This is a genomic window from Pontibacter mangrovi (assembly GCF_006385705.1).
GTDB lineage: Bacteria > Bacteroidota > Bacteroidia > Cytophagales > Hymenobacteraceae > Pontibacter > Pontibacter mangrovi.
In genome coordinates this window covers 230685-284305 of record NZ_VFRQ01000003.1, presented here as the reverse complement: position 1 = coordinate 284305, position 53621 = coordinate 230685, and the positions used below count along the sequence as shown (strand labels likewise).

The following is a 53621-nucleotide window of genomic DNA, read 5'->3' as shown; positions in this document are numbered from 1 at the left end:
GCAGGGGTGGGTTTACACTTGTAAGCCTTGGGCGAGACCTGTCGTGCTACACCAGCAACCATGAAACCTATACTTTAGCAAAAGTAATTACAGGCTCCCCTCCTTAGACAAGGAGGGCTAGGGGTGGTTGGACCTGCTTAACCTACACCAACGCCAGTAAACACCCCAGGATAGCCCCGCCGATTACGATAAAAGCGCTGTTTAGCTTTTTAAAAACAAATACGGCGGCAAAGCTGAGGATGGCAATAAGGATGGTGCGCCAGTCGGTGAGGGTGTCGCGGCTCATCTCAATGGCCACGGCAAGTATAACGGCTACGGCGGCCACATTCACAGCATCCAGAAAGGCAGACATGGCTTTGGACTTGCGGAGTTTGGGGATGAGCGGGTTGAGGATCGCAACAAAAACAAAGGAAGGCAGGAAGATGCCAACTGTTGCCGCCACGGCACCCCAGAAGCCGTTGAGTTGCCAGCCGATGAAGGTGGCGGTGGAGAGCACCGGCCCCGGCGTAAACTGCCCCACCGCCACGGCATCGATCAACTCCTGCCGTGTCAGCAGGCCTTTGCTTACCAGCTCGGCATCCAAAAAAGCAAACAGCACATAGCCGCTGCCATACAGCAACGCTCCGACTTTCAGGAAAATGAGCCAGACCTTCAGGTTGCTGCTTTGGACCGAAAGTATAATTGCCTGCAAAAGTATAAATGGAGTGAAACCGTTTGCTGTCGCAGCTCGGCTCCTGATAAAGTATAGCAGCAGCCCGGCAAGGCCACAGCCGAAAAGCGCCAGTATCTCGTTCACGCCAAGTAGGGCGGCTGCCGCTGTTAAGATACCCAAAACCCAGAGTTCTATACTTTTCAGGGCTTTCTGGCCAAGGCTGATGAGGGCGGAAAGTATAATGGCGATAACCGCAGGCTTGATGCCGTAGATGTAAGGTTCCACCTCGGGCAGCTGCCCGTACTTGCTGTAGAGCCAGGCAAACAGCATGGTAATAAGCACTGCCGGAAGTATAAAGGCCGCGCCTGCCATCACCAAGCCTTTCCAGCCTGCCCGCTCGTGGCCGCAGTGCATGGTCATTTCGGTGGAGTTGGGGCCGGGAATAAGATTGGTGGCGCCTACCAGGTCCAGGAAGTGCTGGTGTGTCATCCACTGCCGCTTTTTCACCACTTCGTTCTCCATCATGGCAATGTGCGCGGCCGGCCCTCCGAAGGCGATGGTACCCAGCTTCAGGAAGAGCTTGCCTACTTCCTGAAGCTCTCCTTGCTTAGGCTCCATTCGTCAGTTTTTTATCCACCGACCAATAGCCGCCGCCTTTTATCAGCAAAAAAAGGCTGCCCAGCAGCATGGCCCAGTCTGTGCGGCTGGCATGCAGCATTTCCCAAAGGCCATCTTTGTAAAGTATATCCAGTTTGGTAGTATATAGGGCAACCAGCATGATGATGATAAGCGGAACGCTGGCCAGCCGGGTAAGAAAGCCAAATAAGATGAGCACGGCGCAATTTGCCTCAAAAGCACCTACAAAGTCGGCCAGAAACTCTGGGGAAGGCAAACCAATCTTCTCGAACCGCCCCGCCCCGCGGGTATCCGGGAACAGGTATTTCTGTATCCCCTCCGACAGAAACACGGCTCCTACCATCAAGCGGATCAGAATGGTGGTTTTCGCTCTATCTGTTTGCAGTATCCTCTGAAGCATATATAGCTAACATTTAAACCAGGTACGACTGAAGTATACGAAGAACTACAAGTAATATTTGCAGGGCAGCATTTGGCGCATGTCTTAACTCACTGTATTTAGCCCTTAAGAAGCTGAAAGGGCTATACGCTTGTGCATAATAGTGATGCCGTTTTTGCCTACCAGTTTGGTGTACACACGCCAGCCCAACTCCCGGTAGAAGCTTACCCTATCCGTAGCCACCAGGTACAGGTCCGGGAAACCGGCTTTCCGGGCGTGCTGCTCCAGGGCCTGTACCAGCAGCTTGCCCACGCCTTGCCCCCTATACTCCGGCAGCACATACAGCGCAGCCAGCCAGGGCCTCAGGTCAGGCAGCGCATCTACGCCGTCGCTTTCTATTACCAGCACAGAGCCTACCGGCCGTTCCCCGTCAAGGGCTACCAATGCCGCGGGCAAATCCTGCTGAAGCAAGTGCTCGCGCAAGGGCGCTTTTACCACCTCATTGGTATTGCCGGGCTTCTGCCACCACTGCCGGTAAATCCAGTCGGCTACGGCCTCAAAATGCTGTGGTACTTCGTACAGGTACTTTATTTCGATCATCTACGTAACATCAGGCGTTTTTTCGGGTTGGAGGAAAGAGCAATGTAACTATAAAAATCCACCGGGCAAATAGCCTGGAGCTAAGGGTTTGCTTCTTGTTCAGGTGATACGCGTAGGCTACTTGGCCGGGTACAGCAGTTGCAGCGCCTGCGGCATGCGCTTGCCCCACGCCGATTCAAAGTGCTTCGCCTTCTCGTCCTTTACCCACCTATAGTCTTTGCCTTCGCGGTAGCCTTTCTGCCGCAGGGCCTGCAGCATCTCGTCTATGCCCGGCTGCAGCTGCTGCTCCAGTTCCACGCCGCCGTTGTCAATGTAGAAGTATAGCGGCTTCTTCCTGCCTTTGTAGGTCAGCACGTCGTCCACATAGTCGATGTCCTGTATCTTAAAGGCCGGCGACATGCAGATGGCTTTGGAGAAAACATCCGGGTGCTGCCAGGCCAGCATAAAGGAGATGGTGCCGCCCGCCGAGGAGCCGCCGGTTGAGGTATACTTTGCAGCGGGTTTGGTGCGGTACGTGCTGTCGATAAAGGGTTTTACCGTGTTCACCACAAAATCCATGTAGGCGGTGCCTTTCTCGCCGGGCACATACTCCTGCATGCGGTCTTCGGTGTTGTTGATGCCCACAATAATGATGGGCTGCATGGCGCCGGCCCGGATGAGGCTGTCAGCGGTTTCGTCCACGCGCCAATCCACGCCAAAAGAGCTGGTGTTGGGGTCGAAGAGGTTTTGGCCATCGTGCAGGTAGAGCACCGGGTAGTGTTTTTTCTTGTCCTGGGCATAGCTTGGCGGCAGCCACACCACCAGGTCGCGGGCCGGTATGACAGTGCCTTTGCCCAGCTGCTCATGGTATACCAACTGGCCCGTTACGCCTCCTGCCGCAGTTTTCTTAGTGCCGCCGCTGCGCCAGTTCGTTACCAGGTTTTTTACCTGCAGGGTGCTTTCCACGTTCACGGTAAAATTGCTGAGCGGCTTTCCGGTGCTGTCGGCGGCCTCCCGCTCCCAACTGCCCAGGGTATACTTGTACTCCAGCAGCATCGGCTCGTGCAGCACGATTTCTTTTTGCCAGCTATCATCCTCCAGGCGCTCCATCTTCACCTTGCCAGGGTTCCAGCTTCCCAACTCCGGGGCATTGCCGGTAATATATACCTGTGCCGAGTCGGGCAGGCCGGGCGCGTGTAGCAGAAAGCTAACCGTTTTTTTGGCCGGGGCCTGGGCCGAGGCAGCCAAAGTACAAAGCATCAGAAACAAGGCGGAGAGTACGTTTTTCATAGTTGCAGGCAAAAAGTATGTCTAAAGCAAGATACTAAGATTTACGCAGATATGTAACGCAAAACAGCCACAGCATCGGGTGCTGTGGCTGTTTGATAGTACGATCAGCTCAGGGCTTTACCTTTTCTTGCTTTCGCGGTCCAGCTCGTTGTCTGTGCGGGCCTGCGGCGTTCTTCCGGTTTTGCGCGTGTCTGTCGCGTCTTGCTCCAGGCTGTTGCTGATGTCTTTCTTGCCCGACTTGCTCTTGTCTGTCAGGCCCTGCTGTTTTTTATCTTGATCTTTCATGGTTTTTCTTGATCTTTCATGGTTTTCATAGGTTAAATGGATGGCCTACTCTTCGGAGGAGCCCTGGTCTTTTTTGCCAGCTTCGTTAGTGCCGGCTTTTACGCTTTGCCAGCCTTTGCCTTGCGTTGGCTTGTTCTGGTTGCTTGTTTTAGAGGCGGTGCGGTTCTCAGCCGTTGGGTTGTTAGCATTGTTGTTGCTGTTCCTAAGCGAGTTCTCAATGGCCAAACGGTTTCCTTTCTTTCCAGCCTCAAACGATTTTGCAGGGTTACTTGCGAAGCCATGGAATTCCCAGCTTCTGTTTTTTTGATCTTTCATCCGTCTTCATAGGTTTTTGGTGAAACATGCGGCCTCGGCGTGCCAGGCCGTTTAGCAGTGTACGGCTACGACCCGTGCTTGTTGGGCTGCTGTGCCCTTAGTACTTCTTGTCGCTGCTTTCCTCCACGTCTTTTCCGGAGCGGATATTGGTGACCCCGCCCGTGGCGGTGGGGGAGGTGGCGCTGTTCTGCGAGCTTGTGCTACCTTCTTTTATCGATTTTCCGGGTTTCATGGTGCGCGATGTCTCGTTCACGTCCTGCTTCATGCGGTTTTTCTGCTGGTCGCTAGCTTTGTTCTGTTTCATAGCTCGTGTGTTTATGGTAAAGTATAAACCGGCCATACTTGCGGCGCGGCGTTTATACTTTGTACGGACGTATAGCGGGCTTGTTGGGTAGGCTATGCTTTCTCACAGATCAGTACCACAGGCTTCTGGTGCATATCTGTCGTGAAGAATAAGTAAGTATGGCCGCCTTCTCTAATCCCGGTTTTCTTGCGGATCTCGGCCACCGACTCCGGGAAGTTGCGCACGGTGATGTTGGCTTTTTTCTGCGGCAGATGCTTCAGCAGTTCTTTTTTGTTGTAGCGGCTGACGCCAAGGCATCGGAAGCCCCGGCCCGGGAAGAGGGGGAGCAGTTTGGAGGAAGTATACAGGTGGCTGTTGGGGTGCAGTTTACCCAGGTGCAGGTGCTGGCCCAGGTAGCGGTAAGCGCCGGCTTTCAGTATGGCGGCGTTCGGCTCATATACAAATTCCTGCGGGTCGGCGAAAACGGGCGCGGCGGCTTCTTCCTGGGCGCGGGTAAAGGTAAGCAGCTGCGGCTCAGATTTCGGAAGCAGGTTAACGGCGGTGCGGGGCACGTCGGCGGGGGCGGGGGCAGCGGGCTGCAGCAAGTATAACACCTCCTTTACCTCGTTCTGCAGCGCCACTACCCACACATGGGCTACCTGCGCCAGCTCCTGCAGGGCCTGCTCAATATCCAGCATCGGGGAGGTTTTCAGAAGTATGGCGTCTGCCTTTTGGAAGAGCAGCGGCAGCAGGTGCAGCACGTCCGGCTCACAGTCCTGCAGCAGGTGCAGCTTTTGGTCGCGGGTGCCGCGGCGGGCCGGGTCTAAGTATAAAACATCGGCTTTGCCCTCAAAAGTATGTAAAAAGTCCTCAGCAGTAGATTTTAAACTTTGGATGTTCGTGGCGCCCAAAAGCCCGAAGTTATACTTGGCCACCTCCTGCAGCTCCGGGTTCTGTTCCACGTGGGTCACCTGCGCAAAGCTGCGGGCAAAGTAGTAGGTATCCACGCCAAAACCGCCTGTCAGGTCAACCAGCAGCTTGCCGCTAACCAGGCTGGCTTTGTAAGCGGCCGTTTCTTCCGAGGAGCTCTGCTCCACCGACAGCGCCACCGGGAACACCGCCTGCGGGTGCTGCACCCAGGTCGGCAGCTTTTGGGCCGCCTTCTGCCGCGCCTTTATCTGCTGCACCAGCTCCTGCACCGGCAGCTCGGGGTAGCGGCTGGCCTGCAACATCAGCTGGGCCACGTCGTCGTGCTGGTGGCTAAGTATAAACTCCTGTTCCTGCGGGGTAAACTGGCGCATAGTAGGGCGGTAATGGCTTTGTGCAAAGATATGGAAATAGGAAGGAGTGGCTTGGTAAAATATTTTGTTTAACTTTTTTAAAAATACTTTAAACAAAATGCACCTATGGCAGTTAGATGTTGAAAGGAAACAAATTATACTAAAACCAAAAGCTGAAAATTATGAAGAAGTGGATGAAACTGATGATGCTGGCCGTGGTGCCGACGTTGTTTCTGGCAAGCTGCGACGACGACGACGATGACATGGACCTGGTGGTGGACCAGGCAAGTGTGATGGTGGTGCATGCCTCCCCTGACGCTCCGGGCGTAGACCTTTATGTAGACAATACCAAAGTGAACAGTGCCGCGCTGAACTACCCTGACAACACCGGCTACCTGGATGTAGAGGCCGGTGAGCGCAACTTTAAGGTAACTGCCGCAGGTGCCGGTGTGGGCAGCCCTGTTATCAACGCAGACGTGGACCTGGAGAAGGATATGAGCTATACCGTGTTTGCGGCTGACATGCTGAGCGATATCACACCCGTGGTACTGGAAGACGACTTGATCATGCCTGCCAGCGGCCAGGCCCATGTGCGCTTTGTGCACCTGTCGCCGGATGCGCCGGATGTGGATGTAGTAGTGCAGGGTGGACCGGAGCTGTTCACCGACATCGAGTTTAAGGAAGCAACTGCCTTTACCCCGGTAGCGGCCGGAAGCTATACCGTGGAAGTGCAGCCGGTTGGCACTGACGTAGCCGCTGTAACCGCTACCCTTGACCTGCAGCCTGGCAAAATTTACACCGTGTTTGCCAAAGGCTTCCTCAACCCGCCCACCGACAACATGAACACGCTGGGTGCCGAAGTGATTGTGAACAACTAATTAGGGATAACCATTTAGCTTCCTGATGATTACATCGCCTGCCAAAGTATGGCAGGCGATGTTGCTTTATGGCACCTTAGTAAAGCAACATTGTTGACGGTCTGCAACAATTTGCGTAAATTTGTGTTTTATTTGAAAAAACGAGAAAAATGGTAGAGACATATCTGAAGTACAAAGTAAGAGATATATCGCTGGCCGAGTGGGGCCGCAAGGAGATTAGATTGGCTGAGGCCGAGATGCCTGGTTTGATGGCTATCCGTGAGGAATATGGCCCGAGCAAGCCGCTGGCTGGTGCACGCATCGCCGGCTGTCTGCACATGACAATCCAGACGGCTGTGCTGATCGAGACGCTGGTGGAACTGGGTGCAGAGGTAACCTGGTCTTCCTGCAACATCTTCTCGACGCAGGACCACGCCGCCGCTGCCATCGCCGCTGCCGGTATTTCGGTTTACGCCTGGAAAGGCATGACCGCTGAGGAATTTGACTGGTGCATTGAGCAGACGCTGTTCTTCGGCGAAGACCGCAAGCCGCTGAACATGATCCTGGACGACGGGGGTGACCTGACCAACATGGTGTTCGACAAGTATCCTGAGCTTGCATCAGGTATCAAAGGTCTGTCAGAGGAGACTACCACGGGTGTGCACCGCCTGTACGAGCGCATGAAGAATGGTACGCTTGTAATGCCTGCCATCAACGTAAACGACTCGGTTACCAAGTCTAAGTTCGATAACAAGTATGGCTGTAAGGAGTCTTTGGTAGATGCGATTCGCCGTGCTACCGATGTGATGATGGCCGGAAAAGTGGCTGTAGTGGCTGGTTACGGTGATGTGGGTAAAGGTTCTGCCGCTTCGCTCAGAGGTGCAGGCGCCCGTGTTATTGTAACGGAGATCGACCCGATTTGCGCGCTGCAGGCCGCTATGGATGGTTTCGCCGTGAAGCGCATGGTGGATGCCGTGAAAGAGGCTGACATCGTGGTAACCGCAACCGGTAACCGCGACATCATCGGTGAGCGCGAGTTCCGCCTGATGAAGGACAAGACCATTGTGTGTAACATCGGCCACTTCGACAACGAAATCGACATGGCCTGGCTGAACAAGACTTACGGCAACACCAAAGACGTGATCAAGCCGCAGGTTGACCTCTACAATATCGACGGCAACGATATCATCGTGCTGGCGGAAGGCCGCCTGGTGAACCTGGGCTGCGCTACCGGTCACCCATCGTTTGTGATGTCGAACTCCTTCTCTAACCAAACGCTGGCGCAGCTGGAGCTGTGGACGAATGCCGATGCGTACGAGAACAAAGTTTATACTTTGCCGAAGCACCTGGATGAGAAAGTGGCCCGCCTGCACCTGGGTAAAATCGGGGTGGAGCTGGATGAGCTTACGCCTGGCCAGGCAAGCTACATTGGCGTGGAGGTTGAAGGACCTTACAAGCCAGAGTACTACAGATACTAAGTATGAACTGTTGATAAAAGAGAGGCCGGCGCTGCAAAGCGTCGGCCTTTTTCTTTTCAGTAGTAGCTGATGAATGTTTGCGGGTGAGGCAGTTTTTATACTTCATATAATGTTGAAGCGCGACATCAAAGCCTTTTTATACGACTTGCCGATCGGGATCTCGCCTTTGGAGAACACCACGGAGTTTTCCTCCAGGGCCTCAATCTTATCCAGATTAGCGATGTAGGAGCGGTGCACCCGCACAAAACTCTGCGACGGCAGCTTATGCTCCATGTCTTTCAGGGTCGAGCTTACCAGGTACTTCTGGTCGGCGGTTACGATGAAGGAATAGTTGTCGTAGGCCTCCACCCAAAGTATGTTGCTGTAGTGCACCTTTATAATGCGGTGCTTTACCTTCACGAAGATATAATCCGCGGCAACGTCTTTCTCCTTCGGATCGGAGCCGTTTGTGGGTTTGCTGTCCTTGCTGTCGTGCTTATACAGGGCGATCTCTATAGCCGAGCGCAGGCTCTTCTCGTCATAGGGCTTTACCAGAAACCCGTCTGGCTCTGTTTTCTTGGCGCGGTCTATGGTGGCGGTGTCGGCGTAGGCGGTCAGGTAGATAAACGGAATGCCAAACTCTTCACGTATGCGCAAGCCTATGTCAACCCCGTCAGCGTCGCCTTTCAGGTTGATGTCCAGCAGCACCAGGTCAGGCTGCGTCTCCCGAATCATGTCAAGCGTGTCCTCCCCTGAGTCTATGGCGCACGTCTCATAACCTAAATCTTCCAGGCTAGCCGCAAGGTCTTCCGCGATAATGACTTCATCTTCAGATATAAGGATTCTCGGTTTTGTCATAGCATTAGGTTCATACGTGATAAAAAAAATTATGTTGGTAAAACAAAATATAATATTGATTTTGTGCCATGATTGTTATAGAAGCTGATATTGCCTTCCAGCTTACGGCTAAGCGACTGCACGAGCTTTAAGCCAAACGACTGCCCTTTCTGTTGCTTCGTAAAGAAATCGTCCGGCAAGCCGCGCCCGTTGTCGCTCACGGTCAGCGTGTACTGCACCTCGTCGTGCTTTACCAGCTCAATGCGCAGCAGCCCTGGGGCCTCCTTCGGGAAAGCATACTTTAAGGTATTGGATACAAGCTCGTTTACAATCAGGCCCAGCGTAATGGCTTCGTCAATGTCTACTTTGGTATAAGGAATGTCCAGCTCCAGCGCCACTCTATCCATGCTTACGCCATAAGAGGCGTAAAGGCTTTCGCATATTTCCAGAAAATACTCCTCCAGGTTAATCTGTTCCAGGTCGTTGTGGCGGTAGAGGCGCTCGTGCAGCAGCGACATGGAGCGCACGCGGCTGCGCAGGGCCTGCATCACCTCCTGCGCCTCAGGGTCCTGCACGTGGCGGGCCTGCAGGTTCAGCATACTGATCACGATCTGGAGGTTGTTTTTAACCCGGTGATGGATCTCCTGCAAGAGAATTTCCTTTTCGCGGTTCTGGCGCTCCAGCAGGCGCGTGCGGTGGTCCACCTTCAGCTCCAGCAGGGAGTTCATCTTTATCAGGCTGCGCTCCCGCAACCGCACCACGCTCAGCACTGCGCCGGCCATCACCAGCAGCAGCACGCCTACAAACCACTCGCGGCGCCAGATCGGGGGCACAATAGCAAACGTGTAGGTCAGGGGCTTAGGTGTCCAGAAGCCATCGTTGTTGCAGGCCAGCAGCTCAAACGTATAAGTGCCCGGCGAGAGGTTGGCGTAGGTGGTAAACGAGCGCTTCGTCTCCTGCGACCAGGCCGAGTCGTAGCCCAGCAGCCTGTATTTATACTTTACCTGCTCAGGTCCAGACAGGCAAATGCCATGAAAGTTGAAAGAGAGATGGTTTTGGGTGTGGGGCAGCCGCAGGTTCAGCGGCAAACCCGTGGTGCTGTCCACTTTCTGGCCAAGCGCCTTCCAGTCCGTAAAGTTGGAGTGCAGCATTACGTCCATCAGCACCAGGCTCGGGTACTCTTTGTTTTGGCGGTCCAGTTTGGGCAGGTACTGCGAGAGGCCTTTGGTCGTGCCGAAGAGCATGCTGCCGTCCTGGTGCTGCAGCAGGGCATTGTCGCATACTTCCAAACCTCTGAAACCGCTCAGGCTGGTATAGGTGCGGTAAACAAACTTGCCCTGCTGGCGCAGCAGCGGCAGCTTTACCTTCAGCACGTCGCGGTTGGTGGCAATCCATAGGTTATCGGCGCTATCGGCTAAAATGCTTTTCACTGCTTCGTTAGGGAGCCCTTCGGCAGAGGTAAACACTTTTACCCTATCGGGCTGTAGCATCACCAGGCCCGTGTTAAAGGCGGCAAAGTATAAAGTGCCTGTTTTGTCTTCTGTTATAGAACGGACTTCGCGCAGGGCCACATCCTGGAGCCGTGGCGGAACTACCAGCTGCCCCTGCTGCACCAGAAACACGCCCTGGTCGGTGCCGGCCCACAGCCTGCCTTTGCTGTCGCGGAAAATGGTGTTGGCCCTGATGTTGGCGCTAGGCCCCGGAAGCACATGTAGAGAGTCCTGCTGCAGCTGCACTACCCCGCCCGCCGTGGCAAAGTATAAATTTCCTTCAGCGTCAGCCACTCCCTTATACACATCATGAGAAGGAAGGCCTTGCTGGGATGCGTAGCGTTTGGCGCCATTGTCGCTGAGCCGCCAGATGCCGTTGCTGCTGCTTACCCACATGTCTTTGCCCACCGGCAAAAAGCTGTAGAGCGTAGCGCCGCGCGGCCAGGGTACCGAAGGTCGCCACTGCGGCCCCTGGGGCAATAGCTGCGCCAGCTCCCCCTCGTCCGTGCCAAACCACACGGTGCCATCGCTATCGCGGCCTACTGCCGTCACCCGTGGCTCCGAGATCCCGCCAAACTCAAAGAAATGCAGAAACCAGGGCGCCCTGTACTCGTGCAAGCCATAGCCGTTGGTGCCGATCCATACATTGCCTTCTGAGTCGGTGGCAAGGGCTGTGATGCGGCTGGTGCGGAGGCCATTGCGGCGGGTGAGGTGGGTAAACGTGCCTTCGGCATACTTGAGCAGGCCGTCGCGCTGCAGGCCCACCCACAGGTTGCCGTAGCTGTCGTGGGTAAAGCTGGTGACGTAGCTGTTGTCAAGCTGCCCCGGAAGGTGCTGTTCTGAAAGGCCTGTGCGGCGGGCACGCGCCATACCCTGTGCGGTGCCTATCCATACTTCCCCGTCTTGATCTACACTAAGGGCTGTGATGCTGTTGTGGGGCAAAGCGCTGTTTTGGGCGGTAAAGTGGAGTACTTTTGTGCCGGAAACACAGTATAAGCCGCTGTCCTGGGTGCCTGCCCACAGGTCTCCGGATGGCGCGAAGGCAATGGCTGTGTAGCTGAGAGCGGGCAGGGGCGCATACTTTGCGGCGCGGTCGCCTTTTAAGTTATATACGCCGTTTTCCGCTGCCAGCCATAGTTGCTTCGCCCGCCCTTCGGCAATAGCTCTGATGGCCTGCGCCCGCAGCCCCTGCTGCTCGCCGATCTGCGTAAAGGAGGCCCCGTTGAACTGTACCAGCCCTGCGTCTGAGGTGCCGATCCAGAGGCGGTGGCGGCTGTCTTCAAAGAGCGTGGAGATGTTATGGCTCGGAAGGCCGGTGTCTTTCGTATAGGTCTCAAAGTCGATGCCGTTGAAGCGGCTGAGCCCGGCGCGGGTGGCCAGCCAAAGGTAGCCCTGGCTGTCCTGCTCAATCGCCATTACCTGCGACTGTGGCAGGCCCTGCTCCAGCGTCCAACTCCGGATATTATGCTGCTGCCCAAAGGCCGCCGTAGTGGCCCAGAGCAAAAGTAGAGTATAAACGGCGCGTGCAACGTACATTATCAGGCTGTATCTGGCTTCTTTGTCTTTGCAATATCCAAAGCAAAAAAGGTTAAAGTATAAGTGCATACGCAGCGGCAGGCAAAAGGTAGTAGCCAAAGGGTTGCAATTTTATGGCGATGTGAAATATTTTCCCTGTGAAGCTGCTTTTTAAGCGGGTGAAAGTCTACAACCAACGGCGTAGGCCCGTTTTTTTTAGCTACGGTGTAAACGGGCCTGTAAAAGTATGGCAGGTGAGGCAGGTTTTATATCCAGGAGCAAGGCTGGGGAGCGTGTATTTTATACTTACGCGGGGCAATTTATTACCCTGCTGCCTGAGTTTGCCGTAAAAGTCCTAAACATGTGGCAATGCCATAAGTAGGCTAATTGGCTTTAAATGAGACGGCCTTGGGACAGGTGCCTAAAGTGCAACCCTGAAGCCATAAGCAAGGTATGTAATTAAAATTCCTATATTTGCGCTTAACGCGCGATGGAGGGCTTCACCAAAGTACAAATCCTATAAGTAGATGAGCGATCAAACAGGTAAACAACTAAGTAAGGAGGAAAAAGACGCACGGTTTGAGGCCGAGTTGCTGCCCGTGCTCGACCCTCTGTACAATTTTGCCTACAGGCTCACCTTAGACGAAGACGACGCCAACGATCTGGTGCAGGAGACTTATCTGAAGGCTTATCGCTTTTTCGACTATTTCGAGCAAGGAACTAATGCAAAAGCATGGCTGTTCCGAATCCTGAAGAACTCATTCATTAACGAGTTCCGGAAAAAGAGCAAGCAGCCCGCCAAAGTAGATTACAGCGAAGTGGAGGGCTACTACAACTCCGACGACGTAGAAGGCGAGAGCGGCGTGGCCTCCACGACCGACATGCGTACCGAAAGCGTGCAGGACCTGATCGGCGACGAGGTGGCCAGTGCCCTGAACGCACTCCCTGTAGACTTCAGGACCGTGATCATACTTTGCGACCTGGAGGGTTTTACGTACGAGGAAATGGCCAAGATCCTGGACATCCCGATCGGCACCGTCCGCTCTAGGCTGCACAGGGCCCGGAACTCTTTGAAAGAGAAGTTGGAAAAGTATGCGAAAAGCATGGGCTATAACAGTTAGACAAGTTACTTAAAGAGTTTGAGCAAAGATGGAATCAAAATTTACAGAAGCGTATCCTAAAGCACCTGATGAGGCGAGGGAGGCAAATTGCGAGAAAGTGTCCGGCATGCTGGACCTGATGATTGACGGGGAAGCCTCCACTGAGGAGCAGACATTCTTTAACCACCACATCGAGGAGTGCGTCAGCTGCTTTGAGAACCATCAGAAGCAAAAGCTCTTGAAAGGGCTGGTATCTGGCCACCTGAAGCGCGTGATTGTACCACAAAGCCTGGTACAGTCAATTAAAGCGAGGATTCAAGAAACGTTATAACCCCTAATGCAAGGCAAGATTATTATCTTTTCGGCCCCGTCCGGCGCCGGCAAAACCACTATTGTAAAGCACCTGCTCAGCGTAAACCCTAGCCTGAGCTTCTCCATCTCGGCCTGCACCCGCGATAAGCGCGGCCGCACCGAGGAAAACGGCAAAGACTATTACTTCATCACCCCAGAGGATTTCAAAAAGAAGATCGCCGCAGATGAGTTTGTGGAGTGGGAGGAAGTATATGAAGGCGCTTTTTACGGCACCCTAAAGTCTGAGATAGAGCGTATCTGGAAGAGTGGCAAGCATGTGATACTGGACGTTGACGTAAAAGGAGGATTAAGTATAAAGCATTTTTACAAAGAAAGAGCGCTGGCCGTTTTCGTAAAGCCGCCAAGTATAGAGGAACTGGCCAAGCGCCTGACCGCCCGCAACACCGACTCGGCCTCCAGCATCAGCAGCCGCGTTTTCAAGGCTAAGTTTGAGATGGGCTTTGAGGATCAGTTTGACAAGGTGATTGTGAACGACGACCTGGACCGCGCCTGTGCCGAAGCCGAGAAACTGGTAAGCGATTTCCTGAAGTCAGAACCCGCGATCGTATGAAGGTAGGGCTGCTGTTCGGCTCCTTTAACCCCATCCATATCGGGCACCTGATACTTGCCAACTTCATGGCCACCAACACCGATCTGGACACGGTGTGGCTGGTGGTGTCGCCGCAGAACCCGTTTAAGCCCAGCAACACGCTGCTGCACGAGTTCGACCGGCTGCAAATGGTGAGCCTGGCGATAGCGGATAACCCGAACCTGGGCGTGTCGAACATCGAGTTCAGCATGCCCAAGCCAAGCTATACCATCGATACGCTCACGTACCTGCAGGAGAAGTACCCGAGCTACGAGTTTGTTTTGATCATGGGAGAGGACAACCTGCCGCTGTTCCCGAAGTGGAAGAACTACGAAAGCATCCTGGCGTACCACAAAGTATACGTATACCCGCGCACCGGCTCCGTTACTACCGAGCTGCCGGACATGCCAGGTGTTACGTTCGTGAAAGCGCCCATACTTGACATTTCAGCCACGTTTATCCGGCAGTGCATCCGCGAGGAGAAAAGTATAAAGTACCTGGTGCCCGACGAGGTGGCCGAGTACATAAGCGTACACAAGCTGTACAAGTAGTTCGTCGTGTGTAAAGTGTCACGCACACGTATCACGAGCCTGCCTTAAAGTATAAAAGAAAAGCCCTTCGATCTCGACCGAAGGGCTTTTCTTTTATCGTGTGTCTTGCTACGAGATACGAACTTAGATCGTCATGATCTCGCCTTCTTTCTTGGCCAGCAGCTCGTCCATCTTCACGATGTGTGCGTCTGTCAGTTTCTGTACTTTGGCCTCAGCGTCGCGTACGGCATCCTCCGAAGTTCCTTCCTTCTGCAGTTTCTTCAGCGAGTCGTTCACGTCCTTACGGATGTTGCGGATGGCTACCTTGCCGTTTTCTGTCTCGGCTTTTACCTGCTTTACCAGGTCGCGGCGGCGCTCCTCTGTCAGGGCCGGGATGTTCAGGCGCACGGCGTCTGCCTCTTGCTGTGGGTTCAGGCCCAGGTCGCTGTTCTTGATGGCTTTGTTAATCTCGCCCAGCATGTTCTTTTCCCAAGGCTTGATCAGCAGGGTGCGCGCATCCGGGGTGGCAATGTTCGCAACCTGTGAGAGCGGCGTTGGGTTGCCGTAGTAATCAACACGCAGGTGCTCGATCATGGCAGGGGAAGCCTTACCGGCTCTGATCTTAGACAGCTCGTTGCCGGTGTGCTGCACCGCCTTCTGCATAGACTCTTCTGCCTCGCTTAGGTAAAACTGAATTTCTTCCGTCATATCGGTTTACTTATTGAGTTCTGAAAATTTTCTGGTCAAAAATAGTAAATAATTATTTTATCAGTTTTTAGAGCCCTGCTGCATCTGGTCTACGGTGTTCTTCAGCGTTTCGCCTAGGTCCTCCATACTTACCAGCGTGCCTACTTCCTCGCCCTGCACCAGGCGCTTCAGGTTGCCGGCCGTGTTCATGTCAAACACGATGATCGGCAGACCATTTTCCTTGCACAACGTAAAGGCAGTCATGTCCATTACGTTCAGGCCCTTCTCAAACACATCCTTAAACGAGATATTTCTGTAGAACACGGCATCAGGGTCTTTCTCCGGGTCGGCAGAGTAAATACCATCCACGCGGGTACCTTTCAGCACCACGTCCGCCTCAATCTCGATGGCTCTCAGCGATGCCGCCGAGTCGGTGGTGAAGTATGGGTTGCCGGTGCCGGCTCCGAAAATAACCACGCGGCCTTTCTCGAGGTGGCGCACCGCACGGCGGCGGATGTATGGCTCGCATACCTGCTGAATGTTGATGCCAGACAAAAGGCGCGTGTATACGCCCAGCTTCTCCAGGGCACTCTGCAAGGCCATGCTGTTGATAACCGTGGCCAGCATACCCATATAGTCGCCCTGCACACGGTCCAGGCCCACCTGCTCGGCCTGCACGCCCCTGAAGATATTGCCTCCGCCAATCACCACGGCCACTTCTACACCTAGTTCGGCTACTTCCTTAATCTCTTTGGCATACTGCAGCAGTCTGTTAGAGTCAATGCCATACTGCTGTTCGCCCATCAGTGCCTCGCCACTCAGCTTCAGCAAAATTCGTTTATACTTCACGGTAAACTATCTGTATAGGTTATGAATTCTTTTTACACAACAAAGCGGCCACCGTGGCAGCCGCTTACGCAAACATAAAGTTACTGGAACAGGATCAGTACCTGGTTTTTCTCCACGTTCTGCCTCTCCTGCACCTTTATCTCCTTCACCACACCGTCGCCCGGCGACTTCAGGATGTTCTCCATCTTCATGGCCTCCAGGATCATGATTGGGTCGCCTTTTTTCACCTCCTGCCCTGGCTGCACCTTCACATCAAGTATAAGGCCAGGCATGGGCGCTTTCACTTCGTTTATCTTGTGGGCGTTGGCGTTGCTCATGCCCAGCTTGTCCAGCAGCAAATCGAAGCGGTCTTTTACACTAACGGTTTGGGTGGCGCCATTGATCTTGAAAGTAAAGGTTTTCTCCTGATAATTGGCTGAGACAACCTCTGCTGTAAAGGAGCGCGCATCCTTAATGATATGAAAGGTATTGGGGCCGATAGGAGAGACGTCCCAGTTAAATGGGGTATCATTGAGAAGTATTGTCTCTTTCTGGATATCAACCTGCCATGTTTTGCCGTTACCGGTTTTTACCTGGAGCATCTTCTTTTCGTGTGGTTTCGACCTTAAAGTTAGTGTTTTCTCAGAGTATTTTTAGAACTTCACCTCAAAATTAAAACTTCCCAAGTATGAATCATAGGTTTCTGAGTACCGTTGCCCTCGCCGCTTCCATGGCCTTAACAGTTGGTTGCAAAACAAGCAAGCCTGTTTCAGATACAAACGGCCCGGATGCGCCTTTGCCGGAGATAAGCCAGGAAGAGGCGCCCAGCGAGACTTCAGAGCCAGTGTGGGCGCCCAAGAAGTATGCGTTTAACCCGTCCCGCACCAAGGCGCACGACCTGCTGCACACCACCCTGCGCGTTAGCTTTGATTGGGAGAAGCAGTACCTGAACGGCCTGGCCGAGCTTACCCTGAAGCCATACTTCTACCCGCAGCGGCAGCTGGTGCTGGATGCCAAAGGGATGGATATCCACAGCGTGCACCTGATGAACGGCTATGAGGCAACCCCGCTGCATTACGAGTATGACGGGCAGAAGCTTTCTATTGACCTGGGCCGGGAGTATACCCGCGAGGAAGAGTATAAACTAGAGATAGACTATACGGCCAAGCCCAATGAGCTGGAGGCCGGCGGCTCCGACGCCATCACCGAAGATAAAGGCCTGTACTTTATCAACCCTTTGGGCACAGACCCGAACAAGCCGCAGCAGATCTGGACACAGGGCGAAACCGAGGCCAGCTCTGCCTGGTTCCCAACCCTTGATACGCCGAACGAGCGCATGACGCAGGACATTTACATCACCGTAAAACCTGAGTTTACAACCCTGTCTAACGGCACCTTTATGTACTCGCGGCAAAACGCGGACGGCACCAAAACCGACTACTGGAAGCAGGAGCTGCCCCACGCGCCATACCTGGCCATGATGGCCATCGGCAAGTTTGCCGTGGTAAAAGACCAGTGGCATGATATGGATGTGGATTATTATGTGGAGCCGGAGTATGAGGCAACGGCGAAGAAGATTTTTGGCAACACCCCGGAAATGCTGGAGTTTTTCTCGCAGAAGCTTGGCGTAAAGTACCCGTGGGCGAAGTATGCGCAGGTGGTGGTGCGCGATTTCGTTTCAGGTGCCATGGAGAATACCTCAGCCTCTACGTTTATGGAGGACCTGCAGCTGAACGAGCGGGAGCTGCTGGACAAAAGCTGGGACGGGATCATCGCACACGAGCTGTTTCACCAGTGGTTCGGCGACTACGTAACTACCGAGTCGTGGGCTAACCTTCCCCTGAACGAGTCCTTTGCCAACTACTCGGAATACCTGTGGGCCGAGCACAAGTATGGCGCCGACGAGGCAGCCTACCTGCAACTGGATGAAATGGGGCAGTACATGAGCGAGGCGCAGACAAAGCGGGAGCCGCTTATCAGGTATTACTATAATGACAAGGAAGAGATGTTCGACAGCCACTCCTATGCCAAGGGGGGCCGCGTGCTGCACATGCTACGCACACTGGTAGGCGACGAGGCCTGGTGGGCATCCCTGAACCTGTACTTAACGCGCAACAAGTTCTCGGATGTAGAGGTGGCGGAGCTGCGCATGGCCTTTGAGGACGTGACGGGCAAAGACCTGATGTGGTTCTTCGACCAGTGGTTTATGAAGCCGGGCCACCCGGAGTTAACGGTAACGCAGAGCTATGACAAAGGCCAGCTACAACTGCACGTGCGGCAGGTGCAGGACACAACCTATATGCCTATCTACCGCTTGCCGCTGCAAGTGGCAGTATGGACCGGCGGTAAAGAGCAGCTCTTCCCGATCGTAGTGGATCAGGCAGAGGAGGTGTTTACTTTTGATGTGGCGCAGAAGCCGCAGTTGGTGGTGTTTGATGCCGAGCAGCAGCTGTTGGCAGAGGTAACCCATGAGAAAACTGAGGATGAGCTGCTGTTTCAGTTCAGCAACTCGGGTCAACTGGCGCTAAAGTTGGAGTCTATGGCTGAGCTGCAGGAGCAGGCGGCGCGGCCTCAGGTGCAGGAGATGTACCGCCGAGGCCTACAGGACAACTTCTGGGCAGTACGGAGTGCCGCGCTCAGTGTCCTGAGCGGCCTGAAAGAAGGCCAGGTGGCTAAAATAGAACCCATGGTGGTGAAAATGGCCACGCAGGATGCAAAAGGCTCTGTCCGTGCCGACGCCTTGCTCGCCCTGGCAGCCTGGAACGGCAATAAGCATCAACAGCTGTTTAAACAAGCGATGCAGGATAGTTCCTACCAGGCTTCTGCAGCCGCCATACTTGCCTATGCCGGCACCGGGGCAGCAGACACCATGCAGCAGCTGGCTAAGTTCGAGGATGAAGAGAATGAAGAGGTGTCGTTGGCGCTTGCTACCATGTACGCAGTGCAGGCAGGGCCCGAAAAGTATGATTGGTTCGTAAGAAAACTGCGCGCTGCGAATAACGGCGACCTCTATTATCTGCTTCAAAGCTTCGGCGCCTACCTGGCTGCCAACAGCCAGACCAATACACCGGAAGCGATAGCCCTGCTGGCAGACTATGCCAAAAACCACAACTTATACTATGTGCGGGCAGCTGCCTATCAGGCACTTATGGTGATGTCGGAAAAGCCGGAGGTGCAGGCGCTTCTGCAGGAGATAAAGGCAGGCGAGAAGGATGAGCGGCTGCTGGATATGTACGGCGAGTAAGGCAGTAGAAAAAAAAACAACAATTTTTTGCGCGAATATTTGACTTGAAACAAAAAGGGCTTAATTTTGCATCTCCTTAGAACAAAGAACGCGCTTTAAGCCGGGAAAGTCTAAGGAAAAGTTCTGCTGATATAATGTAAAATTAGCTTCGGGGAGATTCCAGAGCGGCCAAATGGGACGGACTGTAACTCCGTTGTCTTACGACTTCGCAGGTTCGAATCCTGCTCTCCCCACAGATTAGTTTTGAATGAATGAATGAGAAATTCAGTCAAATTTAAATCATTCAAAATTATAGTATAAAGTAAGCGGGAGTAGCTCAGTTGGTAGAGCGATAGCCTTCCAAGCTATAGGCCGCGAGTTCGACCCTCGTCTCCCGCTCTCTTAAGAAGTCAGGAAATATATTTACTCAAAGGACTGGAGAAGGAAATTCATGCAGATGAGCTTCCTTTTTAGTGTAAATAGGGATGTGGTTTTCTGGCAGCTTTAAAAGCCGACGTAGCTCAGGGGTAGAGTACTTCCTTGGTAAGGAAGGGGTCGTGGGTTCAATTCCCATCGTTGGCTCACAGTCCGTTACGTGTATATTTAAAAGCGCGACATAAACTTAAACGTTTTAACCTTAATTTAATATCATACAATGGCTAAAGAAACATTTGACCGTTCCAAACCGCACGTAAATATCGGTACTATTGGTCACGTTGACCACGGCAAAACTACTTTGACTGCCGCTATCACAACTGTGTTGGCTAACAAAGGTCTTGCTGCACTGCGTGACTTCTCTTCAATTGACAACGCTCCTGAAGAAAAAGAAAGAGGTATTACAATCAATACATCGCACGTAGAGTACGCTACTGAGAACCGTCACTACGCACACGTTGACTGCCCAGGTCACGCTGACTACGTAAAGAACATGGTTACTGGTGCTGCCCAGATGGACGGCGCTATCCTGGTGGTTGCTGCTACTGATGGTCCAATGCCACAGACTCGTGAGCACATCCTTCTTGCCCGTCAGGTAGGTGTACCTCAGCTGGTAGTGTTCATGAACAAAGTGGACATGGTGGATGACCCAGAGCTTCTTGAGCTGGTTGAAATGGAAATCCGCGAACTGCTTTCATTCTATGAGTTCGATGGCGATAACATTCCGGTTATCCAGGGTTCAGCTCTTGGTGGCCTGAACGGTGATCCGAAGTGGGTTGCTACTATCGAAGAACTGATGGCAGCTGTTGACTCTTGGATTCCACTTCCAGAGCGTCTGGTAGACCTTCCGTTCCTGATGCCAGTAGAGGACGTGTTCTCAATCACTGGTCGTGGTACTGTTGCTACTGGTCGTATCGAGCGTGGTGTAATCAACTCTGGTGATCCAGTAGAGATCCTGGGTATGGGTGCTGAGAACCTGAAGTCTACAGTTACTGGTGTGGAGATGTTCCGCAAGATCCTTGACAGAGGTGAAGCTGGTGACAACGTAGGTCTGTTGCTGCGTGGTATCGAGAAAACTGATATCCGTCGTGGTATGGTAATCTGTAAGCCAGGTTCAGTGAAGCCTCACACTAAGTTCAAAGCAGAGGTTTACGTACTGTCAAAAGAAGAAGGTGGCCGTCACACTCCATTCTTCAACAAGTACCGTCCACAGTTCTACTTCAGAACCACAGACGTTACTGGTGAGATCATGCTGCCAGAAGGCGTAGAGATGGTTATGCCAGGAGATAACATCACTATCGAAGTAACCCTGATCAACGCGGTAGCCATGGAGAAAGGCCTTCGTTTCGCTATCCGTGAGGGTGGTAGAACAGTAGGTGCCGGTCAGGTAACTGAAATCCTTGACTAAATATATGTTTCAAACCCGATCTCGAAACATTTTTTGAGATCGGGTTTGTTTTCATAAAACTTATGAATAAATTTGCACTCCAATTAATAATTGGCGTGCATTTTTTTACGGGTGTAGCTCAATTGGTAGAGTAGTGGTCTCCAAAACCATTGGCTGGGAGTTCGAGTCTCTCCACCCGTGCAAATTTTTTCAATATCTGGTAAGCGAAGCAATGAGCAACATGAGGACCTACATAAACGATACTGTTGAGGAGATGAAAAATAAAGTCTCCTGGCCGGCGTATGCAGAACTGCAGAATAGCTCTGTGTTGGTACTGATTGGGTCTTTGATTTTTGCTTTGGTAGTTGGTGCTATGGACTTCGGGTTCGATACAGTGCTGACATGGTTTTACAACCAGTTTTAAATTAGAGATACATGACTGATTTAAAGTGGTATGTAGTGCGTGCCGTTAGTGGGCAAGAGAAAAAAGCCAAAGCTTATCTGGAGAATGAGATTATGCGTCATAACCTTACGGAGTACGTTCCGCAGGTTTTGATCCCGGCTGAGAAAGTCTATGAGATGCGCGGCGGTAAGAAGAGAATCAGAGAGCGTAGCTTTTTTCCGGGCTATGTGCTGGTAAACGCTGATTTATCGCATGGTGAGGCAGAGCATATTATCATAAGTACTCCGGGAGTTATTGGTTTCCTGGGGACAGATGAAAAGGGCTCTCCAAGCAAAAAGCCAGTTCCACTGCGCCAGTCAGAAGTAAACAGGATTTTGGGTACAGTTGATGAGGCGGAAGAGCAGGCAGAAGTGCTGGATACACCATTTGTGGTAGGGGAGATTGTGAAAGTGATGGATGGTCCTTTCAGCGGCTTCTCTGGTACAGTAGAAGAGGTGTTTGAAGAGCGTAAGAAGCTTAACGTTATGGTGAAGATCTTTGGTCGTAACACCCCGGTTGAGCTGAACTACATGCAAGTAGAAAAAGAATCGTAGTAAATACATATAATGGCAAAGGAAATAAAAGGTTATCTGAAACTTCAGATAAAGGGAGGTGCCGCGAATCCATCGCCACCGGTTGGACCTGCACTTGGTTCTAAGGGTCTTAATATCATGGAGTTCTGTAAGCAGTTCAATGCTAGAACTCAGGATAAGGCTGGCCAGGTGTTACCAGTTTTGATTACTATTTATGCAGACAAGTCATTTGACTTCGTTGTTAAGACTCCGCCTGCTCCAGTGTTGCTGATGGACGCTGCCAAAATTAAAGGTGGCTCGAAGGAGCCAAACCGTAACAAGGTAGGTTCTGTAACATGGGATCAAGTAAAGGAGATCGCTGAAACGAAGATGCCTGACCTGAATGCTTTCAAACTGGAGTCAGCCATGAAAATGGTGGCAGGTACAGCAAGAAGCATGGGAATTACAGTGTCTGGTACAGCTCCGTGGAACGAATAACATTTGAAGGAAATGGCGAAGATCTCAAAAAATAGAAAAGCGGCTTTAGCCAAAGCCGATCTAGCAAAAGAATATTCTTTAACAGATGCTGCCTCGGTTGTAAAAGATATCACTTTTACAAAGTTTGATGCCTCTGTTGATATTGATGTACGTTTGGGCGTAGATCCACGCAAGGCTGATCAGATGGTGCGTGGTATCGTGACACTGCCTCACGGAACTGGTAAAGAAGTAAAGGTACTTGCTTTGGTTACTCCTGACAAAGAGCAGGAAGCAAAAGAAGCTGGTGCTGACTACGTAGGTCTTGATGACTATATCCAGAAGATCGAAAAAGGCTGGACAGATGTGGACGTGATTATCACTATGCCTGCTGTTATGGCCAAAGTTGGTCGCTTGGGTAGAATATTAGGTCCACGAAACCTGATGCCAAACCCTAAGTCGGGTACAGTAACGCAGGATGTTGCTAAAGCAGTTAAAGAGGTGAAAGCCGGTAAAATCGACTTCAAAGTTGATAAATTTGGTATCATCCATACAAGTGTAGGTAAAGTTTCCTTCTCTGCAGAGCAGATCGCTGCCAACGCGAATGAGGTAATCCAGACGCTTAACCGTTTGAAGCCTTCTTCAGCTAAAGGTACTTACATCAAGAGCATTACATTGTCTAGCACAATGAGCCCGGCCGTAATCGTTGACAAGAACGCAACTATCTAAGAAAATGACCAGGGAAGAAAAAGAGATAATTGTAAAAGACCTGAGCGAGAAGTTAGCTAATACGAACTACTTCTATATTACTGATGCCTCCACAATGAGTGTAGCCGGCATCAACGCGTTCAGAAGAATGGCATTCGATCGTGGTATCGAATACAAAGTGTACAAGAATACACTTATTAAGAAAGCGCTAGATACTTTAGAAGCTGATACTTCTGCGCTTGATGATGTTTTAAAGGGCGCTTCCGGTATCCTGTTCTCGAAAGAGTCAGGCAATGCACCAGCGAAACTGATTCAGGACTTCAGAAAGAAAGGCAATACGCTCCCTCTTTTAAAAGGTGCTTTTATCGACAGTGGTATTTTCATTGGCGAAGAGCAGCTTAAGACGCTATCTGAGATTAAGTCTAAAGACGAGCTTATTGGCGAGATCATCGGTCTTCTGCAGTCTCCTGCTAAGAATGTGGTTTCTGCACTTCAGAGCAGCGGCGGTAAGCTAGCGGGTATCTTGAAAACTTTATCAGAAAAAGAATAATTTAAAAACGTAATCAATAAGTAACAATTAATTTCTATAAAAATGGCAGATTTGAAAGCATTCGCTGAGCAGTTAGTAAACTTAACTGTTAAAGAAGTTAACGAACTAGCTACAATCCTTAAGGATGAGTATGGCATCGAGCCTGCTGCCGCTGCTCCAGTGATGGTTGCTGGTGGTGGTGCTGCTGAAGGAGGAGCTGCTGCAGAAGAAAAAACTTCTTTTGACGTAATCCTTAAATCAGCTGGTGCTCAGAAACTAGCAGTGGTGAAGCTTGTAAAAGAGCTTACTGGTCTTGGCCTGAAAGAGGCGAAAGAAGTAGTAGATAGCGCTCCTAAAGCTCTGAAAGAAGGTGTTGCTAAAGACGAGGCTGAATCACTGAAGAAATCTCTGGAAGAAGCTGGTGCTGAAGTGGAGGTTAAATAATCCCGCTTTATCAACATACTGAGAACAGGTAGACCTGGCATATTCGTCAGGTCTTTTCCTGTTTGTATACGGATTCAAGTTATTTGGATCTTTTTTTTGCCCGCAGCTGTTTTGGACTCTGTGTGCTATTAAATGATTATAAACGTAAAATTCCAAGGCTTTGGCTAAGAATAAAACGACAGATAGAATCAATTTTGCCTCTATAAAGCCTGTAATTGACTATCCTGACTTCTTAGATGTTCAGGTGCAGTCTTTCCAGGACTTCTTCCAACTGGAAACACCAGCGGAAAATAGAGCGCAGGAAGGTTTGTTCAAGGTGTTTGCCGAGAACTTTCCTATTTCAGATTCACGCGAAAACTTCGTACTGGAGTTTATCGACTACCATATAGATCCTCCAAAATACTCTGTGGATGAAAGCATCGACAGGGGCCTTACCTATTCTGTTCCGCTTAAAGCAAAACTTCGCCTGATCTGTAACGATGAGGATAACGAAGATTTTGAGACAATTGAGCAGGAGGTGTTCTTAGGCAACATTCCATACATGACCGAAAAAGGCTCTTTTGTGATCAATGGAGCTGAGCGCGTGATTGTATCTCAGTTGCACCGTTCTCCGGGTGTGTTCTTTGCGCAGAGCAAGCACACAAACGGTACAAAGCTTTATTCTGCCAGAATTATACCTTTTAAAGGATCTTGGGTGGAGTTCGCAACAGACGTGAATAACGTAATGTATGCCTACATCGACCGTAAGAAGAAATTCCCGGTAACTACCCTGCTCCGCGCTATTGGCTACGGTACTGATAAAGATATTCTGGACCTGTTCGGCTTATCGGAAGAAGTGCCTGCGGATAAGAATACACTGAAAAACTCTATCGGACGCAGACTGGCTGCCCGTGTGCTGAGAACATGGACAGAGGACTTTGTGGATGAAGATACTGGTGAAGTAGTTTCTATTGACCGTAACGAAGTGCTTTTAGAGCGTGACTCTGAAATCACCCCTGAAGATATCGATGTTATACTTGACTCTGGTGTGCAGTCCATTATCCTGCACCGTGAGAATGTGAACATCGCCGACTACGCTATTATCTACAACACGCTTCAGAAAGATAACTCTAACTCAGAGAAAGAGGCCGTGGAGCAGATCTACCGTCAGCTTCGTAACACAGAAGCGCCTGACGAAGAGACAGCCCGTGATATCATCCAGAAGCTGTTCTTCTCAGATAAGCGTTACGACCTGGGCGAGGTAGGCCGTTACAGAATCAACAAGAAGCTTGGCCTGGATACCAACTGGGACGCAAAGGTGCTGACAAACGAGGACATCGTGCTGATCGTGAAGTACCTGATCGGCCTGATCAACTCTAAGGCTGTAGTGGATGATATTGACCACTTGAGCAACCGCCGTGTAAGAACGGTAGGTGAGCAGCTGTATGCACAGTTCGGTGTTGGTCTGGCACGTATGGCCCGTACCATCAAAGAGCGTATGAACGTGCGCGACAACGAAGACTTTAAACCAGTTGACCTGATTAACGCGCGTACGCTTTCTTCAGTAATCAACTCGTTCTTCGGAACCAACCAGCTTTCTCAGTTCATGGACCAAACCAACCCACTGGCCGAGGTGACGCACAAGCGCCGTGTTTCAGCCCTTGGACCAGGAGGTCTTTCCAGAGAGCGTGCCGGTTTTGAGGTTCGTGACGTGCACTATACGCACTACGGCCGTCTGTGTACAATCGAGACACCGGAAGGCCCGAACATCGGTCTGATCTCTTCCCTGTGTGTGCACGCACGTGTGAATCACATGGGCTTTATCGAGACACCATACAGAAAAGTAATAGAAGGTAAGGTAGTTGTAGACGGCTCAGTGGAATACCTGACTGCTGAAGAAGAAGATACGCACCACATCGCACAGGCGAATGCCGTGATTGATGAGGGGGGTAACTTTGTGAACCCAACCGTAAAAGGCCGATTTGAAGGTGACTTCCCGGTTGAGGCGCCAACGACTTATACTTACATGGACGTTGCGCCAAACCAGATTGTATCGGTAGCGGCCTCTCTGATTCCGTTCCTGGAGCATGATGACGCCAACCGTGCCCTGATGGGATCGAACATGCAGCGCCAGGCAGTGCCACTTCTGAAGCCAGAGGCTCCGATTGTAGGTACAGGTCTGGAAGGAAGAGCAGCCATTGACTCAAGAGCACTTGTAATTGCTGAAGGCGACGGTGTGATTGACTTCGTGGATGCCAATAAGATTGTCGTGAAGTATGACCTGAGCGATGCAGAAAAGCTTGTTTCTTTCGATGCTGAGTACGTGACCTATAAACTGGTGAAGTTTAGAAGAACGAACCAGGATACGTGCATCAACCTGACGCCAATTGTGAAGAAGGGTGAGCGCGTGACAAAAGGCCAGCCGCTTTGCGAAGGCTATGCCACCAACGACGGTGAACTGGCGATTGGACGTAACATGCAAGTAGCGTTCATGCCTTGGCAAGGGTATAACTTCGAGGATGCGATTGTGATCTCGGAGAAAGTTGTTCGCGACGATATCTTCACTTCACTCCACATAGAGGAGTTTGAACTGGAAGTGCGTGAGACGAAGCGTGGAGAAGAAGAACTGACGTCAGAGATTCCGAACGTAAGCGAGGAAGCTGTTCGCAACTTGGACGAGAACGGCATCATCAGAATCGGTGCTGAGGTTCGCGAGGGTGATATACTAATCGGTAAGATCACACCAAAAGGCGAGACCGACCCAACACCGGAGGAGAAACTACTTCGTGCCATCTTTGGAGATAAGGCCGGCGATGTGAAGGATGCATCGCTTAAGGCGCCGCCATCACTGAACGGTGTGGTAATTGACACCAAGCTTTTCTCAAGACCTAAGAAAGACAAGAACCTGCGGGCTAAGTCTAAGAAAGAGGTTGAAGAGCTGAAGGTGAAGTACTCGAAGGAGCTGAACTCCATCAAGAACGTGATGGTAGATAAGCTTGTAGAGCTGCTGGAGGGCAAAACTTCACAGGGGATCCGCCATAAGTTCGGAGATGAGATCCTGACAAAAGGATCGAAGTTCTCTCGCAAGAATATCATTGAGGCACTGTTCCCTGAGAAAAACCCTTACAAGGACGAGAGCAACTATGCCGTTCCGGAAGAGGTGAATATGTTCAAGGACCTGATCCTGGAAAACTGGACAACGGATGAGCAGGCGAATAGCATGTTGGTAGAGCTTGTAAAGAACTATAACAAGCGCCGCAACATCGTATCCGCGCACTTCAAGCGTGAGCGTTTCACGCTGGAGGTGGGTGACGAACTGCCAGCAGGTATCGTGCAGCTTGCCAAAGTATACATTGCCAAGAAGCGCAAGCTGAAGGTGGGTGACAAGATGGCCGGCCGACACGGTAACAAAGGTGTGGTAGCCAGAATCGTTCGCGAGGAGGACATGCCGTTCCTGGAAGATGGAACGCCAATGGACATCGTGCTGAACCCGCTGGGTGTACCTTCTCGAATGAACATCGGTCAGATTTATGAGACAGTGCTTGGATGGGCAGGCTTGAAGCTGGGACGCAGGTATGCAACCCCAATCTTCGACGGAGCCTCAGAAGAGCAGGTGCAGGCTGAGTTAAGAGAGGCAGGGCTTCCGAGCTTCGGCCGAACTTACCTGTTTGACGGTTTATCCGGAGATAGATTCGACCAGCCAGTTACAGTGGGCGTGATTTACATGCTGAAACTGGGCCACTTGGTAGACGATAAGATGCACGCCCGTTCCATCGGGCCATACTCTCTGATTACACAGCAGCCGCTGGGTGGTAAAGCCCAATTCGGTGGACAGCGTTTCGGTGAGATGGAGGTGTGGGCATTGGAGGCCTTCGGTGCTTCCAACGTGCTGCAAGAGATACTTACAGTAAAATCAGACGACGTGATAGGCCGCGCGAAAGCTTACGAGTCTATTGTGAAAGGCGACGTGCTGCCGAAGCCGAATATACCGGAATCATTCAACGTACTGATTCACGAGTTAAGGGGCTTGGCTCTGGAAATAACGCTGGAGTAGAAAGTATAAAGCAAGGCGCTGCGGCTAATAGCCAAAGCGCTTTGCATACTTATACTGGTTAGGCTGTAAGGCATTTATATTGTATTCGACATTATTCTAATAATATGGCATTTGCGAAAAACAAAAAGCTAACTCAGGACTTCTCTAAAGTTACGATCAGCTTGGCTTCGCCGGAGTCAATCCTGGAGCGTTCCAACGGAGAGGTAGTAAAGCCTGAGACCATAAACTATAGAACCTATAAGCCTGAAATGGGTGGTCTGTTCTGCGAAAGAATATTCGGACCCGTAAAGGACTGGGAATGCCACTGCGGAAAGTATAAAAGAATCAGATACAAAGGCATCATCTGCGACCGTTGCGGTGTAGAGGTGACCGAGAAAAAAGTGCGCCGCGAGCGTATGGGCCACATCGAACTGGTGGTTCCTGTAGCGCATATCTGGTACTTCAAGTCTCTTCCAAACAAAATAGGTTATCTGTTAGGCCTACCTACTAAAAAGCTTGACCAGATCATCTACTATGAAAGATATGTAGTTATCCAGCCAGGTATACTTGCGGAAGACGGCGTGAACACGCTGGACTTCCTGACAGAAGATGAGTACCTGGACATGGTGGATAAACTGCCGCGCGAGAACCAAATGTTGGATAACAATGATCCAAACAAGTTCATCGCGAAAATGGGTGCCGAGGCCCTGCAAATGCTGCTGGAGCGCATTCAGCTGGACGACCTTTCTTACGAGCTGCGCCATGCAGCCGCACACGAAACATCGCAGCAGCGTAAAGCCGAAGCGTTGAAGCGTTTGCGCGTGGTGGAGGCCTTCCGTGATGCGACTACGCGTATAGAAAACAGACCGGAGTGGATGATCATCCGCATGGTGCCTGTTATCCCGCCAGAGCTTCGTCCGCTTGTTCCGTTGGATGGTGGCCGTTTCGCTACATCTGACCTAAACGATCTGTACAGACGCGTTATTATCCGTAACAACCGTCTGAAGCGCCTGATCGAGATCAAAGCTCCGGAGGTAATCCTTCGTAACGAGAAGCGAATGCTGCAGGAAGCGGTAGACTCGCTGTTCGACAACTCACGTAAAGTGAACGCTGTTCGTGCAGAAGGTAACCGTGCGCTGAAGTCGCTTTCTGATATGCTGAAAGGTAAGCAGGGACGTTTCCGTCAGAACTTGCTTGGTAAGCGTGTTGACTACTCTGGCCGTTCGGTAATTGTGGTTGGTCCTGAGCTGAAGCTGCACGAGTGCGGTCTGCCTAAGAACATGGCGGCTGAGCTCTTCAAGCCGTTCATCATCCGCAAGCTGATCGAAAGAGGCATCGTAAAGACGGTGAAGTCTGCCAAGAAAATAGTAGACCGTAAGGACCCTGTAGTTTGGGATATCCTGGAGAACGTGCTGAAAGGCCACCCGGTGCTCCTAAACCGTGCCCCTACGCTCCACAGATTAGGTATTCAGGCGTTCCAGCCAAAGCTGATCGAAGGAAAGGCGATCCAGCTGCACCCACTGGTGTGTACGGCCTTTAACGCTGACTTTGACGGTGACCAGATGGCGGTGCACGTTCCACTAGGACCTGCTGCCGTACTGGAAGCCTCTATGCTGATGCTGGCCTCGCACAACATCCTGAACCCTGCGAACGGTGCTCCAATTGCGGTACCTTCTCAGGACATGGTACTAGGTTTATACTATGTATCAAAAGGAAAGCGCAGCACAGAAGAGGAGAAAATCGCTGGTGAAGGTATGAGCTTCTACTCTGCCGAGGAAGTGATCATCGCCATCAACGAAGCAAGAATATCCAAGCACGCCTACATTAAGGTAAGAACAAGGATTAAAAACGAGAACGGCGAGCTAGAGACTAAGTTAATAGAGACAGTTGCCGGTCGTGTAATCTTCAATCAGTTCGTGCCAGAAGAGGTGGGCTATATTGATGAGCTGCTGACGAAGAAGAAACTGCAGCAGATTATCTCCCGCGTGTTTAAAGAAACAGGTATGGCGCGTACAGCGCAGTTCCTGGACGATATTAAAACTCTAGGATTCCAGTCAGCCTATAAAGGTGGTTTGTCCATGGGTCTGGGTGATATCAACATTCCGGCGGAAAAAGAGATACTGGTAGAGCAGGCCAAAAAAGATGTAGACGCTGTTTGGCAGAACTACTCTATGGGTCTGATTACTGACAACGAGCGTTACAACCAGGTAATTGATATCTGGACGCGTATCAACAACCAAATTACGGAAACGTTGATGCGCCGCCTGGAGAACGAGAACCAGGGCTTCAACTCGATCTTCATGATGATGCACTCCGGTGCACGTGGTTCGAGAGAGCAGATCCGTCAGTTGGGAGGTATGCGTGGTCTGATGGCGAAGCCTCAGAAATCACTGCAAGGCTCTGTAGGCGAGATCATCGAGAACCCGATCCTTTCTAACTTTAAGGAAGGACTGGATGTAATCGAGTACTTTATCTCTACTCACGGTGCACGTAAAGGTCTGGCGGATACGGCTCTTAAAACTGCCGACGCTGGTTACCTAACCCGCCGTCTGGTTGACGTGTCTCAGGACGTGATCGTGAACGAGGAGGACTGCGGTACTTTGCGTGGCCTAGAGGTAAGCGCCTTGAAAGACAACGAAGATATCGTGGAATCGCTCTCTGAGCGTATCCTTGGACGAGTGGCTGTACATGATGTATACGACCCAATCTCTAATGAATTGATCATTGAGTCTGGCGCCGAAATTACAGAGGACATTGCCCGTGCCATTGAAAACACGGCAATTGAATCGGTAGAGATCCGCTCCGTGTTGACTTGTGAGTCTAAGCGTGGTATCTGTGCCAAATGCTACGGACGTAACCTGGCCACTGGCTTTATGGTGCAGAAAGGTGAGGCCGTTGGTGTGATTGCTGCGCAGTCTATTGGTGAGCCGGGTACACAGCTGACACTCCGTACGTTCCACGTGGGTGGTACTGCCTCTAACATTGCGGTAGAAGCGACCATTATGGCGAAGTTCGGCGGTAAGATCGAGTTTGAGGATGTAAGATCACTGGATACCGTTAACAACGAAGGCGAGCCTGTAAAAGTAGTAATGGGCCGTTCCGGAGAAGTGAAGGTGGTTGATCCAAATACAGGCAAGCTGCTGATAAGCAACCACGTTCCTTACGGTTCATTCCTACATGTAAATGAAGGACAGGTCGTAGAGAAAGGCGCTGTGCTGTGTAATTGGGATCCATATAACGCGGTTATACTTTCAGAGTTCGATGGTGAAATCTCTTATGAGTCGATCATTGAAGGCATAACGTACCGTGAGGAATCTGATGAGCAGACAGGTTACCGTGAAAAAGTAATCATCGATACAAAGGATAAGACGCAGAACCCTGCCATTGTTGTGAATCCGAAGAATGGTGAGTCTAAAGGCTACAACATTCCAGTGGGTGCACACCTGACAGTGGAGAATGGCGAGAAGATCAAAGCTGGCCAGATTTTGGCGAAGATCCCGCGTGCTATCGGTAAAACACGAGACATTACAGGTGGTCTGCCACGCGTTACGGAGCTGTTTGAGGCGCGAAACCCGTCTAACCCGGCAGTAGTGTCTGAAATTGATGGCGTTGTTACATATGGCAGCGTGAAGCGTGGTAACCGTGAAATCTTCATCGAGTCTAAGGATGGGGTGAAGAAGAAGTACATGGTGCCACTTTCGAAGCACATCCTGGTGCAGGACAATGACTTTATCCGTGCAGGTATGCCGTTGTCAGATGGTGCCATCACACCTACAGACATTCTGAATATTCAAGGCCCGGGTGCAGTACAAGAGTATCTGGTGAATGAGATTCAGGAAGTATACCGTCTGCAGGGTGTGAAGATCAACGATAAGCACATTGAGGTGGTCGTGCGCCAAATGATGCAAAAAGTGGTGGTAGTGGATGCCGGTGATACGAGCTTCCTGGAGAACCAAACGGTTGATAAGGTTACCTTCATGGAAGAGAACGACCATATCATCGACATGAAAGTTGTTGAGGAGGCGGGAGACTCTGCCAACCTGAAGCCAGGTATGATTGTGACTCCTCGCCGTCTGCGCGACGAGAACTCTAGCCTGAAGCGCAGAGACCTGAAACTGGTGACGGTGCGAGATGCACAACCAGCAGTGTCTCGTCCTACGCTGCAAGGCATTACGCAGGCATCGTTGGGCACGCAAAGCTTTATCTCTGCAGCCTCGTTCCAGGAAACAACGAAAGTACTGAGCGAAGCAGCCATTAAGGGCAAGGCCGATGAACTGCTTGGCCTGAAGGAGAACGTAATTGTAGGACACCTGATCCCGGCCGGTACAGGACTGAGAGAATATCAGAACCTAATCGTGGGAAGCCAGGAAGAATACGACGCGTTGGTAGAGTCGAAAAAAGCTACGACCAAAGCGAAACAGCAGGAGTTACAAAGTAAATAGTAAGCCATGGCAGAAGATCTGCAAAAGCAGAATCAGATAAACATTGAACTGTCGGAAGAGGTGGCAGAAGGCGAGTATGCAAACCTTGCCATGATAGCTCATTCCAGCGGCGAATTTGTGATCGATTTTATAAGATTAATGCCAGGCCTGCCGAAAGCCAAAGTCAAATCAAGAGTAGTTATTACACCAGAGCACGCCAAAAGATTATTGGCGGCTCTGGCTGATAACATACAAAAGTATGAGGCTAGTTTTGGTGAAATAAAGCAGACACAGGAGACTCCATCCTTCCCGATGAACTTTGGAGGGACAGTTGGAGAAGCCTAAGGTGCAGAGAATTAATGTTTTAAAATTTTGAATTTGCAAAGTGATTTTTATACCTTTGCAGACCAAATTTTTAAGTGGAAAAATCTATAATTAACAGCTAGTAAATGCCTACTATACAGCAATTAGTAAGAAAAGGCAGAGAAAAGTTGACGTTCAAGTCAAAGTCTCCTGCCTTAGATTCATGCCCACAGCGCCGTGGAGTATGTACTAGAGTATATACTACTACGCCTAAGAAGCCTAACTCAGCCATGCGTAAAGTGGCTAGGGTAAGATTGACAAACGGTAAAGAGGTGAATGCCTACATCCCAGGCGAAGGTCACAACCTTCAGGAGCACTCTATTGTGCTGATCAGAGGAGGTAGAGTAAAAGACCTTCCGGGTGTACGTTACCACATCGTACGTGGTGCGTTGGATACTGCCGGTGTTAACGGACGTCTTCAGTCTCGCTCTAAGTATGGTGCCAAGAGACCAAAGCCAGGCCAGCCAGCAGCTGCGGCAGGAAAAGGTAAAAAGAAATAATCCCTAGAGTAATAATACAATGAGAAAAGCAAAGCCGAAAAGTAGAATTCTCCTTCCTGACCCAAAATTCAAAGAGACCCTGGTAACTCGCTTCGTGAACTACCTGATGGTAGACGGTAAGAAAAGCGTTGCCTACGGAATCTTCTATGATGCTGTAGAACTAGTAGAGCAAAGAACTAAAGAAAACGGCCTCGAGACCTGGAAAAAGGCATTGAATAACATCATGCCAAGCGTAGAGGTAAAGAGCCGCAGGGTAGGGGGTGCTACTTTCCAAGTGCCGACTGAGGTTCGTCCGGACCGCAGAGTATCTCTTGGTATCAAATGGATGATATCATACGCTCGCAAGAGAGGTGAGAAGACAATGAAAGACAGATTAGCAGGTGAAATTATTGCAGCTGCTAAGGGTGAAGGTGCTGCCGTTAAGAAAAAAGACGACACGCACAGAATGGCCGAAGCGAACAAAGCATTCTCTCACTTTAGATTCTAAAATATGAATACTCGCGACTTAAAATACACAAGAAACATTGGTATTGCCGCACACATCGACGCTGGTAAGACAACTACCACAGAGCGTATACTTTACTATACTGGCGTAAGCCATAAAATTGGTGAGGTACACGATGGCGCAGCTACCATGGACTGGATGGAGCAGGAGCAGGAAAGAGGTATTACCATTACTTCTGCTGCGACTACAGTAAGCTGGCCATACAGAGGCAATAACTACCATATAAACGTAATCGATACTCCAGGTCACGTGGACTTTACCGTTGAGGTAAATCGCTCGCTGCGAGTACTGGATGGCTTGGTGTTCTTGTTCTCAGCTGTAGACGGTGTAGAGCCACAGTCAGAGACAAACTGGCGCCTAGCTGATAACTATAAAGTAGCACGTATCGGTTTCGTGAATAAAATGGACCGTTCTGGTGCTGACTTCCTTGCTGTTTGTAAGCAGGTGAAGGAAATGCTGGGTAGCAACGCTGTAGCTCTTCAGTTGCCAATCGGTTCTGAGGATAACTTCAGAGGAGTTGTTGACCTGGTAAACAACCGTGGCATTATCTGGAACGAAGATGATAAAGGTATGACCTTTACTGAAGTTCCAATTCCAGATGACATGGTAGAGGAAGCAGAAGAGTACAGAGAGAAACTGCTGGAGGCTGTAGCAGAGTATGACGAGACTTTGATGGAGAAATACTTCGAAGACCCGAACTCTATTACAGAAGATGAGATTCTTGCCGCTCTTCGTGCAGCAACCATTGACCTTGCTATTGTTCCTATGCTTTGCGGTTCTTCTTTCAAGAACAAAGGCGTACAGACAATGCTGGATTATGTAATGGCACTGATTCCTTCTCCGCTGGACAGAGATAACATCAAAGGAACAAACCCGGATACAGGCGCTGAGGTTACTCGTAAGCCAAGCTACGATGAGCCATTCGCAGGTCTTGCGTTCAAAATTGCAACTGACCCATATGTAGGCCGTCTATGCTTCGTTCGTGCATACTCTGGTGTACTAGAGTCAGGTTCTTATGTGTTCAATACACGTTCAGGTAACAAAGAGCGTATCTCTCGTATCTTCCAGATGCACGCAAACAAGCAAAACCAGATCGAGAGACTGGGTGCTGGTGACATCGGTGCGGTAGTAGGCTTTAAGGATATCAAGACTGGTGACACACTTTGCGACCAGAGTGCGAAAATCGTACTTGAGTCTATGGAGTTCCCTGAGCCGGTAATCGGATACGCAATTGAGCCGAAATCACAGGCTGACTCTGACAAGATGGGTATGGCAATTGCCAAACTTATTGAAGAGGATCCAACCCTGCAGGTAAACACGGACGAAGAAACTGGCCAAACCATTCTTCGCGGTATGGGTGAGCTTCACCTGGAGATCATCATCGACCGTATGAAGCGTGAGTTTAAGGTTGAATTGAACCAGGGTGCACCACAAGTTGCATACAAAGAAACAATCACGAAGAGCATTGAGCACCGTGAGGTATTCAAGAAGCAGTCTGGTGGTCGTGGTAAGTTTGCCGACATTGTGTTCGAAATGGGACCACGTGAAGACGGTAAGCAAGGTCTTGAGTTCGTGAACGGCATCGTAGGTGGTGTGATTCCTAAAGAATTCATCCCAGCTGTTCAGAAGGGCTTCGAAGAGGCAATGAAAAACGGTATCCTGGCAGGCTTCCCTATAGACTCTATGAAGGTGCGTCTGTTCCACGGTTCTTTCCATGATGTGGACTCTGATTCTCTTTCATTCGAACTTGCTGCACGTCAGGGCTTCAAAGAGGCTGGTAAGCAATGTGCCCCTAAACTTCTGGAGCCGATCATGGCTGTTGACGTTGTTACCCCGGATGAATACACTGGTCCGGTAACAGGTGACTTGAACAGAAGAAGAGGTATTATGAAAGGCATGGACACGAAAGGTACTGCCACAGTTGTTAAGGCTGACGTTCCACTTTCAGAACTGTTCGGTTACGTAACAGACCTTCGTACCATTACTTCTGGTAGAGCTACTGCGTCGCTTACTTTCTCACACTATGAGCAAGTACCGCAGAACTTAGCAGACGCTATCATTGCCAAAATAAAGGGAACAGCAGCAAAATAGTAGTATAAGATGAATCAGAAAATCAGAATAAAGCTTAAATCTTACGATCACAATCTGGTAGATAAATCATCAGAGAAGATTGTGAAAGCAGTAAAAGCTACAGGTGCCATAGTAAGCGGCCCAATTCCTCTTCCAACAGAGAAAGATAAATTTACAGTGCTACGTTCACCGCACGTGAACAAGAAATCGCGCGAGCAGTTTCAGCTTTGCACTTACAAGAGACTGGTAGATATTTACTCTACAAGCTCTAAAACTGTAGATGCGCTGATGAAGCTTGAGCTGCCAAGCGGCGTGGATGTTGAAATCAAAGTTTGATAGCATCTTGAAGAAAAATGGAAAGAGGAGAGCATAAGTTCTCCTCTTTTTTTATACATGCTTGAGAATAAATATTTTAGAGAAAGCTTGAAAAGAAAGCTAAATATTTATTAACTTTGCACTCCCTTAGCGAAAATAGGGGACAATGAATTATTGTATCCATCTCTAAATAAAAGTTGAATGCCTGGAATTATCGGTAAAAAAATCGGAATGACAAGCCTCTTCACAGCAGATGGTAAATACACACCAGTGACGCTTATACAAGCGGGTCCGTGTGTAGTTACTCAGGTGAAGACGGTTGAGAATGACGGCTACGCTGCAGTGCAGATTGGCTATGGCGACAAAAAGCTAAAGAGAGTAACGAAAGCGGAAGCTGGGCACTATCAGAAAGCAAACACCGCTCCAAAGAAAAAAGTAGCTGAATTTGATGTTGAAGGAGTTTCCTTCAATCTAGGTGATGTAGTAGATACAACACTGTTTGAAGAAGGCGAATATGTAGATGTGGTTGGCACGTCAAAAGGTAAAGGTTTTCAGGGTGTTGTAAAGCGCCACAACTTTGCTGGTGTAGGTGGCCAAACGCACGGTCAGCACAACAGAGCAAGACACCCAGGTTCAATAGGTGCATGTTCTTGGCCATCAAGAGTATTTAAGGGTATGCGCATGGCAGGCAGAATGGGCGGTAACAGAGTAAAGGTTCAGAACCTAACTGTGCTGCGTGTTATTGCTGAGAAAAACCTAATTGTAGTTAGTGGCTCTGTTCCTGGTGCCAGAAATTCTTACGTGTTAATTGAGAAATAAAATGGAGCTCTCTGTATTAAATATTAAAGGTGAAGATACAGGCAGAAAGGTGACTCTTTCTGATGCTATTTTTGGTCTAGAGCCAAATGAGCATGCCATGTATCTTGACGTGAAGCAGTACCTGGCTAACCAAAGACAGGGTACGCATAAGTCTAAGGAGCGTAACGAGGTTGCTGGCTCTACTAAGAAGATTAAAAAGCAAAAAGGCACAGGCGGAGCTCGTGCGGGTAGCTTGAAGTCTCCTGTGTTTGTAGGTGGAGGCCGCGTATTTGGTCCTAAGCCACGCAATTATAGCTTTAAGCTGAACAAGAAGCTAAAGCGTGTTGCCCGTTTATCTGCCCTGTCTCTGTTGGCGCGTGATAACCGTGTGGCTTTGGTTGAGTCATTCTCTATGGAGGCGCCAAAAGCGAAGGAGTTCAGAGGCATTCTGAACAACCTGAAGTCAACAGGTAAAACCCTGGTTGTCCTTCCTGCAGTGGATAAGAACATTGTTCTTTCAGGAAGGAACCTGCCTAAGGTAAAAGTATCAACCGTGAAGGATGTGAATACTTATGACCTGCTTAACACTGAAAAGCTTCTGCTTGTTGAGCAATCAGTAAATGAATTAGAAAACCTCTTTAGCGCGAAATAATGAACGTTCTGAAAAGACCAATTATTACTGAGAAATACGCTGCCTTGAACGAGGTTGGTAAGTATGCTTTTGAGGTAGAGAGAAATGCCAATAAAGTAGAAATCAAGAAGGCAGTTGAGAAGATGTATGGCGTTACTGTTGACAAAGTATCAACGATGCGTTCTATCGGTAAGAAAAAGACTAAGTATACAAAGTCTGGAGCTGTAACTGGCCGTACCTCTCTGATCAAAAAAGCAATCGTTACCCTGAAAGAGGGTGAAGTAATAGACTTTTACAGCGGCATATAATTAAGTTAAAATGGCTTTAAAAAAGTTAAGACCAATAACACCAGGTCAAAGATTTAGAGTAGCCCCAGCGTTTGACGAGATCACGTCGTCTACTCCTGAGAAATCTTTGTTGGCACCCCTCTCAAAATCTGGTGGACGTAACAATTCAGGAAGAATGACCATGCGCTATATGGGCGGTGGTCATAAGCAGAAGTACAGAATCATTGACTTCAAGCGTAGCAAGCACGGCGTTCCTGCTACCGTGAAGACAATTGAGTACGATCCGAATAGAACAGCCCGCATTGCGCTGCTTCACTATGCAGACGGAGAGAAAGCGTATATTATCGCTCCTGCAGGCCTACAAGTAGGAACTGTGGTAAACTCAGGTCCCGGCATTGCGCCAGAAGTAGGAAACTGCCTGCCTCTTTCTGATATTCCTCTAGGTACTATTATTCACAACATCGAGCTTCAGCCAGGTGCTGGTGCTACGCTAGCAAGAAGCGCAGGCTCATATGCTCAGTTGGTTGCTCGTGAAGGACGTTATGCTACGATCAAACTTCCGTCTGGGGAGCTTAGAATGGTGCTGGTAAACTGTTCCGCAACAGTAGGTACTGTTTCTAACGCCGAACACATGAATGTGAATCTCGGTAAGGCAGGACGTAAGAGATGGTTAGGAAGACGCCCACGCGTACGTGGTGTTGCCATGAACCCAGTAGATCACCCTATGGGTGGTGGTGAAGGTAAGTCTTCAGGCGGTCACCCACGTTCACGCAAAGGCCTGTACTCTAAAGGTCTTAAGACGAGAAACAAGAATAAATATTCTGAGAAGCTAATAGTTAATAGAGGTAAGAAGAAATAGTAAATGGCTAGATCATTAAAAAAAGGGCCTTATATTGACTTTAGGCTCGAGAAGAAAGTAACTGTAATGAACGAGGCTGGAAAGAAGTCTGTTATCAAGACTTGGTCTCGTAGATCTATGATTTCTCCGGATTTTGTAGGACACACATTTGCAGTGCACAATGGTAATAAGTTCATCCCGGTTTATGTTACTGAAAACATGGTAGGCCATAAACTTGGTGAGTTTGCTCCGACGAGAAACTTTAGAGGTCATATTGCTAAGAAAGATAAAGGCAAGCGTTAATAATGGAAGCAGTAGCAAAACTTAGAAATGTCCCTACCTCACCTCGCAAGATGAGAATGGTAGCTGACTTAGTACGCGGCAAAAGCGTAGCGAAGGCTCTTGGTATTCTGAAGTTTGAAGCCAATGTTGGTGCAGCCAAAGTTGAAAAGCTTGTGTTATCTGCATTGGCAAACTGGCAGCAGCAAAACGAAGATGCGCGCATAGAAGAAGCCAACTTATACATCAAAACAATATTTGTTGATGAAGGCAAAATGCTGAAGCGTCTTCGTCCTGCACCTCAGGGCCGTGGTTACAGAATAAGAAAAAGATCAAACCACGTGACACTGGTAATCGACAGCATGACCGAGGAGCAGCTAGAGCAGCAGTCAAAGAAATCTAAAAAAGCCAACAAGTAAGAATTATGGGACAGAAAGTTAATCCGATAGGTTTTCGACTAGGTGTTATCAAAGGTTGGGATTCTAACTGGTATGGCGGCAAAGATTTCGCTGAGAAGCTGATCGAAGACGAGAAAATTAGAAAGTATATACTCGCTCGTATTCCTAAAGGCGGTATTTCTAAAATTATTATTGAAAGAACACTTAAGCGCATTACCATCACCATCAACACAGCCAGACCAGGTGTTGTGATCGGTAAAGGTGGCCAGGAAGTAGATAAGATCAAGGAAGAGCTTAAGAAGCTTACGAACAAAGATATTCAAATCAACATCTTTGAGATTAAGCGTCCTGAGCTTGATGCCAAACTGGTTGGTGAGTCAATCGCTCAGCAGCTGCAGGCACGTATCTCTTTCCGTCGTGCTATGAAGCAGGCTATCGCTTCTGCGTTGCGTGTTGGTGCTGAAGGTATCAAGGTGCAAGTTTCAGGTCGTTTGGGCGGCGCTGAAATGGCTAGAACAGAGCACTACAAAGAAGGAAGAACTCCTCTTCACACGCTTCGTGCAGATATTGATTATGCTTTATCTGAGGCACAAACTGTGTACGGTAAACTAGGTATTAAAGTATGGATCTTCAAAGGCGAGGTTTATGGTAAGAAAGACCTTACTCCAAACGCTGGCCTTGAGAGCGGAAAAGGACCTGGTTCAGCCTCTGGCGACAGACGCGGCGGTGGACGCAACAAAAAAGGTGGTGAAGGTGCCCCTAAGCGTAAGCGTCGTCAATAATTAAGTGTTAACATTATAAGTTTTAGAAAATGTTACAGCCTAGAAGGACTAAATATAGAAAAATGCAGAAAGGCCGCGTAAAGGGGTTGGCTCACAGAGGCAGCACTATTGCGTTTGGTTCTTTCGCTATAAAGTCTCTTGAGTCTACTTGGATTACGTCGCGCCAGATCGAGGCAGCCCGTATCGCCATGACAAGAGCAATGAAACGCGAGGGTCAAGTATGGATCCGTATCTTCCCTGACAAACCTATTACGAAGAAGCCTGCAGAGGTTCGAATGGGTAAGGGTAAAGGTTCTCCTGAATATTGGGTAGCTGTTGTGAAGCCAGGTACCATCATGTTCGAGTCTGATGGTGTTCCTCTGGAAGTAGCCAAAGAGTCTTTGAGGCTTGCGGCACAGAAACTGCCAGTTAAAACAAAGTTTGTTGTACGTAGAGATTACGTTGAGAAATAAAATGAAAAATTCAGAGATAACAGCTTTGTCTGCCGAAGAACTGCAGGACAAGCTCAGCGCTGAGACAGCTAATTTGCAGAACATGCGTTTTGCTCATGCTATATCTCCCCTGGAGAACCCAATGAAAATCCGCGAGACGAAGCGACTTATCGCCCGTTTAAAGACAGAAGTTCGTCGTCGTGAAATAACAGCTAACTCTTAATATTGATTAAGATCATGGAGAGAAACCTAAGAAAAGAAAGAAGCGGTAAGGTTGTTAGCAATAAGATGGACAAATCAATTACTGTACTGGTGGAAAGCCGCATGAAGCACCCCATGTATGGTAAGTTCGTTAGCAAATCTACCAAGTTCATGGCGCACGACGAGAACAATGACTGCAACATCGGTGATGTAGTTCGCATTCAGGAAACGCGTCCGCTAAGCAAGAACAAGAAATGGCGTTTAGTAGAAATTATAGAAAGGGCTAAATAAGATGATACAGCAGGAATCAAGACTAAGTGTGGCTGACAACAGCGGTGCTAAAGAAGTTCTTTGCATTCGTGTGCTGGGCGGTACTGGTAAAAAGTATGCTTCAGTAGGCGACAGAATCGTTGTAACTGTTAAGTCTGCCCTTTCTTCTGGAAACGTTAAGAAAGGAACTGTTTCTAAAGCAGTTATTGTAAGAACAAAGAAAGAGGTAAGAAGAAAAGACGGGTCATACATTCGCTTCGACGATAATGCCGCCGTTCTTCTGAACGCAAACAACGAGCCACGTGGTACACGTATTTTCGGACCGGTAGCACGTGAACTTCGTGAAAAGCAATTCATGAAAATTGTTTCGTTAGCACCTGAAGTTCTATAACTATAAATTCAGATTAAAATGAATAAGAAAAAACTTCATGTTAAGACTGGCGATACAGTTAAAGTAATAGCCGGTGACGAGCGCGGCAAGACAGGCCGCATTATCGCTGTAAATGCAGAAAAGCAAAGAGTTACTATCGAGGGCTTAAACATGGTGACGAAGCACCAGAAGCCAAGTGCTCAAAACCCTCAAGGGGGAATTAGCAAAGTAGAAGCTCCTATTCACGCTAGCAATGTTGCGTTAGTTGATCCTAAAAGTGGTGAAACAACAAAGACTGCCAGAAGAAAGAACAGCGAAGGTAAAACAGAGCGTTATTCTAAAAAGACAGGAGAGGTAATCTAAGATGGCAACTACAAGATTAAAAGAAAAATATCAGAATGAGGTAGTGCCTGCCTTGAAAGAGAAGTTCCAGTATAAGAACATCATGCAGGTGCCAAAGATCACGAAGATCTCCATCAACAAAGGTATCGGCGCAGCCGTGGCCGACAAGAAGTTGGTAGATGTTGGAGTGGACGAGCTTACGACTATCACAGGTCAGAAAGCTGTTCCTACTATCGCAAAGAAGTCTGTTTCAAACTTCAAGCTTCGTGAAGGTATGCCAATTGGCGCACGCGTTACCTTAAGAGGCGAAAGAATGTATGAATTCTTAGACCGTCTTTTGACTATAGCTCTTCCACGTGTTCGTGACTTCAGAGGCGTTAACGACAAAGGTTTCGATGGCCGCGGTAACTATACGCTGGGCGTAAAGGAGCAGATCATCTTTCCAGAAATCAGCATTGATAAAATCAAAGCTATTTCAGGTATGGATATCACCTTTGTAACTACAGCTAAAACTGACGAAGAGAGCTACGAGCTTCTAAAAGCATTCGGTATGCCTTTCGCTAATATCAAGAAATAACCATGGCAAGAGAATCAGTAAAAGCTAGAGAGCTTAAAAGAGAAAAACTTGTAGCAAAGTATGCTGCAAAAAGAGCCGAGCTAAAAGCCAAAGGTGATTATGAGGCACTTGATAAACTGCCACGTAACGCATCACCAGTAAGGCTGCATAACCGTTGCAAACTTTCCGGAAGACCACGAGGATATATGAGAAAATTCGGTATTTCTCGCGTTGTTTTCAGAGAGCTGGCGGTAATGGGTAAAATTCCTGGTGTTACAAAAGCGAGCTGGTAATTTTTTAAGAGTCTGATTAAGATTCTTAAAAAGATATTAGTATCTTTGCCCCTCGCTTAGATAAAGCATTCATTATTACATTCATTCATAATGAACACAGATCCAATAGCAGATTATTTAACTAGAGTGCGTAACGCCATCAAGGCGAACCACAGAATAGTTGAAATACCATCTAGCAAAATAAAAAGAGAGATCACTAAAGTATTGTACGACAAAGGGTATATTCAAAGTTATAAATTTGATGATACCTCTGTGCAAGGATCTATAAAAATAGCTCTGAAGTATAACCCGAACACTAAGCAATCTGCTATTGTGAAACTGGAGAGGGTGAGCAAGCCAGGGCTGCGTAAATACACTGGCAGTGAAAACCTGCCAAGGGTTTTGAACGGACTTGGAGTAGCTATTTTGTCTACATCTAAAGGCGTGATGACAGAGAAAGAGGCTAAGTCACTGAATGTTGGTGGCGAGGTGTTATGTTATGTATATTAATAGGAGGATAGACAATGTCACGTATAGGAAAATTGCCAATCGCCCTGCCTAACAATACACAAGTTACCATAGGTGATAATAACCTAATCACTGTTAAAGGTCCTAAAGGCGAACTTACTACTTCTGTAGACAAGGATATGGTTGTGAAGCAGGAGGAGAACTCTATTGTTGTAGAGCGTCCAACAGAGCAGAAGCGCCATAAGGCTATGCATGGCCTTTATCGTTCACTTATCAACAATATGGTGGTAGGTGTAAGCCAAGGATACAAGGAGCAGCTTGAATTAGTAGGTGTTGGTTACAAGGCATCAGTTCAGGGTAAAGTTCTGGAGCTGTCGCTTGGTTACTCTCATAACATTTATCTAAGCCTTCCTGAAGAAGTGGCAGCAACTGCTGTTACTGAAAAAGGTAAGAACCCTATTGTTACGCTGGAAAGCAATGATAAGCAGCTTATTGGTCAAGTTGCTGCTAAAATCAGATCACTGCGTAAAGTAGAGCCTTACAAAGGTAAAGGTATCCGTTTTGTAGGGGAAGTTATTAGAAGAAAAGCTGGTAAGACAGCATCTAAATAATCGTCATCATGTCTACTAATAAAATAAGCAGAAGACTAAGAATAAAGAAAGGTATCAGGAATAAAATTTCTGGCACCTCTGAGAGGCCAAGACTTACGGTGTACAGAAGCAACAAAGCCATCTATGCGCAATTAGTTGATGATACTACTGGTGTGACACTAGCAGCAGCCTCTTCAGTAAAGCTTGATGATGCAAAAGCTAATGTAGAAACAGCTGGAAAGGTAGGTACTGCAATAGCTGAGCTGGCGCTTGCGAAAGGTATCTCACAGGTTGTATTCGATCGTAACGGCTACCTTTATCACGGTAAAGTAAAATCATTGGCAGAAGGCGCTCGTGAAGCTGGCCTTAAATTCTAAAAAATATGTTGAAGAATAATATACGTAGCGTAAAGGCGAGCGAAATCGAACTAAAGGAGAGAGTAGTAGCCATTAACCGTGTAGCCAAGGTTGTAAAGGGTGGTAGAAGATTTAGCTTCGCTGCCATCGTGGTAGTTGGTGATGGCAATGGCGTAGTTGGTTACGGCCTTGGTAAGGCTAACGAAGTAACTGATGCTATTGCAAAAGGTATTGATGATGCAAAGAAAAACCTTGTAAAGGTTCCTGTATATCATAATACCGTTCCCCATGCAATCGAAGGTAAATACTCAGGAGGATTTGTTCTTGTAAAGCCTGCCGCCCCAGGTACTGGTGTTATTGCAGGCGGCGCTATGCGTGCTGTACTGGAGAGTGCTGGTATTAAAGACGTATTATGTAAATCGAAAGGTTCTTCTAACCCACACAACGTGGTGAAGGCTACTTTCGATGCGCTTTCTAAAATGCGTGATCCTCTGGCAGTTGCACAGCAACGAGGTGTTAATTTGCAGAAAGTATTCAACGGATAATTGAAATGGCGAAAGTAACTATCACTCAAGTTAAGAGCATTATCGATAGACCAAAGAACCAAAAGCTTACGATTAAAGCGCTTGGCCTTGGGAAGATAAGCAAATCAGTGTCTGTTGAGTATACTCCTCAGATTGCTGGTATGGTAAAGAAAGTCCACAATTTGGTAGAAGTAAAAGAACAATAATCATGTACTTACAATCTTTAAAACCTGCAGAGGGTGCTGTAAAAACCAGAAAGCGCATAGGTAGAGGTACAGGTTCAGGTAGAGGTGGTACTTCTACTCGCGGACATAAAGGTGCCAAATCTCGATCTGGTTATTCGCAGAAGGCTGGCTTTGAAGGTGGTCAGATGCCACTTCAAAGACGTGTACCTAAGTATGGCTTTAAAAATATCAACCGTGTTGAGTATAAAGCTATCAACTTAGATGTTATTCAGGCTCTAGCTGAATCAACTAACGAGGCTGTTATGAACTTTGATTTTTTCAAAGCGCATGGTCTGGTTCAGAAGAACGATAAAGTTAAGATCTTGGGCAGAGGAGAGGTAAATAAAGCTGTTGAGGTTCATGCCCATGCTTTCTCTGGCACTGCATCATCATCCATTGAAAAAGCAGGCGGTAAAACAGTCGCTCTTTAATTAGTAAGAGGTATGAAGAAGTTTATAACAACACTAAAGAACATTTTTGCTATTGAAGATTTAAGGGTCCGCATCCTTAATACGCTATTCTTCATAGCTATTTTCAGACTTGGTTCTTATGTTGTTTTACCTGGTGTTGATCCTAATTTATTAGAGGCTAATACTGGTGGTATATTCGGTCTGTTAGATACATTCTTAGGTGGGGCATTTAGTAATGCTTCCATCTTTGCTTTAGGTATCATGCCTTATATATCGGCTTCTATCGTACTGCAACTGCTAACCATAGCAGTACCTTACTTTCAGAAAATGCAGAAAGAGGGTGAATCTGGTAGAAAGAAAATCAACCAGATCACTCGCGTTCTGACTATTGTGATTACGCTTGCTCAGGCGGTAGGATTTGTTGCTACCATCAATGCTGAAGCCATAGCAATTAATACAACTCTCTTTACGATCACCTCTATGGTGGTGCTCACTTCAGGCACTATATTCTGTATGTGGCTTGGAGAGAAGATTACTGACAAGGGGATAGGGAATGGTATTTCCATGCTGATCATGATAGGTATTGTGTCCAGGTTCCCAGGTGCTATTATTGCTGAGTTCCTATCCCGACAGTTAAATGGGGCGCTTCTTTTCCTGCTGGAGATCCTTGTTCTTTTCTTAGTGGTGATGTCCGTTGTAATGCTTACGCAGGCTGTAAGAAGAATTCCTGTACAGTATGCCAAGCAAGTAGGTGCTAGTTCTCTTTATAGTGGACAACGCCAGTTTATCCCTTTAAAGGTGAATGCAGCTGGTGTAATGCCTATCATCTTTGCGCAGTCACTCATGTTCCTTCCCTCCATGATTGCTTCAATCTGGTCGGACACAAGTGAGACAGCAAGTTACATCGGTACCACGTTTTCGGATTTTACATCTTGGCAGTATAACCTTGTTTTTGGTTTACTGATTCTGGTCTTCACGTATTTTTACACTGCGATTAGCGTTAACCCTAATCAAATTGCTGACGATCTGAAAAGAAGTGGCGGTTTTATCCCAGGTGTTAAGCCAGGACGTACTACTTCTGAATATATTGACGCAATCTTAACAAGAATAACTTTACCGGGAGCTATTTATCTCGCTTTCGTTGCTATATTCCCATCAATTGCCATGTTGTTTGGTGTAACAAGAGAGTTTTCACAATTTTTTGGAGGCACCTCTCTTATCATTATGGTTGGTGTTGTACTGGATACTTTACAACAAGTTGAAAGCTACTTGCTGATGCGACATTACGATGGTATGATGAAATCTGGAAAGCTACGTGGCAGAACAGAAAATATAGCCATGGTTTCCTAATCAATGATTATTTATAAAACTGAAGAAGAAATTGAGCTGATTCGCCAAAGTGCTTTGATCTTGAGCAAAGCACATGGCGAAATTGCTCGTCATATAAAGCCTGGTGTTGCCACCATTCAATTAGATAAAATAGCTGAAGAATATATTCTTGATAATGGCGGTAAACCCTCCTTCAAGAACTATAATGGATTTCCATTCAGCTTGTGCATCTCTGTTAATTCAGTTGTAGTTCATGGTTTCCCCAGCAACTATGTATTGAACGATGGAGATGTTATATCTGTTGATGCAGGTGTCTACAAAAATGGTTTCCACTCCGATTGTGCCTATACTCATGCTGTGGGGGAAGTAAAGCCTGAAGTGAAGAAGCTTCTTGAAGTAACCAAGGAGTCTCTGTATTTAGGACTAGAGAAAGCCGCAGCTGGAAACAGGCTTGGAGATGTGAGCCATACTATACAGGAACATGCGGAGTCAAATGGCTTTACAGTTGTGCGGGAGTTAGTTGGGCATGGAATTGGTCGAAACCTGCACGAGTCGCCTGAAGTGCCAAACTATGGTAGAAGAGGCCAAGGCGTTAAATTACAGGAAGGGTTAGTTATTGCCGTGGAGCCGATGGTAAATTTGGGGTCACGGCATATTGTGCAGGAGGATGACGGATGGACCATTCGTACAAAAGATAAATTGCCCTCAGCTCATTTTGAACATACTATTGTAGTTCGTAAGGATAAGCCTGAGATCTTAACAACGTTTGATTATATAGAACAAGCTAAAAATTCATAAATGGCAAAACAGTCATCCATAGAGCAAGACGGAACTATCGTAGAAGCATTGTCAAACGCGATGTTTCGTGTTGAACTTGAGAATGGTCACCAAGTTATCGCTCATATATCTGGGAAGATGCGCATGAATTATATCAAGATCCTTCCAGGTGACAGGGTGAAACTGGAAATGTCTCCTTATGATTTAACTAAAGGCAGAATTGTTTACAGATATAAATAAATCCAATGAAAGTTAAAGCATCAGTAAAGAAGAGAAGTGCTGAATGTAAAGTTATCCGCCGTAAGGGGAAGCTTTATGTTATCAACAAAAAGAATCCAAGATATAAACAAAGACAAGGTTAATTATTTTATTTATGGCTAGAATAGCAGGAGTAGATATTCCGGATAACAAGAGAGGAGAGATCGCCCTTACCTATATTTTTGGTATTGGTCGCAGCCTTTCGAAGCAGATTTTAACTAAAGCCGGGGTGGATCTTGACAAAAAGGTAAAAGACTGGACTGAAGACGAGGCTGGTGAAGTTAGAAATATAATTGCTGCTGAAATTAAAACTGAGGGTGTTCTTAGATCCGAAGTTCAGCTGCACATTAAGCGCCTTCTTGATATTGGTTGCTACCGTGGTTTGAGACACCGTAAAGGTCTGCCAGTGCGTGGTCAGAGAACCAAGAATAACTCTCGTACGAGAAAAGGTAAGCGTAAGACAGTTGCTAACAAGAAGAAAGCATCTAAATAATCACTAGATCATGGCTCAGAAAAGAAAAGATAAAGCTAAAAAGCGTGTTGTAGTTGTTGAACCTACTGGCCAAGTACACATCAAAGCTTCTTTCAACAACATTATAATATCAGTAACCAATAACGCAGGACAAGTTATTTCTTGGGCTTCTGCTGGTAAGATGGGCTTCAAGGGTTCTAAAAAGAACACCCCTTATGCTGCACAAATGGCTGCTGCTGACTGTGCTAAGGTTGCTTATGACCTTGGTATGCGCAAGGCAGAAGTTTTTGTTAAAGGTCCAGGAGCAGGTAGAGAATCTGCTATCCGTACTGTGCAAAATACAGGTATCGAGGTAACTACAATCAAAGACGTTACTCCACTACCTCATAATGGTTGCCGCCCTCCAAAACGCAGAAGAGTTTAATTCCATAAAAGAGAAGTAAGAAATGGCAAGATATACAGGTCCTAAAAGTAAAATCTCAAGACGTTTCAATGAAGAGATTTTCGGTCCAAGCAAAGCGCTGAAAAAGAAGAGCTACCCTCCTGGGCAGCACGGCCGTGGTCGTCGTAAGAAACAGTCTGAATATGCTATTCAGCTTGCTGAAAAGCAGAAAGCTAAATATATCTACGGAGTTCTAGAGAAGCAGTTCGCTAACCTGTTCGATAAAGCACATAGAAAAGGTGGTATTACAGGTGAAAACCTGTTAGCCCTGCTAGAGTCTAGATTAGATAATACGGTATACCGTTTAGGTATTGCCCCTACCAGAAGAGCAGCACGCCAGCTTGTTTTACACAAGCACGTTTTAGTTAATGGTGAGATTGTAAACATTCCTTCTTACTCACTTAAAGTAGGAGATGTTGTGGCTGTACGTGAGAAGTCTAAGTCCCTTGAGGCTATCACTACGAGCTTGACTGTGCGCAATGCTCGTCAGTTTAGCTGGTTAGAGTGGGATGCTACTTCGATGGCTGGTAAGTTTGTGTCTACTCCTCAGAGAGACCAGATTCCTGAGAAAATTCAGGAGCAGCTGATCGTCGAGCTTTACTCTAAGTAGGCAGCTTAATCAATTTATAACCTTTAACACTGCAAGTATGTCAATATTAGCATTTCAAATGCCAGAGAAAGTTGTAATGGAAAAAGCCGACGACTTTCATGGTTTATTTGAATTCAAGCCGCTTGAAAAAGGTTACGGAGTAACCATCGGTAATGCTCTGCGAAGAATCCTTCTTTCTTCTTTGGAAGGATATGCTATTACAAGCATTCGCTTAGGTGGTGTACTGCATGAGTTCTCGTCTGTTGAAGGGGTGGTTGAGGATGTGTCTGACATTATCCTTAACTTAAAGATGGTTCGCTTTAAGAAGATAAGCGAAGTCGTTGACGAAAAGATCACTGTTTCTTTCAGTGGACAAGATACTTTCAAAGCTGGTGATATCAACAATTTCACTTCTAGCTTCGAAGTGCTGAACCCAGACCTGGTAATTTGCCACCTGGACACTTCAGTTAACTTTGAACTTGAGATGACGATTCAGAGAGGACGTGGTTACGTTCCTGCTGAAGAAAACAAGCCAACTGAGCAGGTATTCGGTCAGATCGCCATCGACGCCATCTATACACCAATCAAGAATGTGAAGTATAGTGTTGAGAACACCCGCGTAGAGCAGAAAACTGACTACGAGAAACTTGTTCTTGACATACAGACAGACGGCTCTATTCACCCTGAAGATGCGCTGAAAGGTGCTGCTAATATCCTGATTCAGCACTTCATGCTGTTCTCTGACAACACCATGACCTTTGAGACGGCTAAGCCTGAAGAAGAGGAGGCTGTAGATGAAGAACTGCTGCATATGCGTAAGGTTCTGAAGACACCTCTTCAGGATATGGACCTTTCTGTTCGTGCTTACAACTGCCTGAAGGCTGCTGACATTAAAACGCTTGGCGACCTGGTGCAGCTGGATATTGCGGACATGATGAAGTTCAGAAACTTCGGTAAGAAGTCGTTGACAGAGCTAGAGAACCTGGTACAGGAGAAAGGCCTTACCTTCGGTATGGATCTTTCTAAGTATAAATTAGAGGAAGAGTAATATTTAATCCTACGGCATAATTCCCGATCCCGCATAGGTTGATCGACGGTATGCACGTGCACAATTCAAAATAATGAGACACGGTAAAAAAATTAATCACTTAGGAAGAACTGCTTCACACCGTAAGGCAATGTTGTCTAACCTGGCATCATCCCTTATCCTGCACAAGCGCGTTTCTACTACAGTAGCTAAAGCCAAAGCGCTTCGTAAGTATGTGGAGCCTCTGCTGACTAAATCTAAGAGCGACACTACGCACTCCAGAAGAACGGTTTTCGCTTATCTTCAAAACAAGGAGTCTGTAAAGGAACTTTTTGATGAGGTATCTGTTAAAATTGCTAACAGACCAGGTGGTTATACTCGCATCCTGAAGACTGGTTACAGACTTGGTGACAACGCTGAAATGTGTGTGATCGAGCTGGTAGACTACAACGAGGATATGCTGGCTACAACTGGTACTGCAGCTGCAGGTGCCAAGAAAACACGTCGTCGTGGTGGCAAGAAGAAAGCTGAAGGCACTGCAACAGAGGCTAAGGCCGCTGAAGCAACGGAAGCTCCTGCTGCTGAGTCTAACACTGCTAACGAAGAGACAAAAGATGCTGAATAAGCTCTGTTTGTAAATATTTTAAAGGGACATGACGTTAGTCGTGTCCCTTTTTTTATGTTTGTATAAATCTTTACTCATGAAAAAACATACTTCCTCAGAAGCAATCCTATTACTGGAAGACGGTACTGTGTATAAAGGCAAAAGCTTGGGGCGCATCGGCACGTCCGGCGGTGAGCTCTGCTTTAATACAGGTATGACCGGCTATCAGGAAATCTTTACCGACCCGTCTTATTTCGGACAGTTAGTAGTTACTACCGTATCGCATGTAGGCAACTATGGTGTGCAGCACCAAGAAGTAGAGTCTGGCAAAGTGCAGATAAGTGGTTTGGTATGTAAAGAGTTTTCCCATCATTTTTCACGTAAAACTGCTGAAGGCTCACTTCAGGAATACTTTGAAAATGCCGGTGTTGTTGGTATTTGCGAGATTGACACACGAGCCTTGGTGCGGCACATCCGCGATAAGGGTGCCATGAATGCCATAGTTTCTTCTGAAATAACAGATATAGAGGAGCTTCGTAAAAAGTTGGCAGAAGTGCCATCGATGTCCGGCCTGGAGTTATCCTCTAAGGTAAGTACGCCAGAAATATACCACCTTGTACCGGAAGAGGTGAAGTATAAGGTAGCTGTGCTGGACCTTGGCGTGAAGCGCAACAGCCTTAACAACTTTATGCAGCGTGGCTGCGAAGTGAAGGTATACCCATACAACACTCCTTTTGAGGAAATGGAGAAGTGGAACCCGGATGGCTATTTTATATCCAACGGGCCTGGGGACCCGGCTGCAACGCGCGATGCTGTAAAAAGCGTGAAGCAGATACTGGAAAAAGAAAGACCGATGTTCGGTATATGCATGGGGCATCAGATACTGGCGCAGGCCAACGGTATTGCCACCTACAAGATGCACAACGGCCACAGGGGCCTGAATCAGCCGGTGAAGAACCTGCTGACAGGTAAAAGCGAGATCACGAGCCAGAACCACGGCTTTGTTGTGGATATGGAGCAACTCAAGAATCACCCGGAAGTGGAAATTACGCACATCAACCTGAATGATGAAACAGTTGAAGGTATGCGCATGAGAACGAAACCGGCTTTTTCAGTACAGTATCACCCGGAGTCATCGCCAGGGCCGCATGATTCCACGTACTTATTTGATGACTTTATAGCCCTGCTTGAAAAGAGTAAAAACAAAGTATAACTATAGCAAAAAGAGAACTAATGAGCTTAATCACTGACATTAAAGCCAGACAGATCTTCGACTCACGTGGTAACCCCACTGTAGAGGTAGATGTAATGACCGAAACTGGTATCATGGGCCGCGCTGCCGTGCCTTCAGGTGCTTCTACGGGCGTACACGAAGCCGTGGAGCTTCGTGATAACGACAAGGACAAGTACATGGGCAAAGGTGTACAGCAGGCCGTTAAGAACGTGAACGACAAGATCGCGGAAGAACTGGTTGGTTTCCCGGTATTTGACCAGAACCTGCTCGACAAGATCATGATCGAACTGGATGGCACACCGAACAAGGGCAACCTGGGCGCGAACGCTATACTTGGCGTGTCGCTGGCCATAGCGCGTGCCGCCGCACAGGAACTGAACCTGCCGCTTTACCGCTACGTGGGTGGCGTAAACGCCAACACGCTGCCTGTGCCGATGATGAACATCCTGAACGGCGGTAGCCATGCGGATAACGCCATCGATTTCCAGGAGTTCATGATTATGCCAGTGGGCGCTCCTTCTTTCTCTGAGGCGCTCCGAATGGGCTCTGAGGTGTTCCATAACCTGAAGAACGTGCTGAAGAAGAAAGGTCTGTCTACCAACGTAGGTGATGAGGGTGGTTTTGCGCCAAACATCGCTTCTAACGTGGAGGCCATTGAGGTAGTGCTGCAGGCGATAGAGGCTGCCGGCTACAAGCCAGGCGACGACTTCATGATCGCTATGGACGCGGCCAGCTCTGAGTTCTATGATGCTTCTTCCGGTAAGTACCACTTCAAGAAGTCTACAGGCGATAAGCTGTCTTCTTCCGACATGGTGAGCTATTGGGCTGAGTGGGTGAATAAGTACCCGATCATCTCGATTGAGGATGGTATGGCCGAGGACGACTGGGCAGGCTGGAAAGAACTGACCGAGAAGGTGGGGGATAAGTGCCAACTGGTAGGCGATGACCTGTTCGTGACGAACGTGGAGCGCCTGCAGCGCGGAATCGGCGAGGGTGTGGCCAACTCTATACTTATCAAAGTGAACCAGATCGGTACGCTGACGGAGACAATCAACGCCATTAACCTGGGCATGCGCCACGGCTATAAGAGCGTGATGAGCCACCGTTCGGGCGAGACTGAGGACAACACCATTGCCGACCTGGCGGTGGCCTTGAACACCGGTCAGATCAAGACTGGTTCGGCTTCCCGTTCAGACCGTATGGCCAAGTATAACCAGCTGCTCCGCATCGAGGAGGAGCTAGGCGAGGTAGCCTACTTCCCGGGCAAGAAGTTCTAAAATACCATTTGCAAAAAATAAATTTTGTAAGGCTGTGGGTTATAAAACTCACAGCCTTATTTTTGTAGATACACCTTAGTCCACAGTTATGATACAGCGCATCCCCAAAATATTCAGGAACTTCTATTTTATAACCTCCTTTCTGTTTTTGGTGTGGATGCTGTTCTTCGACTCCAACGACTTTGTGACGCAGTACCAGATGCGTGCGCAGCTAAGCGAGCTGGAGCGTGATAAGGAGCACTACCTGGAGAAGATGGCCGAGGTGGAGAAGGACCGCAAGGAGCTGATGGGCAACCCGGAACTAC

Annotated in this window: 66 protein-coding genes and 4 tRNA genes (1 of these 70 only partly in view); 57 read left to right on the top strand and 13 right to left on the bottom strand. The window is 48.5% G+C overall.

The window, feature by feature from the left end; genetic code table 11:
• Positions 1-142 precede the first annotated feature (142 nt).
• From chrA to FJM65_RS07455, 8 genes are all read right to left on the bottom strand, one after another.
• Complete coding sequence (gene chrA / locus FJM65_RS07485; protein WP_140620880.1) at positions 143-1270, bottom strand: chromate efflux transporter; 1128 nt, start codon at positions 1268-1270, stop codon at positions 143-145.
• Positions 1260-1688 carry a DoxX family protein gene (locus tag FJM65_RS07480; RefSeq protein WP_140620879.1) on the bottom strand — a complete coding sequence of 143 codons (429 nt, stop codon included), beginning with the start codon at positions 1686-1688 and terminating at the stop codon, positions 1260-1262. The genes chrA and FJM65_RS07480 overlap by 11 nt, the downstream gene beginning before the upstream one ends.
• 105 nt (positions 1689-1793) lie before the next feature.
• The gene (locus FJM65_RS07475; protein ID WP_140620878.1) at positions 1794-2267 is read right to left on the bottom strand and encodes a GNAT family N-acetyltransferase; all 474 of its coding nucleotides are present in this window, start codon (positions 2265-2267) and stop codon (positions 1794-1796) included.
• A gap of 117 nt (positions 2268-2384) precedes the next feature.
• Positions 2385-3536, bottom strand: coding sequence for an alpha/beta hydrolase-fold protein (locus FJM65_RS07470; RefSeq protein WP_140620877.1), 1152 nt, complete (start codon positions 3534-3536; stop codon positions 2385-2387).
• A gap of 117 nt (positions 3537-3653) precedes the next feature.
• Positions 3654-3821: a hypothetical protein gene (locus FJM65_RS21195; RefSeq protein WP_181163664.1), complete on the bottom strand. Its 168-nt coding sequence runs from the start codon at positions 3819-3821 to the stop codon at positions 3654-3656.
• Between the two features lie 45 nt (positions 3822-3866).
• Positions 3867-4136, bottom strand: coding sequence for a hypothetical protein (locus FJM65_RS07465; protein ID WP_140620876.1), 270 nt, complete (start codon positions 4134-4136; stop codon positions 3867-3869).
• 97 nt (positions 4137-4233) lie between these two features.
• Positions 4234-4440 carry a hypothetical protein gene (locus FJM65_RS07460; RefSeq protein ID WP_140620875.1) on the bottom strand — a complete coding sequence of 69 codons (207 nt, stop codon included), beginning with the start codon at positions 4438-4440 and terminating at the stop codon, positions 4234-4236.
• A gap of 92 nt (positions 4441-4532) precedes the next feature.
• Complete coding sequence (locus FJM65_RS07455) at positions 4533-5720, bottom strand: THUMP-like domain-containing protein (protein ID WP_140620874.1); 1188 nt, start codon at positions 5718-5720, stop codon at positions 4533-4535.
• Between the two features lie 161 nt (positions 5721-5881).
• On the opposite strand from FJM65_RS07455, the gene FJM65_RS07450 reads away from it, so the two are divergent.
• Both FJM65_RS07450 and ahcY read left to right on the top strand, forming a co-directional pair.
• Complete coding sequence (locus FJM65_RS07450) at positions 5882-6577, top strand: DUF4397 domain-containing protein (RefSeq protein WP_140620873.1); 696 nt, start codon at positions 5882-5884, stop codon at positions 6575-6577.
• 149 nt (positions 6578-6726) lie between these two features.
• Positions 6727-8034, top strand: coding sequence for an adenosylhomocysteinase (ahcY, locus tag FJM65_RS07445; RefSeq protein ID WP_140620872.1), 1308 nt, complete (start codon positions 6727-6729; stop codon positions 8032-8034).
• A gap of 102 nt (positions 8035-8136) precedes the next feature.
• On the opposite strand, the gene FJM65_RS07440 is transcribed toward ahcY, so the two are convergent.
• Together FJM65_RS07440 and FJM65_RS07435 are read right to left on the bottom strand one after the other, a co-directional pair.
• The gene (locus FJM65_RS07440) at positions 8137-8871 is read right to left on the bottom strand and encodes a LytR/AlgR family response regulator transcription factor (protein ID WP_140620871.1); all 735 of its coding nucleotides are present in this window, start codon (positions 8869-8871) and stop codon (positions 8137-8139) included.
• A gap of 29 nt (positions 8872-8900) precedes the next feature.
• Positions 8901-11876 carry a ligand-binding sensor domain-containing protein gene (locus tag FJM65_RS07435; RefSeq protein WP_181163663.1) on the bottom strand — a complete coding sequence of 992 codons (2976 nt, stop codon included), beginning with the start codon at positions 11874-11876 and terminating at the stop codon, positions 8901-8903.
• Positions 11877-12382: 506 nt separating this feature from the next.
• Between FJM65_RS07435 and FJM65_RS07430 the strand changes: the two genes are divergently transcribed.
• Genes FJM65_RS07430 through nadD form a run of 4 tightly spaced genes read left to right on the top strand, consistent with a single transcriptional unit; the run spans position 12383 to position 14446 of the window.
• Positions 12383-12976 (top strand): sigma-70 family RNA polymerase sigma factor, encoded by a 594-nt coding sequence (locus FJM65_RS07430; RefSeq protein WP_140620869.1) that lies wholly within the window; start codon positions 12383-12385, stop codon positions 12974-12976.
• A gap of 28 nt (positions 12977-13004) precedes the next feature.
• Positions 13005-13286, top strand: a complete 282-nt coding sequence (locus FJM65_RS07425) for an anti-sigma factor family protein (protein WP_140620868.1) — start codon at positions 13005-13007, stop codon at positions 13284-13286.
• 6 nt (positions 13287-13292) lie between these two features.
• On the top strand, positions 13293-13877 hold the full coding sequence (gene gmk, locus FJM65_RS07420; RefSeq protein ID WP_140620867.1) for a guanylate kinase: 585 nt from the start codon (positions 13293-13295) through the stop codon (positions 13875-13877).
• A complete protein-coding gene (gene nadD, locus FJM65_RS07415) occupies positions 13874-14446 on the top strand; it encodes a nicotinate (nicotinamide) nucleotide adenylyltransferase (RefSeq protein WP_140620866.1) in 573 nt (190 codons plus the stop codon). The genes gmk and nadD overlap by 4 nt, the downstream gene beginning before the upstream one ends.
• Positions 14447-14569: 123 nt before the next feature.
• Here nadD and frr read toward each other — a convergent pair whose 3' ends face one another.
• The 3 genes from frr to FJM65_RS07400 all read right to left on the bottom strand — a co-directional run bounded on the left by frr (position 14570) and on the right by FJM65_RS07400 (position 16542).
• The gene (gene frr / locus FJM65_RS07410) at positions 14570-15133 is read right to left on the bottom strand and encodes a ribosome recycling factor (protein ID WP_140620865.1); all 564 of its coding nucleotides are present in this window, start codon (positions 15131-15133) and stop codon (positions 14570-14572) included.
• Between the two features lie 60 nt (positions 15134-15193).
• Positions 15194-15961, bottom strand: coding sequence for a UMP kinase (gene pyrH / locus FJM65_RS07405; protein ID WP_140620864.1), 768 nt, complete (start codon positions 15959-15961; stop codon positions 15194-15196).
• A gap of 80 nt (positions 15962-16041) precedes the next feature.
• Positions 16042-16542, bottom strand: coding sequence for an acetyl-CoA carboxylase biotin carboxyl carrier protein subunit (locus FJM65_RS07400; RefSeq protein ID WP_140620863.1), 501 nt, complete (start codon positions 16540-16542; stop codon positions 16042-16044).
• An 86-nt stretch (positions 16543-16628) separates the two neighbouring features.
• On the opposite strand from FJM65_RS07400, the gene FJM65_RS07395 reads away from it, so the two are divergent.
• The 51 genes from FJM65_RS07395 to FJM65_RS07145 all read left to right on the top strand — a co-directional run.
• Positions 16629-19184, top strand: coding sequence for a M1 family metallopeptidase (locus FJM65_RS07395; RefSeq protein WP_140620862.1), 2556 nt, complete (start codon positions 16629-16631; stop codon positions 19182-19184).
• A gap of 150 nt (positions 19185-19334) precedes the next feature.
• A tRNA-Tyr gene (locus FJM65_RS07390) sits at positions 19335-19417 on the top strand.
• 72 nt (positions 19418-19489) lie between these two features.
• A tRNA-Gly gene (locus tag FJM65_RS07385) sits at positions 19490-19562 on the top strand.
• Between the two features lie 111 nt (positions 19563-19673).
• Positions 19674-19745, top strand: a tRNA-Thr gene (locus tag FJM65_RS07380).
• Positions 19746-19818: 73 nt separating this feature from the next.
• Positions 19819-21006, top strand: a complete 1188-nt coding sequence (tuf, locus tag FJM65_RS07375) for an elongation factor Tu (RefSeq protein ID WP_140620861.1) — start codon at positions 19819-19821, stop codon at positions 21004-21006.
• Positions 21007-21113: 107 nt separating this feature from the next.
• Positions 21114-21186, top strand: a tRNA-Trp gene (locus FJM65_RS07370).
• 40 nt (positions 21187-21226) lie between these two features.
• Complete coding sequence (gene secE, locus FJM65_RS07365; protein ID WP_394348133.1) at positions 21227-21409, top strand: preprotein translocase subunit SecE; 183 nt, start codon at positions 21227-21229, stop codon at positions 21407-21409.
• Positions 21410-21420: 11 nt separating this feature from the next.
• A complete protein-coding gene (nusG, locus tag FJM65_RS07360; protein ID WP_140620859.1) occupies positions 21421-21981 on the top strand; it encodes a transcription termination/antitermination protein NusG in 561 nt (186 codons plus the stop codon).
• A 12-nt stretch (positions 21982-21993) separates the two neighbouring features.
• Positions 21994-22437 carry a 50S ribosomal protein L11 gene (gene rplK / locus FJM65_RS07355; RefSeq protein ID WP_140620858.1) on the top strand — a complete coding sequence of 148 codons (444 nt, stop codon included), beginning with the start codon at positions 21994-21996 and terminating at the stop codon, positions 22435-22437.
• A 12-nt stretch (positions 22438-22449) separates the two neighbouring features.
• Positions 22450-23142, top strand: coding sequence for a 50S ribosomal protein L1 (gene rplA, locus FJM65_RS07350; protein ID WP_140620857.1), 693 nt, complete (start codon positions 22450-22452; stop codon positions 23140-23142).
• A 4-nt stretch (positions 23143-23146) separates the two neighbouring features.
• On the top strand, positions 23147-23671 hold the full coding sequence (gene rplJ, locus FJM65_RS07345) for a 50S ribosomal protein L10 (RefSeq protein ID WP_140620856.1): 525 nt from the start codon (positions 23147-23149) through the stop codon (positions 23669-23671).
• A 42-nt stretch (positions 23672-23713) separates the two neighbouring features.
• Positions 23714-24094 carry a 50S ribosomal protein L7/L12 gene (rplL, locus tag FJM65_RS07340; RefSeq protein ID WP_046310164.1) on the top strand — a complete coding sequence of 127 codons (381 nt, stop codon included), beginning with the start codon at positions 23714-23716 and terminating at the stop codon, positions 24092-24094.
• A 160-nt stretch (positions 24095-24254) separates the two neighbouring features.
• Positions 24255-28127, top strand: coding sequence for a DNA-directed RNA polymerase subunit beta (rpoB, locus tag FJM65_RS07335; protein ID WP_140620855.1), 3873 nt, complete (start codon positions 24255-24257; stop codon positions 28125-28127).
• Between the two features lie 104 nt (positions 28128-28231).
• Positions 28232-32548, top strand: coding sequence for a DNA-directed RNA polymerase subunit beta' (rpoC, locus tag FJM65_RS07330; protein WP_140620854.1), 4317 nt, complete (start codon positions 28232-28234; stop codon positions 32546-32548).
• A 6-nt stretch (positions 32549-32554) separates the two neighbouring features.
• Positions 32555-32872: a DUF3467 domain-containing protein gene (locus FJM65_RS07325; RefSeq protein WP_140620853.1), complete on the top strand. Its 318-nt coding sequence runs from the start codon at positions 32555-32557 to the stop codon at positions 32870-32872.
• A 104-nt stretch (positions 32873-32976) separates the two neighbouring features.
• Positions 32977-33390, top strand: a complete 414-nt coding sequence (gene rpsL, locus FJM65_RS07320) for a 30S ribosomal protein S12 (RefSeq protein WP_025609048.1) — start codon at positions 32977-32979, stop codon at positions 33388-33390.
• 19 nt (positions 33391-33409) lie between these two features.
• Positions 33410-33877: a 30S ribosomal protein S7 gene (gene rpsG / locus FJM65_RS07315; protein ID WP_140620852.1), complete on the top strand. Its 468-nt coding sequence runs from the start codon at positions 33410-33412 to the stop codon at positions 33875-33877.
• A gap of 3 nt (positions 33878-33880) precedes the next feature.
• A complete protein-coding gene (gene fusA / locus FJM65_RS07310; RefSeq protein ID WP_140620851.1) occupies positions 33881-35986 on the top strand; it encodes an elongation factor G in 2106 nt (701 codons plus the stop codon).
• 9 nt (positions 35987-35995) lie between these two features.
• Positions 35996-36301, top strand: a complete 306-nt coding sequence (rpsJ, locus tag FJM65_RS07305) for a 30S ribosomal protein S10 (RefSeq protein ID WP_007654312.1) — start codon at positions 35996-35998, stop codon at positions 36299-36301.
• A 180-nt stretch (positions 36302-36481) separates the two neighbouring features.
• On the top strand, positions 36482-37099 hold the full coding sequence (gene rplC / locus FJM65_RS07300) for a 50S ribosomal protein L3 (protein ID WP_140620850.1): 618 nt from the start codon (positions 36482-36484) through the stop codon (positions 37097-37099).
• Between the two features lies 1 nt (position 37100).
• Complete coding sequence (rplD, locus tag FJM65_RS07295) at positions 37101-37730, top strand: 50S ribosomal protein L4 (RefSeq protein WP_140620849.1); 630 nt, start codon at positions 37101-37103, stop codon at positions 37728-37730.
• Positions 37730-38017, top strand: coding sequence for a 50S ribosomal protein L23 (gene rplW / locus FJM65_RS07290; RefSeq protein WP_140620848.1), 288 nt, complete (start codon positions 37730-37732; stop codon positions 38015-38017). The genes rplD and rplW overlap by 1 nt, the downstream gene beginning before the upstream one ends.
• A 10-nt stretch (positions 38018-38027) precedes the next feature.
• Positions 38028-38855 carry a 50S ribosomal protein L2 gene (gene rplB / locus FJM65_RS07285; RefSeq protein WP_140620847.1) on the top strand — a complete coding sequence of 276 codons (828 nt, stop codon included), beginning with the start codon at positions 38028-38030 and terminating at the stop codon, positions 38853-38855.
• Between the two features lie 3 nt (positions 38856-38858).
• A complete protein-coding gene (rpsS, locus tag FJM65_RS07280) occupies positions 38859-39137 on the top strand; it encodes a 30S ribosomal protein S19 (RefSeq protein WP_025609055.1) in 279 nt (92 codons plus the stop codon).
• A gap of 2 nt (positions 39138-39139) precedes the next feature.
• Entirely contained in the window at positions 39140-39532 is a 393-nt protein-coding gene (rplV, locus tag FJM65_RS07275; protein ID WP_140620846.1) for a 50S ribosomal protein L22, read from the top strand.
• Between the two features lie 5 nt (positions 39533-39537).
• Complete coding sequence (gene rpsC / locus FJM65_RS07270; protein ID WP_140620845.1) at positions 39538-40293, top strand: 30S ribosomal protein S3; 756 nt, start codon at positions 39538-39540, stop codon at positions 40291-40293.
• A gap of 29 nt (positions 40294-40322) precedes the next feature.
• Entirely contained in the window at positions 40323-40745 is a 423-nt protein-coding gene (gene rplP, locus FJM65_RS07265; protein WP_119432720.1) for a 50S ribosomal protein L16, read from the top strand.
• Between the two features lies 1 nt (position 40746).
• Positions 40747-40947, top strand: a complete 201-nt coding sequence (rpmC, locus tag FJM65_RS07260; RefSeq protein WP_140620844.1) for a 50S ribosomal protein L29 — start codon at positions 40747-40749, stop codon at positions 40945-40947.
• Positions 40948-40961: 14 nt separating this feature from the next.
• On the top strand, positions 40962-41216 hold the full coding sequence (rpsQ, locus tag FJM65_RS07255) for a 30S ribosomal protein S17 (RefSeq protein WP_140620843.1): 255 nt from the start codon (positions 40962-40964) through the stop codon (positions 41214-41216).
• 1 nt (position 41217) lies between these two features.
• Positions 41218-41586 (top strand): 50S ribosomal protein L14, encoded by a 369-nt coding sequence (gene rplN, locus FJM65_RS07250; RefSeq protein ID WP_025609061.1) that lies wholly within the window; start codon positions 41218-41220, stop codon positions 41584-41586.
• A gap of 18 nt (positions 41587-41604) precedes the next feature.
• Positions 41605-41928, top strand: coding sequence for a 50S ribosomal protein L24 (gene rplX / locus FJM65_RS07245; protein WP_140620842.1), 324 nt, complete (start codon positions 41605-41607; stop codon positions 41926-41928).
• A gap of 1 nt (position 41929) precedes the next feature.
• Complete coding sequence (rplE, locus tag FJM65_RS07240) at positions 41930-42484, top strand: 50S ribosomal protein L5 (RefSeq protein WP_140620841.1); 555 nt, start codon at positions 41930-41932, stop codon at positions 42482-42484.
• Positions 42485-42486: 2 nt separating this feature from the next.
• Entirely contained in the window at positions 42487-42756 is a 270-nt protein-coding gene (rpsN, locus tag FJM65_RS07235; RefSeq protein WP_140620840.1) for a 30S ribosomal protein S14, read from the top strand.
• A 90-nt stretch (positions 42757-42846) separates the two neighbouring features.
• Positions 42847-43245 (top strand): 30S ribosomal protein S8, encoded by a 399-nt coding sequence (gene rpsH, locus FJM65_RS07230; protein ID WP_140620839.1) that lies wholly within the window; start codon positions 42847-42849, stop codon positions 43243-43245.
• A gap of 14 nt (positions 43246-43259) precedes the next feature.
• Positions 43260-43814: a 50S ribosomal protein L6 gene (rplF, locus tag FJM65_RS07225; protein ID WP_140620838.1), complete on the top strand. Its 555-nt coding sequence runs from the start codon at positions 43260-43262 to the stop codon at positions 43812-43814.
• A gap of 8 nt (positions 43815-43822) precedes the next feature.
• A complete protein-coding gene (rplR, locus tag FJM65_RS07220; RefSeq protein ID WP_140620837.1) occupies positions 43823-44170 on the top strand; it encodes a 50S ribosomal protein L18 in 348 nt (115 codons plus the stop codon).
• A gap of 5 nt (positions 44171-44175) precedes the next feature.
• On the top strand, positions 44176-44694 hold the full coding sequence (gene rpsE / locus FJM65_RS07215; RefSeq protein ID WP_046310186.1) for a 30S ribosomal protein S5: 519 nt from the start codon (positions 44176-44178) through the stop codon (positions 44692-44694).
• 5 nt (positions 44695-44699) lie between these two features.
• Positions 44700-44879 carry a 50S ribosomal protein L30 gene (gene rpmD, locus FJM65_RS07210; protein WP_046310187.1) on the top strand — a complete coding sequence of 60 codons (180 nt, stop codon included), beginning with the start codon at positions 44700-44702 and terminating at the stop codon, positions 44877-44879.
• Positions 44880-44881: 2 nt separating this feature from the next.
• Positions 44882-45328 carry a 50S ribosomal protein L15 gene (rplO, locus tag FJM65_RS07205; RefSeq protein ID WP_140620836.1) on the top strand — a complete coding sequence of 149 codons (447 nt, stop codon included), beginning with the start codon at positions 44882-44884 and terminating at the stop codon, positions 45326-45328.
• 12 nt (positions 45329-45340) lie between these two features.
• Complete coding sequence (secY, locus tag FJM65_RS07200; protein WP_140620835.1) at positions 45341-46657, top strand: preprotein translocase subunit SecY; 1317 nt, start codon at positions 45341-45343, stop codon at positions 46655-46657.
• Between the two features lie 3 nt (positions 46658-46660).
• On the top strand, positions 46661-47434 hold the full coding sequence (map, locus tag FJM65_RS07195) for a type I methionyl aminopeptidase (protein WP_140620834.1): 774 nt from the start codon (positions 46661-46663) through the stop codon (positions 47432-47434).
• Positions 47435-47653 (top strand): translation initiation factor IF-1, encoded by a 219-nt coding sequence (gene infA / locus FJM65_RS07190; protein ID WP_140620833.1) that lies wholly within the window; start codon positions 47435-47437, stop codon positions 47651-47653.
• A 5-nt stretch (positions 47654-47658) separates the two neighbouring features.
• Positions 47659-47775 carry a 50S ribosomal protein L36 gene (gene rpmJ, locus FJM65_RS07185; RefSeq protein ID WP_007654264.1) on the top strand — a complete coding sequence of 39 codons (117 nt, stop codon included), beginning with the start codon at positions 47659-47661 and terminating at the stop codon, positions 47773-47775.
• A gap of 11 nt (positions 47776-47786) precedes the next feature.
• Positions 47787-48164, top strand: coding sequence for a 30S ribosomal protein S13 (rpsM, locus tag FJM65_RS07180; protein ID WP_140620832.1), 378 nt, complete (start codon positions 47787-47789; stop codon positions 48162-48164).
• 10 nt (positions 48165-48174) lie between these two features.
• On the top strand, positions 48175-48567 hold the full coding sequence (gene rpsK / locus FJM65_RS07175) for a 30S ribosomal protein S11 (protein ID WP_046310192.1): 393 nt from the start codon (positions 48175-48177) through the stop codon (positions 48565-48567).
• 22 nt (positions 48568-48589) lie between these two features.
• Entirely contained in the window at positions 48590-49195 is a 606-nt protein-coding gene (rpsD, locus tag FJM65_RS07170) for a 30S ribosomal protein S4 (RefSeq protein WP_140620831.1), read from the top strand.
• A 37-nt stretch (positions 49196-49232) separates the two neighbouring features.
• Positions 49233-50222 (top strand): DNA-directed RNA polymerase subunit alpha, encoded by a 990-nt coding sequence (locus FJM65_RS07165; RefSeq protein ID WP_140620830.1) that lies wholly within the window; start codon positions 49233-49235, stop codon positions 50220-50222.
• A 73-nt stretch (positions 50223-50295) separates the two neighbouring features.
• Positions 50296-50826: a 50S ribosomal protein L17 gene (gene rplQ, locus FJM65_RS07160; protein ID WP_140620829.1), complete on the top strand. Its 531-nt coding sequence runs from the start codon at positions 50296-50298 to the stop codon at positions 50824-50826.
• 76 nt (positions 50827-50902) lie between these two features.
• Positions 50903-52018, top strand: coding sequence for a glutamine-hydrolyzing carbamoyl-phosphate synthase small subunit (gene carA / locus FJM65_RS07155; RefSeq protein WP_140620828.1), 1116 nt, complete (start codon positions 50903-50905; stop codon positions 52016-52018).
• A 20-nt stretch (positions 52019-52038) separates the two neighbouring features.
• On the top strand, positions 52039-53316 hold the full coding sequence (gene eno, locus FJM65_RS07150) for a phosphopyruvate hydratase (RefSeq protein WP_140620827.1): 1278 nt from the start codon (positions 52039-52041) through the stop codon (positions 53314-53316).
• A gap of 88 nt (positions 53317-53404) precedes the next feature.
• Positions 53405-53621, top strand: partial view of an FtsB family cell division protein gene (locus FJM65_RS07145; RefSeq protein ID WP_140620826.1) — the 5' portion only. Its footprint extends 83 nt past the window's final position; 217 of the gene's 300 nt are visible here — the first part of the coding sequence; its start codon is at positions 53405-53407; its stop codon lies off the right edge, out of view.

What these genes read in the sequence shown, in the direction of transcription:
- FJM65_RS07430 (WP_140620869.1), top strand. Translation starts at nt 12,383, where the DNA reads ATGAGCGATCAAACAGGTAAACAACTAAGTAAGGAGGAAAAAGACGCA.
- rplN (WP_025609061.1), top strand. Translation starts at nt 41,218, where the DNA reads ATGATACAGCAGGAATCAAGACTAAGTGTGGCTGACAACAGCGGTGCT.
- fusA (WP_140620851.1), top strand. Translation starts at nt 33,881, where the DNA reads ATGAATACTCGCGACTTAAAATACACAAGAAACATTGGTATTGCCGCA.
- gmk (WP_140620867.1), top strand. Translation starts at nt 13,293, where the DNA reads ATGCAAGGCAAGATTATTATCTTTTCGGCCCCGTCCGGCGCCGGCAAA.
- rplQ (WP_140620829.1), top strand. Translation starts at nt 50,296, where the DNA reads ATGAGACACGGTAAAAAAATTAATCACTTAGGAAGAACTGCTTCACAC.
- frr (WP_140620865.1), bottom strand. Translation starts at nt 15,133, where the DNA reads ATGACGGAAGAAATTCAGTTTTACCTAAGCGAGGCAGAAGAGTCTATG.
- rpsG (WP_140620852.1), top strand. Translation starts at nt 33,410, where the DNA reads ATGAGAAAAGCAAAGCCGAAAAGTAGAATTCTCCTTCCTGACCCAAAA.
- rplE (WP_140620841.1), top strand. Translation starts at nt 41,930, where the DNA reads ATGGCAACTACAAGATTAAAAGAAAAATATCAGAATGAGGTAGTGCCT.
- rpsK (WP_046310192.1), top strand. Translation starts at nt 48,175, where the DNA reads ATGGCTCAGAAAAGAAAAGATAAAGCTAAAAAGCGTGTTGTAGTTGTT.
- rpsS (WP_025609055.1), top strand. Translation starts at nt 38,859, where the DNA reads ATGGCTAGATCATTAAAAAAAGGGCCTTATATTGACTTTAGGCTCGAG.
- rplW (WP_140620848.1), top strand. Translation starts at nt 37,730, where the DNA reads ATGAACGTTCTGAAAAGACCAATTATTACTGAGAAATACGCTGCCTTG.
- tuf (WP_140620861.1), top strand. Translation starts at nt 19,819, where the DNA reads ATGGCTAAAGAAACATTTGACCGTTCCAAACCGCACGTAAATATCGGT.
- rpmC (WP_140620844.1), top strand. Translation starts at nt 40,747, where the DNA reads ATGAAAAATTCAGAGATAACAGCTTTGTCTGCCGAAGAACTGCAGGAC.
- FJM65_RS21195 (WP_181163664.1), bottom strand. Translation starts at nt 3,821, where the DNA reads ATGAAAGATCAAGATAAAAAACAGCAGGGCCTGACAGACAAGAGCAAG.
- FJM65_RS07435 (WP_181163663.1), bottom strand. Translation starts at nt 11,876, where the DNA reads ATGTACGTTGCACGCGCCGTTTATACTCTACTTTTGCTCTGGGCCACT.
- infA (WP_140620833.1), top strand. Translation starts at nt 47,435, where the DNA reads ATGGCAAAACAGTCATCCATAGAGCAAGACGGAACTATCGTAGAAGCA.
- FJM65_RS07480 (WP_140620879.1), bottom strand. Translation starts at nt 1,688, where the DNA reads ATGCTTCAGAGGATACTGCAAACAGATAGAGCGAAAACCACCATTCTG.
- nusG (WP_140620859.1), top strand. Translation starts at nt 21,421, where the DNA reads ATGACTGATTTAAAGTGGTATGTAGTGCGTGCCGTTAGTGGGCAAGAG.
- FJM65_RS07325 (WP_140620853.1), top strand. Translation starts at nt 32,555, where the DNA reads ATGGCAGAAGATCTGCAAAAGCAGAATCAGATAAACATTGAACTGTCG.
- chrA (WP_140620880.1), bottom strand. Translation starts at nt 1,270, where the DNA reads ATGGAGCCTAAGCAAGGAGAGCTTCAGGAAGTAGGCAAGCTCTTCCTG.
- rplV (WP_140620846.1), top strand. Translation starts at nt 39,140, where the DNA reads ATGGAAGCAGTAGCAAAACTTAGAAATGTCCCTACCTCACCTCGCAAG.
- rplJ (WP_140620856.1), top strand. Translation starts at nt 23,147, where the DNA reads ATGACCAGGGAAGAAAAAGAGATAATTGTAAAAGACCTGAGCGAGAAG.
- rpsQ (WP_140620843.1), top strand. Translation starts at nt 40,962, where the DNA reads ATGGAGAGAAACCTAAGAAAAGAAAGAAGCGGTAAGGTTGTTAGCAAT.
- rplB (WP_140620847.1), top strand. Translation starts at nt 38,028, where the DNA reads ATGGCTTTAAAAAAGTTAAGACCAATAACACCAGGTCAAAGATTTAGA.
- rplP (WP_119432720.1), top strand. Translation starts at nt 40,323, where the DNA reads ATGTTACAGCCTAGAAGGACTAAATATAGAAAAATGCAGAAAGGCCGC.
- FJM65_RS07425 (WP_140620868.1), top strand. Translation starts at nt 13,005, where the DNA reads ATGGAATCAAAATTTACAGAAGCGTATCCTAAAGCACCTGATGAGGCG.
- rpsC (WP_140620845.1), top strand. Translation starts at nt 39,538, where the DNA reads ATGGGACAGAAAGTTAATCCGATAGGTTTTCGACTAGGTGTTATCAAA.
- rpsM (WP_140620832.1), top strand. Translation starts at nt 47,787, where the DNA reads ATGGCTAGAATAGCAGGAGTAGATATTCCGGATAACAAGAGAGGAGAG.
- ahcY (WP_140620872.1), top strand. Translation starts at nt 6,727, where the DNA reads ATGGTAGAGACATATCTGAAGTACAAAGTAAGAGATATATCGCTGGCC.
- rplL (WP_046310164.1), top strand. Translation starts at nt 23,714, where the DNA reads ATGGCAGATTTGAAAGCATTCGCTGAGCAGTTAGTAAACTTAACTGTT.
- rplR (WP_140620837.1), top strand. Translation starts at nt 43,823, where the DNA reads ATGTCTACTAATAAAATAAGCAGAAGACTAAGAATAAAGAAAGGTATC.
- rpmJ (WP_007654264.1), top strand. Translation starts at nt 47,659, where the DNA reads ATGAAAGTTAAAGCATCAGTAAAGAAGAGAAGTGCTGAATGTAAAGTT.
- rpoC (WP_140620854.1), top strand. Translation starts at nt 28,232, where the DNA reads ATGGCATTTGCGAAAAACAAAAAGCTAACTCAGGACTTCTCTAAAGTT.
- FJM65_RS07460 (WP_140620875.1), bottom strand. Translation starts at nt 4,440, where the DNA reads ATGAAACAGAACAAAGCTAGCGACCAGCAGAAAAACCGCATGAAGCAG.
- FJM65_RS07395 (WP_140620862.1), top strand. Translation starts at nt 16,629, where the DNA reads ATGAATCATAGGTTTCTGAGTACCGTTGCCCTCGCCGCTTCCATGGCC.
- rplF (WP_140620838.1), top strand. Translation starts at nt 43,260, where the DNA reads ATGTCACGTATAGGAAAATTGCCAATCGCCCTGCCTAACAATACACAA.
- rplC (WP_140620850.1), top strand. Translation starts at nt 36,482, where the DNA reads ATGCCTGGAATTATCGGTAAAAAAATCGGAATGACAAGCCTCTTCACA.
- rpsE (WP_046310186.1), top strand. Translation starts at nt 44,176, where the DNA reads ATGTTGAAGAATAATATACGTAGCGTAAAGGCGAGCGAAATCGAACTA.
- rpsJ (WP_007654312.1), top strand. Translation starts at nt 35,996, where the DNA reads ATGAATCAGAAAATCAGAATAAAGCTTAAATCTTACGATCACAATCTG.
- FJM65_RS07440 (WP_140620871.1), bottom strand. Translation starts at nt 8,871, where the DNA reads ATGACAAAACCGAGAATCCTTATATCTGAAGATGAAGTCATTATCGCG.
- rpmD (WP_046310187.1), top strand. Translation starts at nt 44,700, where the DNA reads ATGGCGAAAGTAACTATCACTCAAGTTAAGAGCATTATCGATAGACCA.
- rplK (WP_140620858.1), top strand. Translation starts at nt 21,994, where the DNA reads ATGGCAAAGGAAATAAAAGGTTATCTGAAACTTCAGATAAAGGGAGGT.
- FJM65_RS07465 (WP_140620876.1), bottom strand. Translation starts at nt 4,136, where the DNA reads ATGAAAGATCAAAAAAACAGAAGCTGGGAATTCCATGGCTTCGCAAGT.
- rplX (WP_140620842.1), top strand. Translation starts at nt 41,605, where the DNA reads ATGAATAAGAAAAAACTTCATGTTAAGACTGGCGATACAGTTAAAGTA.
- FJM65_RS07455 (WP_140620874.1), bottom strand. Translation starts at nt 5,720, where the DNA reads ATGCGCCAGTTTACCCCGCAGGAACAGGAGTTTATACTTAGCCACCAG.
- eno (WP_140620827.1), top strand. Translation starts at nt 52,039, where the DNA reads ATGAGCTTAATCACTGACATTAAAGCCAGACAGATCTTCGACTCACGT.
- FJM65_RS07475 (WP_140620878.1), bottom strand. Translation starts at nt 2,267, where the DNA reads ATGATCGAAATAAAGTACCTGTACGAAGTACCACAGCATTTTGAGGCC.
- rpsH (WP_140620839.1), top strand. Translation starts at nt 42,847, where the DNA reads ATGAACACAGATCCAATAGCAGATTATTTAACTAGAGTGCGTAACGCC.
- rpsN (WP_140620840.1), top strand. Translation starts at nt 42,487, where the DNA reads ATGGCAAGAGAATCAGTAAAAGCTAGAGAGCTTAAAAGAGAAAAACTT.
- FJM65_RS07450 (WP_140620873.1), top strand. Translation starts at nt 5,882, where the DNA reads ATGAAGAAGTGGATGAAACTGATGATGCTGGCCGTGGTGCCGACGTTG.
- rpsL (WP_025609048.1), top strand. Translation starts at nt 32,977, where the DNA reads ATGCCTACTATACAGCAATTAGTAAGAAAAGGCAGAGAAAAGTTGACG.
- FJM65_RS07165 (WP_140620830.1), top strand. Translation starts at nt 49,233, where the DNA reads ATGTCAATATTAGCATTTCAAATGCCAGAGAAAGTTGTAATGGAAAAA.
- map (WP_140620834.1), top strand. Translation starts at nt 46,661, where the DNA reads ATGATTATTTATAAAACTGAAGAAGAAATTGAGCTGATTCGCCAAAGT.
- secY (WP_140620835.1), top strand. Translation starts at nt 45,341, where the DNA reads ATGAAGAAGTTTATAACAACACTAAAGAACATTTTTGCTATTGAAGAT.
- rplA (WP_140620857.1), top strand. Translation starts at nt 22,450, where the DNA reads ATGGCGAAGATCTCAAAAAATAGAAAAGCGGCTTTAGCCAAAGCCGAT.
- rpsD (WP_140620831.1), top strand. Translation starts at nt 48,590, where the DNA reads ATGGCAAGATATACAGGTCCTAAAAGTAAAATCTCAAGACGTTTCAAT.
- rplO (WP_140620836.1), top strand. Translation starts at nt 44,882, where the DNA reads ATGTACTTACAATCTTTAAAACCTGCAGAGGGTGCTGTAAAAACCAGA.
- FJM65_RS07470 (WP_140620877.1), bottom strand. Translation starts at nt 3,536, where the DNA reads ATGAAAAACGTACTCTCCGCCTTGTTTCTGATGCTTTGTACTTTGGCT.
- carA (WP_140620828.1), top strand. Translation starts at nt 50,903, where the DNA reads ATGAAAAAACATACTTCCTCAGAAGCAATCCTATTACTGGAAGACGGT.
- FJM65_RS07400 (WP_140620863.1), bottom strand. Translation starts at nt 16,542, where the DNA reads ATGCTCCAGGTAAAAACCGGTAACGGCAAAACATGGCAGGTTGATATC.
- secE (WP_394348133.1), top strand. Translation starts at nt 21,227, where the DNA reads ATGAGGACCTACATAAACGATACTGTTGAGGAGATGAAAAATAAAGTC.
- nadD (WP_140620866.1), top strand. Translation starts at nt 13,874, where the DNA reads ATGAAGGTAGGGCTGCTGTTCGGCTCCTTTAACCCCATCCATATCGGG.
- rplD (WP_140620849.1), top strand. Translation starts at nt 37,101, where the DNA reads ATGGAGCTCTCTGTATTAAATATTAAAGGTGAAGATACAGGCAGAAAG.